At 66.2% G+C, this 46,230-nt stretch carries 40 protein-coding genes and 3 tRNA genes; 23 read left to right on the forward strand and 20 right to left on the reverse strand.

Features of this window, described 5'->3' with window-relative positions; translation table 11 throughout:
* Window positions 1–261: 261 nt before the first annotated feature.
* From AC1DRE_RS22840 to AC1DRE_RS22855, 4 genes are all read right to left on the reverse strand, one after another.
* Window positions 262–1,422: a globin domain-containing protein gene (locus AC1DRE_RS22840; RefSeq protein WP_476986777.1), complete on the reverse strand. Its 1,161-nt coding sequence runs from the start codon at window positions 1,420–1,422 to the stop codon at window positions 262–264.
* 159 nt (window positions 1,423–1,581) lie between these two features.
* A complete protein-coding gene (locus AC1DRE_RS22845; RefSeq protein ID WP_476986778.1) occupies window positions 1,582–2,031 on the reverse strand; it encodes an RrF2 family transcriptional regulator in 450 nt (149 codons plus the stop codon).
* Between the two features lie 20 nt (window positions 2,032–2,051).
* Window positions 2,052–2,522: a hypothetical protein gene (locus AC1DRE_RS22850; RefSeq protein ID WP_476986779.1), complete on the reverse strand. Its 471-nt coding sequence runs from the start codon at window positions 2,520–2,522 to the stop codon at window positions 2,052–2,054.
* 11 nt (window positions 2,523–2,533) lie between these two features.
* Window positions 2,534–3,952 carry a phosphomannomutase/phosphoglucomutase gene (locus AC1DRE_RS22855; protein ID WP_476986780.1) on the reverse strand — a complete coding sequence of 473 codons (1,419 nt, stop codon included), beginning with the start codon at window positions 3,950–3,952 and terminating at the stop codon, window positions 2,534–2,536.
* Window positions 3,953–4,102: 150 nt separating this feature from the next.
* On the opposite strand from AC1DRE_RS22855, the gene AC1DRE_RS22860 reads away from it, so the two are divergent.
* Window positions 4,103–6,292 carry a RecQ family ATP-dependent DNA helicase gene (locus AC1DRE_RS22860; RefSeq protein ID WP_476986781.1) on the forward strand — a complete coding sequence of 730 codons (2,190 nt, stop codon included), beginning with the start codon at window positions 4,103–4,105 and terminating at the stop codon, window positions 6,290–6,292.
* A 93-nt stretch (window positions 6,293–6,385) separates the two neighbouring features.
* Window positions 6,386–7,831: an MFS transporter gene (locus tag AC1DRE_RS22865; protein ID WP_476986782.1), complete on the forward strand. Its 1,446-nt coding sequence runs from the start codon at window positions 6,386–6,388 to the stop codon at window positions 7,829–7,831.
* On the opposite strand, the gene AC1DRE_RS22870 is transcribed toward AC1DRE_RS22865, so the two are convergent.
* The 3 genes from AC1DRE_RS22870 to AC1DRE_RS22880 all read right to left on the reverse strand — a co-directional run bounded on the left by AC1DRE_RS22870 (window position 7,828) and on the right by AC1DRE_RS22880 (window position 12,037).
* The gene (locus AC1DRE_RS22870) at window positions 7,828–9,417 is read right to left on the reverse strand and encodes a phytoene desaturase family protein (protein ID WP_476986783.1); all 1,590 of its coding nucleotides are present in this window, start codon (window positions 9,415–9,417) and stop codon (window positions 7,828–7,830) included. The two genes, AC1DRE_RS22865 and AC1DRE_RS22870, sit on opposite strands and share 4 nt — an antisense overlap.
* A 135-nt stretch (window positions 9,418–9,552) precedes the next feature.
* Window positions 9,553–9,640, reverse strand: a tRNA-Ser gene (locus AC1DRE_RS22875).
* A gap of 102 nt (window positions 9,641–9,742) precedes the next feature.
* On the reverse strand, window positions 9,743–12,037 hold the full coding sequence (locus tag AC1DRE_RS22880; protein WP_476986784.1) for a prolyl oligopeptidase family serine peptidase: 2,295 nt from the start codon (window positions 12,035–12,037) through the stop codon (window positions 9,743–9,745).
* Window positions 12,038–12,098: 61 nt separating this feature from the next.
* Between AC1DRE_RS22880 and AC1DRE_RS22885 the strand changes: the two genes are divergently transcribed.
* The gene (locus AC1DRE_RS22885; protein ID WP_476986785.1) at window positions 12,099–14,087 is read left to right on the forward strand and encodes an FAD/NAD(P)-binding protein; all 1,989 of its coding nucleotides are present in this window, start codon (window positions 12,099–12,101) and stop codon (window positions 14,085–14,087) included.
* A gap of 284 nt (window positions 14,088–14,371) precedes the next feature.
* Here AC1DRE_RS22885 and AC1DRE_RS22890 read toward each other — a convergent pair whose 3' ends face one another.
* The 3 genes from AC1DRE_RS22890 to AC1DRE_RS22900 form a co-directional block, all read right to left on the reverse strand.
* Window positions 14,372–18,961 carry an ExeM/NucH family extracellular endonuclease gene (locus tag AC1DRE_RS22890; RefSeq protein ID WP_476986786.1) on the reverse strand — a complete coding sequence of 1,530 codons (4,590 nt, stop codon included), beginning with the start codon at window positions 18,959–18,961 and terminating at the stop codon, window positions 14,372–14,374.
* Window positions 18,962–19,323: 362 nt separating this feature from the next.
* Window positions 19,324–20,145, reverse strand: coding sequence for a VOC family protein (locus tag AC1DRE_RS22895; protein WP_476986787.1), 822 nt, complete (start codon window positions 20,143–20,145; stop codon window positions 19,324–19,326).
* A gap of 171 nt (window positions 20,146–20,316) precedes the next feature.
* Window positions 20,317–20,404 (reverse strand) — tRNA-Ser (locus AC1DRE_RS22900).
* 123 nt (window positions 20,405–20,527) lie between these two features.
* On the opposite strand from AC1DRE_RS22900, the gene AC1DRE_RS22905 reads away from it, so the two are divergent.
* From AC1DRE_RS22905 to AC1DRE_RS22935, 7 genes are all read left to right on the forward strand, one after another.
* Entirely contained in the window at window positions 20,528–21,511 is a 984-nt protein-coding gene (locus AC1DRE_RS22905) for an NAD(P)H-quinone oxidoreductase (protein ID WP_476986788.1), read from the forward strand.
* A 148-nt stretch (window positions 21,512–21,659) separates the two neighbouring features.
* The gene (locus AC1DRE_RS22910) at window positions 21,660–22,196 is read left to right on the forward strand and encodes a PadR family transcriptional regulator (protein ID WP_476986789.1); all 537 of its coding nucleotides are present in this window, start codon (window positions 21,660–21,662) and stop codon (window positions 22,194–22,196) included.
* A 176-nt stretch (window positions 22,197–22,372) separates the two neighbouring features.
* Window positions 22,373–24,673, forward strand: a complete 2,301-nt coding sequence (locus tag AC1DRE_RS22915; protein ID WP_476986790.1) for a carbon starvation CstA family protein — start codon at window positions 22,373–22,375, stop codon at window positions 24,671–24,673.
* Between the two features lie 13 nt (window positions 24,674–24,686).
* The gene (locus AC1DRE_RS22920) at window positions 24,687–24,878 is read left to right on the forward strand and encodes a YbdD/YjiX family protein (protein ID WP_476986791.1); all 192 of its coding nucleotides are present in this window, start codon (window positions 24,687–24,689) and stop codon (window positions 24,876–24,878) included.
* 178 nt (window positions 24,879–25,056) lie between these two features.
* Window positions 25,057–25,680, forward strand: a complete 624-nt coding sequence (locus AC1DRE_RS22925; RefSeq protein WP_476986792.1) for a bacterial proteasome activator family protein — start codon at window positions 25,057–25,059, stop codon at window positions 25,678–25,680.
* A 7-nt stretch (window positions 25,681–25,687) separates the two neighbouring features.
* Window positions 25,688–26,143 (forward strand): hypothetical protein, encoded by a 456-nt coding sequence (locus tag AC1DRE_RS22930; RefSeq protein ID WP_476986793.1) that lies wholly within the window; start codon window positions 25,688–25,690, stop codon window positions 26,141–26,143.
* A 119-nt stretch (window positions 26,144–26,262) separates the two neighbouring features.
* Entirely contained in the window at window positions 26,263–27,108 is an 846-nt protein-coding gene (locus AC1DRE_RS22935) for an aldo/keto reductase (RefSeq protein WP_476986794.1), read from the forward strand.
* An 88-nt stretch (window positions 27,109–27,196) separates the two neighbouring features.
* On the opposite strand, the gene AC1DRE_RS22940 is transcribed toward AC1DRE_RS22935, so the two are convergent.
* Window positions 27,197–27,433, reverse strand: a complete 237-nt coding sequence (locus tag AC1DRE_RS22940; RefSeq protein WP_476986795.1) for a hypothetical protein — start codon at window positions 27,431–27,433, stop codon at window positions 27,197–27,199.
* Between the two features lie 39 nt (window positions 27,434–27,472).
* Window positions 27,473–28,489, reverse strand: a complete 1,017-nt coding sequence (locus AC1DRE_RS22945; RefSeq protein WP_476986796.1) for a hypothetical protein — start codon at window positions 28,487–28,489, stop codon at window positions 27,473–27,475.
* 93 nt (window positions 28,490–28,582) lie between these two features.
* Between AC1DRE_RS22945 and AC1DRE_RS22950 the strand changes: the two genes are divergently transcribed.
* Window positions 28,583–29,014 (forward strand): hypothetical protein, encoded by a 432-nt coding sequence (locus tag AC1DRE_RS22950; protein ID WP_476986797.1) that lies wholly within the window; start codon window positions 28,583–28,585, stop codon window positions 29,012–29,014.
* A gap of 103 nt (window positions 29,015–29,117) precedes the next feature.
* Here AC1DRE_RS22950 and AC1DRE_RS22955 read toward each other — a convergent pair.
* Window positions 29,118–29,190: transfer RNA gene (locus AC1DRE_RS22955), tRNA-Thr, on the reverse strand.
* Window positions 29,191–29,462: 272 nt separating this feature from the next.
* Here AC1DRE_RS22955 and AC1DRE_RS22960 point away from each other — a divergent pair.
* Window positions 29,463–30,218: an HAD family hydrolase gene (locus AC1DRE_RS22960; protein WP_476986798.1), complete on the forward strand. Its 756-nt coding sequence runs from the start codon at window positions 29,463–29,465 to the stop codon at window positions 30,216–30,218.
* Between the two features lie 27 nt (window positions 30,219–30,245).
* Here the strand turns inward: AC1DRE_RS22960 and AC1DRE_RS22965 are convergent, their stop codons facing one another.
* The 3 genes from AC1DRE_RS22965 to tmk form a co-directional block, all read right to left on the reverse strand.
* Window positions 30,246–31,820, reverse strand: coding sequence for an alpha/beta hydrolase (locus AC1DRE_RS22965; RefSeq protein WP_476986799.1), 1,575 nt, complete (start codon window positions 31,818–31,820; stop codon window positions 30,246–30,248).
* Window positions 31,821–31,897: 77 nt separating this feature from the next.
* Window positions 31,898–33,040 carry a DNA polymerase III subunit delta' gene (locus tag AC1DRE_RS22970; RefSeq protein WP_104173942.1) on the reverse strand — a complete coding sequence of 381 codons (1,143 nt, stop codon included), beginning with the start codon at window positions 33,038–33,040 and terminating at the stop codon, window positions 31,898–31,900.
* Window positions 33,037–33,693, reverse strand: a complete 657-nt coding sequence (gene tmk / locus AC1DRE_RS22975) for a dTMP kinase (protein ID WP_476986800.1) — start codon at window positions 33,691–33,693, stop codon at window positions 33,037–33,039. The genes AC1DRE_RS22970 and tmk overlap by 4 nt, the downstream gene beginning before the upstream one ends.
* Before the next feature lie 89 nt (window positions 33,694–33,782).
* On the opposite strand from tmk, the gene AC1DRE_RS22980 reads away from it, so the two are divergent.
* Window positions 33,783–34,967, forward strand: coding sequence for a trans-sulfuration enzyme family protein (locus tag AC1DRE_RS22980; protein ID WP_476986801.1), 1,185 nt, complete (start codon window positions 33,783–33,785; stop codon window positions 34,965–34,967).
* A gap of 9 nt (window positions 34,968–34,976) precedes the next feature.
* Window positions 34,977–35,333 (forward strand): DUF2516 family protein, encoded by a 357-nt coding sequence (locus AC1DRE_RS22985; RefSeq protein WP_104173939.1) that lies wholly within the window; start codon window positions 34,977–34,979, stop codon window positions 35,331–35,333.
* A gap of 25 nt (window positions 35,334–35,358) precedes the next feature.
* On the opposite strand, the gene AC1DRE_RS22990 is transcribed toward AC1DRE_RS22985, so the two are convergent.
* Window positions 35,359–36,219, reverse strand: a complete 861-nt coding sequence (locus AC1DRE_RS22990; RefSeq protein WP_476986802.1) for a class I SAM-dependent methyltransferase — start codon at window positions 36,217–36,219, stop codon at window positions 35,359–35,361.
* A gap of 156 nt (window positions 36,220–36,375) precedes the next feature.
* Between AC1DRE_RS22990 and AC1DRE_RS22995 the strand changes: the two genes are divergently transcribed.
* The gene (locus AC1DRE_RS22995) at window positions 36,376–37,122 is read left to right on the forward strand and encodes a phosphoglyceromutase (RefSeq protein ID WP_476986803.1); all 747 of its coding nucleotides are present in this window, start codon (window positions 36,376–36,378) and stop codon (window positions 37,120–37,122) included.
* Between the two features lie 80 nt (window positions 37,123–37,202).
* Here the strand turns inward: AC1DRE_RS22995 and phoU are convergent, their stop codons facing one another.
* Entirely contained in the window at window positions 37,203–37,865 is a 663-nt protein-coding gene (gene phoU, locus AC1DRE_RS23000; protein ID WP_476986804.1) for a phosphate signaling complex protein PhoU, read from the reverse strand.
* Window positions 37,866–38,067: 202 nt separating this feature from the next.
* On the opposite strand from phoU, the gene AC1DRE_RS23005 reads away from it, so the two are divergent.
* Both AC1DRE_RS23005 and AC1DRE_RS23010 read left to right on the forward strand, forming a co-directional pair.
* A complete protein-coding gene (locus AC1DRE_RS23005; RefSeq protein ID WP_476986810.1) occupies window positions 38,068–39,288 on the forward strand; it encodes a sensor histidine kinase in 1,221 nt (406 codons plus the stop codon).
* Entirely contained in the window at window positions 39,285–39,965 is a 681-nt protein-coding gene (locus AC1DRE_RS23010) for a winged helix-turn-helix domain-containing protein (RefSeq protein WP_476986805.1), read from the forward strand. Before AC1DRE_RS23005 ends, AC1DRE_RS23010 begins: the two co-directional genes overlap by 4 nt.
* A 99-nt stretch (window positions 39,966–40,064) precedes the next feature.
* Here AC1DRE_RS23010 and AC1DRE_RS23015 read toward each other — a convergent pair whose 3' ends face one another.
* Window positions 40,065–40,601 carry a hypothetical protein gene (locus AC1DRE_RS23015; protein ID WP_476986811.1) on the reverse strand — a complete coding sequence of 179 codons (537 nt, stop codon included), beginning with the start codon at window positions 40,599–40,601 and terminating at the stop codon, window positions 40,065–40,067.
* 340 nt (window positions 40,602–40,941) lie between these two features.
* Here AC1DRE_RS23015 and AC1DRE_RS23020 point away from each other — a divergent pair, with 340 nt between their 5' ends.
* The 6 genes from AC1DRE_RS23020 to rlmB all read left to right on the forward strand — a co-directional run bounded on the left by AC1DRE_RS23020 (window position 40,942) and on the right by rlmB (window position 45,842).
* Entirely contained in the window at window positions 40,942–41,424 is a 483-nt protein-coding gene (locus AC1DRE_RS23020; RefSeq protein ID WP_011690592.1) for a CarD family transcriptional regulator, read from the forward strand.
* 112 nt (window positions 41,425–41,536) lie between these two features.
* Complete coding sequence (gene ispD, locus AC1DRE_RS23025; RefSeq protein ID WP_476986806.1) at window positions 41,537–42,361, forward strand: 2-C-methyl-D-erythritol 4-phosphate cytidylyltransferase; 825 nt, start codon at window positions 41,537–41,539, stop codon at window positions 42,359–42,361.
* A gap of 2 nt (window positions 42,362–42,363) precedes the next feature.
* On the forward strand, window positions 42,364–42,858 hold the full coding sequence (gene ispF, locus AC1DRE_RS23030) for a 2-C-methyl-D-erythritol 2,4-cyclodiphosphate synthase (RefSeq protein ID WP_104173933.1): 495 nt from the start codon (window positions 42,364–42,366) through the stop codon (window positions 42,856–42,858).
* A gap of 68 nt (window positions 42,859–42,926) precedes the next feature.
* Window positions 42,927–43,253, forward strand: coding sequence for a hypothetical protein (locus AC1DRE_RS23035; RefSeq protein ID WP_364127843.1), 327 nt, complete (start codon window positions 42,927–42,929; stop codon window positions 43,251–43,253).
* Between the two features lie 46 nt (window positions 43,254–43,299).
* On the forward strand, window positions 43,300–44,754 hold the full coding sequence (gene cysS / locus AC1DRE_RS23040; RefSeq protein WP_476986807.1) for a cysteine--tRNA ligase: 1,455 nt from the start codon (window positions 43,300–43,302) through the stop codon (window positions 44,752–44,754).
* A 101-nt stretch (window positions 44,755–44,855) separates the two neighbouring features.
* Window positions 44,856–45,842 (forward strand): 23S rRNA (guanosine(2251)-2'-O)-methyltransferase RlmB, encoded by a 987-nt coding sequence (gene rlmB, locus AC1DRE_RS23045; RefSeq protein ID WP_476986808.1) that lies wholly within the window; start codon window positions 44,856–44,858, stop codon window positions 45,840–45,842.
* A gap of 190 nt (window positions 45,843–46,032) precedes the next feature.
* Here the strand turns inward: rlmB and AC1DRE_RS23050 are convergent.
* Window positions 46,033–46,230 (reverse strand): IS3 family transposase (locus AC1DRE_RS23050; protein ID WP_476986809.1); only part of this gene is annotated, 198 nt, incomplete at its 5' end.

Here is a 46,230-nt window from a genome sequence, read left to right on the forward strand (position 1 = left end):
GCGGCGGGACCAGCGCACGGCGGGCGCACGGCGGTAGGCACGGAGACGTTGAACCGTTCCGCGGCCCGGCGCAACGGCCACCCGTCCACCACGATGCAGCGGGCCAGCTGCAGACGCCCCGAATAGGCCAGAAACGCGTTACGGTGGGACACGAGGACCTCCTGGTTTGTGTTTGCTCTCGACAAGCACCACACAACACCCGGAGGTCCTCTTATTGCGTCAAATCAGTCCCCGTGTCATCAACCTGCCGGGACAGTACAACTAGCTCGCCAGCCAGATGTCCGGGCCGAAGACCTCGTAGTGGATCTTCGTGGCAGGGATTCCCGCATTGATGGCCTCGTTGCGGATGTGCTTCATGAACGGCAGCGGTCCGCAGAGGTACAGCGAAGCATTTGCGGGCAGGTCCACTTCACGCAGCGACATGAAGCCGGCGTTGGAACCGGCCTGCGGTTCTTCCAGCCAGAGCTGGAGGTCGGCTCCCTCGAGGCGTTCGACGTCGTCCGTCATCTGGGAGCGCAGCGCCCAGGATTCCAGATCGCTTTCCGCGTGCAGGACCAGGACCTGGCGGTCCGAGCCGGCGTCCGCGAGGGAGCGCAGGATGGACGCGGTCGGCGTGCAGCCGATGCCGGCGGAGGCCAGGACCACCGGACCCTCGCCTTCCTTGAGCGTGATCTCGCCGTAGGGGTTGGAGATCTCGAGGATGTCGCCCACCTGGACGGTGCCGTGCAGGACGGGGGAGACTTCGCCACCGTCGTCCTTCTTGGTGGTGAAGCTGCGGCTCGTGCCGGCGTCGCCGGAGAGTGAATACTGGCGGACCTGGCGCAGCCCGTCCGGGAGGGTGACCTTGACGCTGACGTACTGGCCGGGCAGGGCGGGCGTGATGGGGGTGTCGTCGGCCGGTTCCAGGGTGAAGGTTATCGAGCCGGTGCCGGCGGGGGTCTTGGCGGCGACCTTCCAAGGGCTCCACATCGTGCCGTTGGCCTGCGCGGCGTAGAGGCCCTTTTCGAGCTTGATCAGGGCGTCCGCCATTAGCCAGTAGACCTCGGTCCAGGCTTCGGCGATTTCCGGCGTGATGACCTCGGCCAGGTCTTCGGCGATGGCGGCGAAGAGGTGCTCGTAGACCACCTGGTATTGAGGTTCGGTGATGCCGAGGGAGGCGTGGCGGTGGGCGATACGGGCCAGTACGGTCTCGGGCAGGGTGCCGGGGTTGGTCACCAGGTGGGTGGCGAAAGCTGCGATGCTTCCGGCCAGGGCCTGCTGCTGGTTGCCGTTGCGCTGGTTCGAGCGGCTGAAGAGCCCGTCCAGCAGCTCCGGGTGCGCCGCGAAGAGCCGGGCGTAGAACTTGGGGGTGATTTCGCCGATCCGGGAACCGACCAACGGGAGGGTGGCCTCAATGACGGGGCGGGATTTGTCCGAGAGCATGCGTACTCCTGAGGTAGGGGCCCGGGACGTACATCCGGACCGCGGCCAATACATGTATTTGAAATACAAGTATTTATACCTAAGTTCTACACTTCGTAGAAGAGATATCCAAATCGAGGACGAGGGATCCGGAAATGGCGGTCTGCCGGGACCCGGGAGTCAGAGCCCCGGGCGGAGCCCGATCGCCTGGAACACAGGCGCCATCTGGCGGGTTCCGGGAAGGGTGGACACCACGATGTCGTCGAGCTCCCGGTAAAAGGCTTCGCGTGCGCGCGAGAGGGCACCGCGAAGCCGGCATTCGTTGATGAGCGGGCAGTCGCCGTTCAATGAATGGCAGTCGGCCGGATCCACGCGGGTGTTCAGGAGCCGCAGCAGCTGGCCCACGGTGGCCCTGCGTCCGGCGTCGTTGAGCCTGGAGCCGCCGTTCCGGCCCCGTTCGACGTCGATCACGCCAAGTTCACGGAGTTTGGCCATGGCCTTGCTGACGTGGTTGTACGGGGTGCCCACGGCGTCGGCGATGCTCTGCGTGGTCAGCAGGTTGCCGTCAGGGACTGCGGACAGCACCATCATGGCCCGCAGGCTCACATCCGCGAAGGCATTGATCTTCATGTCATCAACCTAGTGGAAGTCTAGTCCACCCAGATGGCGGGCTCGTTGGAATCAGCTGAAAGCTGCCCGAACTCCCATTCGCGTGACTCGGTGTTGGGTTCGTAGGGCAGGACGGCGGCGAATACGGACCCGTCACGGTGCTCGGCCGCCACGTGGATGGCATCCGTGTCCTCTTCCAGCAGCGTGATGTCGCAGACCACGGCGGCGGCACGGAAATCGTCCCGGTTCTGCCGGAGCAGTTCCGTGAGGTCGCCGATCATCGTATCGGCATCGAATTCACCCTCCGAGCCGTCCTCGGCGTCCGCAGGGGTGACGGCGACGAGGCGCACCTCGCCGTCGTTCTCCACCACGAGTGCGAAGGGCAGGAACCCGCCATTGCGCCCGAGCTGTTCCTGTGCCGCGCCGACGCCCGTGCCCAGCAGGTTTTCCAGGTCGGTGGCCGTGGCCTCGGGCACAGAGTCCCGCCAGGGCGTTCCGGAAAGTTCAGCCATGCGGGGGGGGCCTAGCCGTTGACCAGGGCAAGCACGCGGTCGCGGATGCGTTCCATCGTGGCCCGGTCCGTGGCCTCGGCGTTCAGGCGAAGGAACGGTTCGGTGTTGGACGGGCGCAGGTTGAACCACCAGCTGCCGTCGCGGGCAGTGAACGTGCTGCCGTCCAGCAGGTCGACATCCACGTCTTCGCCGGCAAAATCGGCACGGACCCGCTCCACGGCGCCTGCCTTGTCGTCAATTTCGGAGTTGATTTCCCCGGAGGAAACGTAGGGTTCGTACTCGTGGCCGAGCTCGGACAGCGGGCCGTCCTGCTCGCCGAGGGCGGCCAGGACGTGCATGGCGGCCAGCATGCCGGTGTCTGCATTCCAGAAGTCGCGGAAGTAGAAGTGCGCGGAGTGCTCCCCGCCGAAGACGGCGCCTTCCTCTGCCATGACGGCCTTGATGAACGAGTGCCCGACCCGTGTGCGGACGGCGCGGCCGCCGTCGTGCGCCACCAGTTCCGGAACGGCCTTGGAGGTCAGCAGGTTGTGGATGATGGTGGGCGTTTCCTCACCCTGTGCCTTGGCGCGCGCGATCTCGCGGCGGGCCACCATACCGGTGATGGCCGACGGCGAGACGGGGTTGCCCTTCTCGTCGATGACGAAGCAGCGGTCAGCGTCGCCGTCGAAGGCCAGCCCGATGTCCGCACCGTGCTCGATGACGGCGGCCTGCAGGTCCAGCAGGTTTTCCGGCTCGAGCGGGTTGGCCGGGTGGTTCGGGAAGGAACCGTCCAGCTCGAAGTAGAGGGGAATGATGTCGAACGGCAGCTTGGGCAGGAGGGCGTCGCCGAGCACCGCCGGGGTGGTCAGGCCTGCCATGCCGTTGCCGGCGTCCACCACCACCTTCAGGGGGCGGGATCCCTTGAGGTCCACGAGCTTGCGCAGGTATTCGGAGTAGTCCTTGAGGACATCGTGGACTCCGATGAGGCCGCGCGTGCCCGCGGCCGGGATGGATCCGGCGTGGAGGTAGTCCTCCGCGCGGGCCTGGATTTCCTTCAGGCCCGACTCCGAGGAGATGGGCTGGGCTCCGGCCTTGGACATCTTGATGCCGTTGTATTCGGCGGGATTGTGGCTGGCGGTGAACGTGGCTCCGGCCGCGTTGAGCGCACCGCAGGCGTAATAGAGCTCGTCCGTGGAGATGAGGTCCAGCAGCTGGACGTTTGCTCCGCGGGTGGCAGCGCCGTTGGCGAAGGCCTTGCTGAACTCGGGGGAGGAGGGGCGCATGTCGCCGCCCACCAGAACCGTCTGGCCCTCGAGCTTCAGGACATCCACGAACGCGGCGCCTACGGCTTCGACGATTTCGGCCGTTATGGATTCGCCCACAATGCCACGCACGTCGTAGGCCTTGAACGATGCCGAAAGGTCAAAAGTCTTTGTCTGGTCGCTAGTCACGCGTTCCATCTTACGTTGAAGCGCAGTGCGGCTGTGGAGGAGTAGTTGAGTTACGCGGGCGTGCCGTGCAGGCCCGGGTGTGAAATCTGCTGTCCACATGGCGGGAGCCTGAACTTCCCGGCTGTCAGAGGGGGCTGGGATACTGGACCAATGGCCAATAACCAGAATGCTTCAGTCCTTTCCGCTTCCGTCGATCTTCCCGCAGGTGAAACGGGCACCCGGGACCAGGCCCTGGAAGTGCTGCGAAGCCTGGTGGGACATCCGGAAGCCCGCTTTCATGACGGCCAGTACGAGGCCATTGAGGCGCTGGTCGACCGCGGCCGCCGCGCCCTGGTGGTGCAGCGCACCGGCTGGGGAAAGTCGGCCGTCTACTTCGTGGCCTCGCTGCTGCTCAGGCGCCGCGGAGCCGGCCCCACACTGATCGTGTCGCCGCTGCTGGCGCTGATGCGGGACCAGGTCGCGGCAGCGGCCCGGGCCGGTGTCCGCGCCGTCGCCATCAACTCGGCCAACCAGCTGGAGTGGGATGCTGTCCGCGGGCAGCTGGCTGCGGACGAGGTGGACGTGCTGCTTGTTTCGCCGGAGCGGCTCACCAATCCGTCCTTCCGGGAGAACCAGCTTCCGGAACTGATCCGCCGCACCGGACTCCTGGTGATCGACGAGGCACACTGCATCTCGGACTGGGGCCATGACTTCCGCCCTGATTACCGGCGCATCGCGGACCTCATCACACAGCTTCCGGACACCGTGCCTGTGCTGGCCACAACCGCAACCGCCAACTCCCGCGTGGTCCACGACATCGAGGAACAGCTGGGCGACGGCGTGCTCACCATCCGCGGCGCCCTGGGCCGTGAGTCGCTTCGGCTCGGTGTGCTGAGCCTGCCGGACTCCCGCGACCGGCTGGGCTGGCTGCTGACCCACCTGGCGGACCTGCCGGGCAGCGGCATCATCTACACCCTCACAGTCTCCGCTGCCGAGGACACCGCCCGCCTGCTCGCCGAGGCCGGCCATGAGGTGCTCGCCTACACGGGGCGCACGGACCCCGCGGACCGTGAACGGGCTGAGCAGCTCCTCAAGGACAACGAGGTCAAGGCGCTGGTGGCCACCTCGGCCCTTGGCATGGGCTTCGACAAACCTGATCTGGGATTCGTGGTGCACCTGGGTGCGCCATCCTCCCCGGTGGCCTATTACCAGCAGGTGGGCCGTGCGGGGCGTGGCGCGGCCAACGCCGATGTCCTGCTGCTGCCCGGCTCCGAGGACCGCGACATCTGGCAGTACTTCGCCACGGCATCCATGCCGTCGGAGGAAAAGGCCGCGGCGGTCCTCAGTGCGCTGGCCGAGGCTGGCGCCGCTGTATCCACCGTGGCCCTCGAAGCCCGTGTGGACCTGCGGCGCACGCCGCTCGAACTGCTGCTCAAGGTCCTGTCCGTGGACGGTGCAGTGGAGCGCGTGGGCGGCGGCTGGCGTTCCACGGGCCAGCCCTGGACCTACGACGCCGAACGGTACACGCGCATTGCCGAGGCCCGGGTCGATGAACAGGATTCCATGGTGATCTACCAGGACACGGCCGGGTGCCGGATGGAGTACATCACCTCGGTGCTGGACGACGAAACGGCCCACGCGTGCGGCCGCTGCGACAACTGCGCCGGACGCTGGTTCCCGGCGGACATCGCGTCAGCTGCAACGGAAGCGGCGGGGCAGACGCTCAGCCGCGCCGGCATCGCACTGGAGCCGCGCCTGCAGTGGCCCAGCGGCATGGACAGGCTCGGCGTGACCGTCAAGGGCAAGATCAAGCCGGATGAAAGCCTGGCCGAGGGCCGGGTGCTGGCCCGTCTGACGGACCTCGGCTGGGGCGGTGCACTACGGGAAATTTTCGCATCAGGAGCCGCGGACCGCGAGGTGGACCCCGCCATGCTCCAGGCCTGCGTCCAGGTCCTCCGCGAGTGGGGCACAGGAAACGGACGCAACCCCGGCTGGAGCGGTGCCGGACGTCCCGCAGCCATCGTCAGCATCCCGTCGCGCAGCAAACCCGCCCTCGTGGGCTCCCTGGCGCGGGGCATCTCCGAAATTGGCCGCATACCGTACCTGGGTGAGCTGCAGTTGGAGCACGGCGGACCCACCGGCGGGCGCGGCGGCAACAGCGCTTACCGGCTGGCCGGAGTCTGGGAACGCCTCGCCGTGGGACCTGAGCTGGAAGCCGCGATGGCCGGCATCCAGGGGCAGAGCATCATGCTGGTGGACGACCTCACGGACAGCCGCTGGACGGTCACGGTCGCCGGCCGGGCCTTGCGTCGGGCCGGGGCCGGTGCGGTGCTTCCCCTTGTGCTGGGACAGGCAGGGTAGGGCCTTCCGCCGGGTCCGCGTAAGGGGCTGACTTATTCTGGCTCCGTGCCTGGCACGCCTATAGGATCACCGAATGAGTCCAGGCCAGGAGCCATGAGTGAACCACTGAACAACGCCGCGTCGGCTGTCCGCCAGGAGTGGCAGCCCCGGCTGGCACTGCTCGTTGCTGCGACGTTCTTTATGGAGTTCCTGGACGGCACGGTGCTGACCACGGCCATCCCCAGCATTGCGGGGGATTTCGCCGTGGCGCCGGCGGACGTCAACATCACCATGACGGCCTATCTCATGACGGTGGCCATGGGCATTCCGGTCAGCGGGTGGCTGGCCGAACGGGTAGGCGCCCGTCGTGTCTTCTGCGCCGCCATCGCCGTGTTCACCATTGCCTCGCTTTTGTGCGCACTGAGCCAGGACCTCACCATGCTCACCGCCAGCCGCGTCCTGCAGGGCGCGGGCGGCGCCATGATGGTGCCGGTCGGCACGCTCTTGGTGCTGCGCCGGACCCCCAAGGAGGACCTGCTGCGGGCTACGGCCTACCTGGTGTGGCCGGGCCTGCTGGCGCCGGTCCTTGCGCCGTTGGTGGGCGGAGCGCTGACCACGTTCCTGTCGTGGCACTGGATCTTCCTGATCAACATTCCGTTGGGACTGGCTGCGTTCATTGCTGCCCTTCGGCTGGTCCCCAAGGGAGCGGGAGACCAGTCCCGGCGCCTTGACTGGGTAGGGCTGCTGCTGACGACGCTGGGCGTGGGTGCCCTGGTGGTGGGCCTCGAACTCGCCACTGCCCACCCCTCGGGACCGTTCGGGGCGATCTGCGTGGCCGCGGGCTTCGTGTCGATCGCGGGGGCGGCCCTGTGGTTGAGGCGCACCTCCAACCCGCTCTTCCAGCTGAATGTCTTTGCCACCCGGACGTTCCGGGCAACGTCCACGGGCGGGTTTGTCTACCGCCTGACCATCAGCGCGGTCCCTTTCCTGCTGCCGCTCATGTTCCAGGATGGTTTCGGCTGGGATCCCCTCCATGCGGGCATCATGGTGGCCGCGGTTTTCGTCGGCAACATCGGCGTCAAACCGGCAACAACGCCGCTCATCCGCAGGTTCGGCTTTAAGCCCGTCCTCGTTTTCGCGTCGCTCGCATCGGCTGCAACTTTTGCCGTGTGCGCCCTGCTGGACGCCGGAACCCCGGAACCGCTCATCTTCGCCCTGCTGGTCTGCAGCGGCGCGTTCCGCTCCATCGGTTTCTCGGCGTATGCCTCCATCCAGTACGCCGACATTGTCCCCGGGCAGCTGCCGTCCGCCAACGCGATTTCGGCAACCCTGGTCCAGCTTGCGGCCGGTGCAGGCATCGCCGTCGGTGCCCTGTTCCTCCGGCTCTTCGCCGCCCCGGGCGCCTTCGGGGCAGACCCCGTTGCGCCTTACCGGGGCGCCTTCCTGGCCATCACGGTTCTGATGCTACTCAGCACCGCCGACAGCCTGGCGCTGCACCGGCAGGCCGGAGCCGAAGTAAGCCGCGGGCGCACCGCGGCGCCCAAGGCCGCGAACCCCTAAGACTCCAGCACCGCCATGGCCGCGTTGTGGCCGCCAAGGGCGCTCACTGCCCCGCCGCGCCGTGCTCCGGAGCCGCACAGCAGGATCCGGGGATCGTCGGTGGCCACACCCCAGCGCTGTGCCGGTGTGTCCAGCGGGGCGTCGTCCTCGGCGAACGGCCAGTCGAGCCCACCGTGGAAGATGTTGCCGCGGGGCATGCCCACGGCACGCTGGATATCCAACGTGGTTTTGGTTTCGATGCACGGGGTTCCGTCGGCGCTCGTCAGCAGCAGCGGCTCTACCGGCTCCGCCAGCACTGAGTTGAGGGATTTCACGACGGCGGCCTGCAGCGCCGCCCGCATCTGGTCGTTGTTCGCCGCCGTGATGAGCCTGTCCGGAACGTGCAGTCCGAAAACAGTCAGGGTGTGGGCGCCGGACGCCTGCAGCTCCGGTGAGAGGATGCTGGGATCGGTCAGCGAATGGCAGTAGATCTCGCACGGCAGCGGATCCGGGACTGTTCCCTGCTCCGCTGTCAGGTAGGCGTCGTCCAGCTGGGTCCAGGTTTCGTTGATATGGAACGTGCCGCCGAAGGCCGCCTCCGGGCTGACGCGGCTGTCCAGCAGCCGCGGCAGCCGCTTGAGCAGCAGGTTCACCTTGACCTGTGAACCCTCGCGCTGGTGGTTCGGATTTGGGGGCTCCCCGGTGCTGCTGCCCCGCAGCCTGTCCAGGACCGCGGGCGCGACGTTGGACAGGACCCAGCCCGCGGAGACTGAATGTTCCCGGCCGCCTTGGCGGTAGTCTACCGAGCCGCCGGACCGGACGGCCGTGACCTCGGCAGACGTCAGGATGGCGGCGCCGGCTTCGCGGGAGGCGCGCTCGAGCTCGCCCGAAACCGCCCCCATGCCACCGATGGGAACATCCCAGTCACCGGTTCCGCCGCCCAGGAGGTGGTATAGGAAGCAGATGTTCTGCTGGAGGTCGGCGCCGTCCGCCCGGGCGAAGGTCCCGATCAGGGCATCCGTAAGGACCACACCGCGCACCAGGTCGCTGTGCAGCCTGCTGGTGATGGTTTCGCCAAGTGGCTGCTCGACCAGCGATGCCCACACCGCCCCGGCTCCGGCCGCGGTGGCGAGCCGCTCGGCCTGCGACCTCGTAAGCAACGGCGATGTCATGGTGGGCCACAGTGTTCCGGTGAGCTTCCGGCACTCCGCGTAGAAGTGTTCGAAGCCGGCGGCCTCGGTGGCCGGCGCCCCCGCTGCGGCGAATGATGCGGCCGTTGCCCCGGCATCGTCGTTGTCGATCAGGAGGCCCCGGCCGGGGTTTGCCGGGTCCGGCGTATAGGAGGAGTAGCGCCGGCGGGCGAGCCGGATCCGCAGTCCGAGATCATCAACGATTTCCTGCGGCAGCAGGCTCACCAGGTAGGAATACCGGGAAAGCCGCGCGTCGACGCCGTCGAACGCCTGGGCCGAAACGGCAGCGCCGCCGGCGTGGTCCAATTTCTCCAGGAGCAGGACGTCCCGCCCGGCCCTGGCCAGATAGGCGGCGGCCGTCAGGCCGTTGTGCCCGCCGCCGACAATAACCACATCATGCTTGCTGCTGCTCGCCATCTGGCCATCCTGCCACCCCGCGCACCTTCCCGGCGGGACGCCAAACGCGGGAGTAACCACGGACACGGAGCAGGCCCGGAACGCAGAAGGTACCGGGAACGCAAAAGGCCCCGGTCCAAAGACCAGGGCCAAACGCGGAGACGGGGGGATTTGAACCCCCGGTGGAGTTGTGCCCCACACTTCATTAGCAGTGAAGCCCATTCGGCCGCTCTGGCACGTCTCCAATTGCTATTCCTAGCCCACCAAGGATACGCAGAACGGGGCATTCAGTGCAAAACGGCACCAAAACGAGCCAACCGGGATGCGCAGGGACCTGCCGCGGGAGCTACCCGTCTGAGCGGCCCGCCAGGGAACGCCACAGGAAATGCTGGCTGCGGCTCTGCAAAGCGGCCGCCTGCCGGTTGTCGGAAGCGCCGGCGTGGCCGCCCTCCAGCGCCTCGTGGAACCAGACGTTGGGGATGCCCATGGCCTGCATCCGGGCCGCCATCTTGCGCGCCTGCACGGGCCCCACGCGGTCATCGGACGTTGCAGTCCAGATGAAGGTCTCCGGGTAGTCCACGCCGTCGTGAAGGAGGTGGTACGGCGAGAACGTCCGGATGAACTCCCACTCCTCAGGAACATCCGGATCCCCGTATTCGGCGATCCACGAGTGCCCCGCGGACAGCTTGGTGTAGCGGCGCATGTCCAGCAGCGGCACCCCGCAGGACACCGCACCGAACAGCTCCGGGTACCGTGTCAGCATGTTGCCCACCAGCAGCCCGCCGTTGGAGCCGCCCACGCAGCCGAGCCGCTCCTTGGACGTGACTCCGCGCGAGATCAGGTCCCGGGCCACGGCTGCGAAGTCCTCGAACGCGCGGTGGCGCTTTTCCTGCAGCGCCGCGCGGTGCCACGAGGGCCCGTACTCGCCGCCGCCACGGATGTTCGCCACCACGTAGACGCCGCCGCGGGCGTGCGCCGGGCCGCCGTCGGCTCCGCCGGGTCCGTCCGTCCGCCGTTCCAGCCAGGCCCGGCCGATTGCGCCGCTGTAGGCAGGCGTCCGCGAGACTTCGAACCCGCCGTACCCGGACAGCTGCGTGGGATTCTGGCCGTCGAGCACCAGGTCCCTGGAAGCCACCTGGAAGTAGGGGACCCGGGTGCCGTCGTCGGACACGGCGAAGTGCTGCTGGACCTCGTAGGCGGAATCGTCAAAGTAGGACGGCGAGGTGCGGATCACCGCGTGCTCGCTCACCACACCGCCTTCCCCGCTGCGGCGAAGCGTCCCCCGGGTCAGGGTGCTCGGTGTCGTAAAGCCGGTGGCCACGAGCCAGAAGTCATCCCCGGCGCCGGGAGCTTCCCCCTCCGGCACGGGCACGGTGCCGCCGGTGCCGGTGCCGTCGTCGTCATCGTGCTCCTCGTCGAGGTCGACGCTGTCGTCCTCGTCGTCAACGGCGAAGGCGTTGACGTCATGCAGCGGCGGGCAGGCGTCCAGCAGGCTGGAGGCCCAGGCCGAATCAGTTCCGGGCCGTTCCGGGTCCAGGACGCGGATCTCCGAAGAGACATCCCGAAGGAGGTTGAGGAGGAGGAAGTTCCGGGTCCAGCTCCAGGACTGCAGCGACGTGTGCGCGTCCGGGGTGAAGAGGACCTGGAGTTCGCGGCTGCCGGCAAGGTAGCCCTCGAAGTCCGCCGCGAGCAGCGAGCCGGCCGGGTACGTGGTTCCGTTGACGTCCCAGTCGCCCTGCGGGCGGAACAGCAGCCACCCACGGTGCACGCTCAGGTTGACGTCGGTCGGGGCGTCGATGACAACCCACTCCCCGTCCCGCAGCACGGACGTGTTCCTGTTGAAGAAGCTGATCCAGTCCATGGCGAAGGTTCGCTCGTACCCCGGTGTGGAGTCATGGGCAACCAGCGCCATCATGTGGTCCTCGGGAATTTCAAACACCTGTTCGGCGGAGGCGAGCGACCCGCCGCGGGGAAGCCTGACGGCGGTGCGTGCGTAGGACGAGGACGTCTTGGGCATGCCTTCGGCCGTGCTGGCCACCAGCAGCGTGTCCCGGTCCAGCCAGGAGGCGTTGCCCTTGGCCGTGGGGAGGTCGAACCCGCCGGATGCGGGATCGACGAACGTCCGGGTCTCGACGTCGAACTCACGGTAGCGGTTGGCATCCCCGCCGTCGGGGGAGAGGGCCAGCAGCGCCAGGCGGTGCGGTTCGCCGGCTGAAGGACGTAGGAAATTGGCGCCGTGGAATACCCACTCCTCGCCTTCGGCAATGGCGAGGGCATCGACGTCCAGCAGCACATCCCATTCGGGCGACCCGCTCCGGTAGCTGTCCCAGGACGTCCGTCGCCACAGGCCCTTGGGGTTCTGTCCGTCGCGCCAGAAGTTGTAGTACCAGTCGCCGTGCTTGCCCACCATGGCGATCTTGTCCGTGGAGTCAAGCACCTCCAGGATGCGGCTTTCGAGCCTGGCATAGTCGGCATCCTCGAGCAGGTCCTCGGTGCGGGCGTTCTGTTCACGGACCCAGGCCAGCGGTTCTTCGCCGTAGATCTCCTCGAGCCAGATATTCTCGTCGGTCGGTTCGGGCGCTTTCCCCGCGGAGGAAGGGGCGCCGGACGCGGGCTGCTGATCAGCTGCTGTGGTGGTCATGGCCCCTACGAAACAACATCGCCGCGCAGCTAGCAAGTCACATGCGGATACTCTGGATGGCGTGGGCATATCGCAAAGCATCCGGACGGCACTAATAGGGGCCGGACCCCGCGGTACCAGTGTCCTGGAGCGGCTCCTGGCCAACTGGCGCCTCAGGAACCCCTCCGCTTCCGTGCCGGGCGGCGCCCCGGGCCTCCACATTGACGTGGTGGACACCTACCCTGCCGGGCCGGGCCATGTGTGGCAGCCCGGCCAGTCGCGGTTGTACCTGATGAACACGCAGGCGTTTTATCCCACAGTCATTCCCGAAGACCCTGAACTGGCGGCACCGGTTGCGGGGGCCACCTTCGACCGGTGGCGGGCCGCACAGCAGGACAATCCGCTCGCGTCGCTGACCGAAGACGAACGGGCCGAACTGTCCGGCCTCGGGTCGCAGGACTTTCCGAGCCGTGCCATCTACGGCCGCTACCTGCGCTCCACCCTCGACGAGCTGCTGGCCCACCTCCCGGCAGGCGTGACCGTCCGGTTCCACCGCACCACGGCCACAGCTGTCCGGCCGGCAGGCAACGGAACGTTCGACGTCGAACTCGAGGACGGCGGGCCGCTCACCGTCGGTTCCGTGGTGCTGGCCCTGGGGCATCTCGAGTCCAGGCTCAACGCCGAACAGCGCGAGCTCCAGGCAGGTGCCGGCCAGCTGGGGCTCCTGTACCTGCCGCCGGCAGCACCGGCCGACGTCGACTGGTCCGTAGTGCCCGCGGGCCAGCCCGTGTTGGTCCGCGGCATGGGGCTGAACTTCTTCGATGTGATGGGGCAGCTCACTGAAGGGCGCGGCGGGAAGTTCGTGGCAGCCGAGGCCGACGGGAGCCCGGCCGCGGGTCCCCGGCCGGTGCGGACCGAACTGGAGTACATCCCGTCCGGGGACGAGCCGCTGATTATTGCCGGCTCACGGCGCGGGACGCCATACCGGGCCAAAGCGAACCTCGCCGGGTACTACCCGGCCGGTGTGACGCTGCGGTACTGCACCGAGGGGGCCGTCGGACGGTTCGCGGCTGCGGGAATCATTCCCGGCTTCGATCACGATCTCTGGCCCCTCCTGCAGCGCGACGCCCTCTGGGCCTACTACTCCACCCTGGTCCGCACCCGCCCGGACGCCGTCACCGAGCCCGCGGAGTTCCTGGCCATGCTCCAGGAGACGATGCGGCCTCACGCCCACAGCGTTTCCCATTGGGAGGCCGAAGCCGACGTGCTGATCGCCAAGCATGTGGCGCCGGGCCAGCGCCTGAACCTCCCGGGCCTCGCAGCACCCTTGGCCGGACGGTCCTTCGCGACGCGGGCGGACGTGGATTCCGCCGTCGTGGAGTACCTGCTCGATGACGCCCGGCGCTCGGCCCTGGGCGAGGACGACCCGGTGAAGATGACCATCGGGGCGCTGCACCACGGCAGGGCTGTGCTGAAATCGGCAGTGGCCGACGGCGGCATCACCGATGAGTCCTGGGTTGCAGGCCTCCGGGGCTGGTTCGAGTCGTTCGTCGAAGGACTGGCCAGCGGCCCGCCCGCCATCCGCGCGGAGCAGCTCGCAGCGCTCGCAAGGGCGGGAGTGGTCAGTTTTGTGGGCCCGGACCCGAAATTCGCGCTCGACCGCAATGCCGGCACCTTCTCGGCGGCATCTCCGTGGGTCAGGGACGGCGCAGTCCACGCCCGCACCATGATCGAGGCACTCGCTCCCGCCAACAGGGTTGCCGTGAACGTGTCCCCGGTACTGGAGCAGCTCCTGGCCGACGGCCTGGTGCGGCCGCGCCTGATGATGACGGTGGAGGGAATCCCGGTGGAGACCTCCGGCCTGGATGTCAGTCCGCACCCCTACCGGCCGGTGGGCGCCAACGGATCCGTCACGGAGGGGCTGTACGTGCTGGGCCTGCAGCTCTCCGCAGCGCAGTGGGGCACCGCCATTGCCGCGGAGTCGCGTCCGCAGAGCGGGCCGGTGTACCGCAGCGGCCAGCGGACCCTGCGCGACGCCGACGAAATAGCCCGGCACATCCTGGACCGCTGACTCCCGGCGGCCCAACCCAACGCCCCGACGCTCTCTCACTTTTGGGGTCTTTTGGGCGGACCCTCTCTCACTTTTGGGGTCTTTCGGGCGGACGATCTCTCACTTTCTTCGAGGTAGTGAGAGAGCGTCGCGGGAAGACCTGCAGGAAGTGAGAGAGCGTCGCAGGTAGACCGGCGGACCCTCCCGCACCGGCTCCACATGAAACGTGCCCCGCCCCGGACCCGGACTCCGAGGGGAATCCGTGTCCGGGGCGGGGCACGTTCGTTTCCTGTCAGGCTTGGAAACTAGCCCTTCAGGCACTTCCGGTACTGGAGCCAGGCCACGCCGTACCTGATCCAGCCCGGGAAGTCGTACCACGTGGCGGGCGGCACAGGCGCCGTGCAGACCGGCGGGACCGGGCCGCTGGCGGCAACCTGGACTGCGGCCTTGACCACGGTCCCGGATTCGCCCGCGGTCAGCACCAGGGTTCCGGTGCCGGAGGCTGCGCCGGCCGGAACCTTCACATCCACTGCCGCCGCGCCCGCTGACACCGGGACGGCGCCGAGCTGCGTCACGGTGCCCGCGGAGTCCGTGAAGGCCGCCGAGAGCGAGGTGTTGACCGGGCTGCCCAGGGACGTGAGATCCAGTTTGGAGACAGCCAGCGTGATGGAGTCCCCGGCCTTGACCTCCGCTGCCGTGGAGTTCACCATAGCGACGGTTCGGCGGGCAAAGTCCGGCGAGGCCGGATTGTGGTCCTGCAGGTACTTGATCCAGGCATCGCGGTCCACCAGGCCGGAGTCCTTGGTGCCGGCGCCGTCCTTGAATATCCGGAAGTTGTCGCCGCCGGTTGCCAGGAAGCTGAAGGTGCCAATGCGGTAGGACTTGGCCGGATCGATGAGGGCACCGTTGACCCGGATGGACGTGATGCGGTCACCTGCGGCGCGGGCGGCGTCGTAGGTGTAGTTGACGTTCTTGGACAATCCCAGTTGCTGGTAGGCGCGGCTGGGGACCGTGCCGTCCGGGTTGGTCTGCCACTGCTGTTCCAGGAGCGTCTTGAACTGTGTTCCGGTCAGCGACGTGGTCCAGAGGTTGTTCACGAACGGAAGCACGGCATTCGCTTCCGCGTACGTAATGGTTCCGTCCGGCGCGTAGTACAGCTCGTTACGCAGTCCGCCGGGGTTCACGACGCCGATTTCGGCGGCGCCGAGGTCCGGTGCCTTGAGGGCGTCCACGAGTGAATCGGCCACGAGGTTGCCCAGGGTGGACTCGTTCGCGCGGTCGTCACGGGACGCCGGGCTGGTGGCCGTGGCGGGCGTGAAGGCGGTGGTGATATCGGCGGTGACCTTGCCGACCGGTTGGTTGCCGATCACGGCGGCGTCCGCCAATGCCTTATCGACGATCGCCTTGACGGCTGCCACGCGCGGGTACTTCGCCACGAGGTCCGCGGCCGTTTCGGCCTCGGTGGGCACGGTCCGCTTGACGTTGCCGGCTTGGTAGCCCGTCACCTGCATGGTCGTTGTATCAACCGTCAGCTGGATCTGGCCGATGAATTCGCCGTAACTGCCGGTCTGCACGATGGGGCGGGTCTTGCCTGTCGGCTGGCCGCTGGCATCGAGCACCGGGGCATCCCAGGAGTACTGCTTGTGGGTGTGGCCGTTGAAAATCGCGTCCACCTCGGGAGGGGTTTCATTGACCAGCTTGGCGAAGGGACCGCCGGCGGCGACTTCCTGCTCCAAAGTGGAGCCGTCCGGCGTACCGGACCCGGCGCCGTCGTGGTTTTCCACGATGATAATGTCGGCGAGCTTTTCGCCGGTGATCTTCTCGGCAACGCGGTTGATCGCCTCGACAGGATCCCCGAACTCAAGCTCGGTGATGCCCGCCGGGGTAACCAGCGAGGGCACTTCCTGGGTGACTGTGCCGATCACAGCCACCTTCACGCCGTTCATCTCCAGCACGGTGTATTCCGGCAGGGCCGGTTCCGTGGTCCCCTTCTTGTAGACGTTGGCGCCGAGGTACGGGAACCTGGCATTCGTTCCGCCCGCGACGACGCGGTCGCGCAGGTCCGCCCAGCCGCCGTCGAACTCGTGGTTGCCTACTGAGGACGCCCTCAGTTCGAGGGTGTTCAGCACATCGAGGGTGGGCTGGTCCTTGGCGACGGCCGAAGCGAACAGCGAGGCCCCAATGTTGTCTCCCGCGGACAGGAACGCCGTGGCGCCGGGCGCGGCAGCCTCGCGGAGCTTTTCGATGGTTGCCGCGAACAGGACGGTGTTGGAGTCGATGCGTCCGTGGAAATCGTTGATGCCCAGGAAGTTCAGGTCGACGCTCGCCGGGGTGACAGGTGCGGCCGGCAGGTCCAGGCCCACCACCACGGGATCGTGGTCGCTGGCCCTGAACTGGTCCGGCGCGTAGTAGCTGGTCACATTGTTGTTATACCGGCTGTACTCCAGCGCCACGGACTCTACGGAGTTAATGTTCCAGATGTCGGCGCCGGTGACCACAGCGTTCGCACCCGGCGACGCAAGGACGTGGTCCAGGGAACCCGCCAGGCCACCGAAGAGGTACGAGTGCTTGGCGGTCCCGTCGGCGTTCCTGGCCTTCTCGTCCTGGTTGGCGTAACCGGCAGCCGTGAGGACGTTGATGGGGTCTTCCTTGGCGTAGGCGTTGAAGTCGCCCATCAGGAAGACCTTGTCCGTGCCCTTCGAAGCCTGGAGGTCGTTGGAGAATGCGAGGAGCGACTTGGCCTGCTCAGTGCGGGCAAGGTTCGAGGCGCCCTGGCCCTTGTCGGTGTCCTCCGGAGTGGCAGCCGATCCTTTCGATTTGAAGTGGTTGGCAATGGTGATGAACTTCTTGTCGTCGGACGCGCCAACAGGTTTGAACACCTGTGCCAGCGGCTTGCGGGCACTGGCGAAGGCAACTGTGTCGTTGTGGATGATGGATTCGCCCACCGGCTCCGCCGCGGCCTTCTTGTAGATGAACGCCATGCGGATCATGTCCTCGTCAGCCAGCGGGGGAGCGTTGGCAGGAGTGCGGACGTAGTCCCAGATGCCGGGCGTGGCAATGTTCAGGGCGTCCACCAGTTTGGCCAGGGCATCGTCGCGGTCCTTGCCGAACTGTGCCGAGTTCTCGACCTCCATAAGGGACACGACGTCGGCGCCGGACTTGCCGATGGCCGCCACGATCTTGTCCTGCTGCCGCTTGAGGTTCTCAGCGTTGGCGGCACCGCGGGCGTCACAGCCGCCCCGGACAGTGATCGGGTTGCCGTCACGGTCCTTGTAGAACGTGCAGCCTGCGAGCTGGTCGCCGGTGGTGGGGAAGTAGTTCAGCACGTTGAAGGAGGCAATCTTCAGGTTGCCTCCGACTGCGGCCGGGGTCTCGGCGCGGGTGGCGCCGAAAGTTGCCGGCTGGACAATGCCCGCATTTTCCGGCGTCAGGTGGGTCAGCGGCTGGAGCTTCCAGGCGTTGTTGGCGTAGCTGAGCACCACGTCGGTTTGGAACGTCACCGGCGAACCCACCCGGACGGGGTCCGCAGTGGTCAGGTACGGCAGCACCTGTGCCTTCGTCGTGGCGTCCTTGAGGAAGTTGGTGGTGGCACCGTCGTCGAGCTTGATACCGCTGGCGGCGTTGGCCGCCACAATGGCCGTGTAGTCAGCCGAACCGTACGGGGCGACGGCGGTGGGCTGTTCGAGCGGAGCGGTCCCGCCTGCCAGGCCGATTTCGCCGTACTGGTTCAGGGAGTAGTTGTCGGTGACGGTCACCGGGCCCTGCGGAGTCAGCAGCATGCCTTCGAGCGATTCGCGGAAGGCTTCGTCCGCCGGGAGGGCGAAGCCGGTGGACTTCACTTCCGGAGCAGCCTCGGCCAGCTTGGTCAGGCCGGCGGCGTCAGTCACGTTCACCTGTGTCATGCCGAAGTACTCGCTGACGGCGCCGGTGATTTCGACGTAGTCGCCGACCGTGACGGACCCGACGGCGGCGGGGGAGTAGACGAAAACAGCGTCCGACGCCGTGTGGTTGGCCGGGGTCAGATCGCCGCCGGTTCCCGGCGTCTGGACGTAGAACCCGGCGAAACCGCCGGTGGGGAACGCCGCGGTCACCTTGCCCCGGGTAGTGACAGTGGCGCCGACGAACGGGCTCGCCGCACCGGAACCCTGGATTTCGGCGATGGTCCTGGCCGCGGGGGCAGGGGGCGGATCCACCGGATCAGGATCGACGGGATCCGGATCGACACTGCCGCCGGCAGCTGCGGGCGTGATGGTGGCGCTGAGCGCGAAGTCGGCGGCGTTGTTGTTGCCGTCCGCTCCGTTGGAGCGGTTCAGGCTCTTGACGTCGGTGTTCCCGGCCGGCGCCGCCGCTGCCTGGGTCTCGAAGGTGTTGGATGTACCGTAGCCCAGCAAGTCCGCAACGTTGGCGGGCTCGATCACCGAACCGGTGGCCAGCGGGCTGACGGCAGTGGCCTGCCTGGCCAGGATCAGCGTTCCTGCCGTACCGGAGGGGTTCAACCCGGTGGCCACGGCGTCGGGCGCGGGCAGCTCGGCGGCCGTGGACGTGGCGTTGTTTGTGCCGCCCTGGACCAGGTAGTGCCCCTTCGCAGGGATGCTGCCGCTGAGGGCCGCGACCCCGTTCGGCGCGGACGTGCCCCCGGCCGAGCGGTACTGAAGGGACCAGCCGTCCAGCGATACCGGCGCATCAGAGGTGTTGTACAGCTCCACAAACTTGTGCTTGTAGGCTGCGCCGGTGCTGCCGCCGCTGAGGTAGGCCTCGTTGATGACGACGGGCGATGTACCTGCAGCGGCTGGCGGGACCTCCGCTGCAAACGCCGGGACGGCCGTCAACGGAGCGGCGATGAGCCCCGCTGACAACGCCGTGCCCAGCGCAATTTTCCAAGGTGTGCGTTTCATCCGCTCTAACTCTCATTAGGGTGCCCCGGGTAAGGGGCTCAGTGGAATGTGTCCGGCTTGTGGCGACGGACAAAGGGCCCGGACTTTACTCCTGGTCAAGTAGTTTCCGGCACAGCAAAACAGGGTTGAATGAACGTGCGATTGATTGAGCGTGCATTCTGCGAGACGTCCCCCAGCGAAACGTTCACGCCGGCCCCGGGGGGTGGCATCGGCCCGGTTCCGGCAACGGTGTTTTGTTTGGTGTGCATGCCGGCCCACCCCATGTGCCGGACATGGCAAAAGAATACCGGCCAGTAGCTCGGATAGGAGCCGCTGGCCGGTATTTCTTAAATCAATTTTCGTAAATGGAACCCCCGGACGTTTTAGGCCCCGGCGGTGTCTCCTGACGCGGCCGCATCGCCGGCTCCCTGCCCGGTATCTGCCACGATCTTGAACATTGCACCGGTGGGGTCGGCAAGGGTGGCGAGTCGGCCGAACGGAGTATCGTCCGGTCCGTCGATCACCTGCGCGCCAAGTTCGACGGCCTTTGCGATCGAGGCATCCGCGTTCTCGACGGCGAAATAGACCTGCCAGTTGGACGGAACCTCGGCCGGCAGGTAGCCCGAGGCGTCCATGATGCCGGCCTTCGCTGCATCCCCTGCGCCCAACGTGGTGTATCGGAACTCGGGAGTGTCGCTCATGACATCGGTTTCCCAGCCGAAGACGTCCTGGTAGAACTTCACGGCGGTGGCGTAGTCCTTGGTGTGGAGTTCGTGCCAGGCTGCTGCGCCGGGCTCGGCGACGAGCTGGTAACCCGTCATTTCCCGCGGCTGCCAGATTCCGATGGCTGCTCCGGTGGCATCTCCGAACATGGCCATCACGCCCTGTTCCGGGACGTCCATGGGCGGCATGAGGACCTGGCCGCCGTGCTCGGTGACGGCGGCTGCCGTGGCGGCGGCGTCGTCCGAGCGCAGGTAGGTCGTCCACACGTCCGGCATCCCGGCCATGGTGTCATCCTTCTGCATGATTCCGGCCACGGACTTGCCGTTCTTCCAGGCTGTGATGTAGCCGCCGTATTTCTCCTCGTCGCCCGTCTGGAAGTCCCACTCGAACAGTTCTCCGTAGAACTGCTTGGCCCTGGCGGCGTCCGAAGTCATGAGGTCGATCCAGCTGGGCGCGCCGGGAGTGATGTCAGGGCTGGGCATAGTGGCTCCTGTCGGTATCCGCGGCAACAGGGCCGCGGTCAAGGGATGGTGGGTGAAGACAAACCAGACACTATGCCGGAGCACCGACACTTTCAATGGTCCCGGTCCAAACGTTCCCTTAACGGAAAATGCCCCGGGGCCTGATGGTTCAGGGCCCCGGGGCATCGTTCGCGGAAGGTAAGAGATTCGAACTCTTGGTACGGGGTTACCGCACACTGGTTTTCAAGACCAGCTCCTTCGGCCGCTCGGACAACCTTCCTTACCGAGTAGTGTTTCATAGGCAGTTGGCTGCGACAAAAACCGTCCGGAGTATTTGCGGGCCGGCGCGGCCGCTGCACACTATTTTTTGTGGCAGGAAGCAGCTAGGAATCGGGAGTTCTCCATGAAGGCCGTCTACATGAGCAAGGCCGGCGGGCCCGAGGTGCTCGAAGTGCGCGAGGTTCCGGCGCCGGTTCCGGGCCCGGGTGAGGTGCTGATCGACGTCGTCGCCGCGGGACTCAACCGTGCCGACGTCCAGCAGCGCAGGGGCTTCTACCCGCCACCGCCCGGCGCCTCAGAGATCCTTGGCCTGGAAGTTTCCGGCCGGATAGCCGGCTTCGGCCCGGACGTGTCCAAGCCGTTTTCCGTGGGGGAGAAGGTTGTGGCGCTGCTTGCGGGCGGCGGCTACGCGCAGCAGGTGGCGGTCCCCGCCGAACAGGTGCTGAGGATTCCCGGCGGCGTGGATCTGGTCACCGCCGCTTCCCTCCCCGAAGTGGCGGCCACCGTCTACTCGAACCTGATTATGACGGCGCAGCTCCACCCGGGTGAGACCGTGCTGATCCACGGCGCCACGGGCGGCATCGGCACCATGGCCATCCAGCTTGCCAAGGCGTTCGGCGCCAAGGTTGCCACCACCGCCGGCACCGCAGAGAAGGTGGGGACCGCCAAGGCCTTCCTGGGTGCAGACATCGCCATCAATTACACCGAGGAGGATTTTCCGGAATCCCTCCGGGCGCAAAACGGCGGCCGGGGCGCCGACGTCATCCTTGATGTCGTGGGCGCCAAGTACCTCCAGCAGAATGTTGATGCGCTGGCGGACTACGGCCGGCTCATCGTGATCGGGCTCCAGGGCGGCACCAAAGGGGAGCTGGACCTCGGGAAGCTCCTCAGCAAGCGGGCCGCGATCATCGGCACCGCGCTGCGCCCGCGTTCGGTGGCCGAGAAAGGCGTGATCATGAACGCGGTGCGGGAATCCGTGTGGCCGCTCCTGACCGACGGGAGCATCCGGCCCCTGGTGGCCAAGACTTTCCCTCTGGACCAGGTGAGCGCAGCCCACGAGTACTTCGACTCCGGCGACCACGTGGGGAAGGTCCTCCTGGTCATGTAGCGGTACCCGCGGGTGAAGCGGGACCCGCCGCGAATGAATACCCAGTATTGCCCCCGGCGCTAAATCACGCTACTGTAATTCCATACGCGGTATGCACGCGTCTTGGGGGCGCGTGTATGCCGTCGTCTTTGCGACATCAGGGGGCAGCATGTCCATTCGTCATAGTCTCCTTGCCCTGCTCCAGGACAAACCCCGTTACGGGTACCAGTTGAGGGTCGAGTTCGAGGACCGCACCGGGTCCGCCTGGCCGCTGAACATAGGGCAGGTTTACACCACGCTGGACCGGTTGGAGCGGGACGGACTGGTCAGGAACGATGGCGGCGACGGCGAAGGCCACGTCATCTACAGCATCACGGACGCAGGCCGGAGCGAAGTCGTTGGATGGTTCCAGGCTCCGGTGGGCCGCGGCAACCCTCCCCGGAACGAACTTGCCATCAAGCTGGCCCTCGCCGTGACGATCCCCGGGGTGGATGTCGCTGCCGTCATCCAGGCACAGCGAGTCGCGTCGGTGAGGGCCCTGCAGGACTACACCAAGTCCCGTCGTGACACTTCTGCCAACCAGCGCAGGGCGGACACTGCATGGCTGCTGGTGCTTGATTCGCTGATCTTCCAGACCGAAGCCGAGGTCCGGTGGCTGGACCTCTGCGAGGCACGGATGGCCCAACTGAACAGCGCGGCCCCCTAGCCCCGCCAGCCACGGCGACGACGGAGGGCGCCGAATTCCTGCCGCTTAACGCTTCCCTCCGACCGTTCGGCGAGGGACGCACGGCCCCGTCCCAAAACCAATATCCCGGTCCCGGGCCCCCTGCTATGGTGCCATGGGGCAGATCACTCTTAAGCTGGGGTTCTCGAGGAGGAGACATGGGCAAAATGCCAGATGGCAAGGCACGGACGGCACTGGACGACGACGTGCTGGTACCGGATCCAAAGCTTCCGCCAACGTCGGTGGACGAGGTGGCACTGGAGGCCGAAGAGCGCAAGTGGACACCGACGAAGATCGCGATCTGGGCCACCATCGCACTGCTTGGCGGTGTGGCCTGGTTCATGCTGGCCATTGTCAGGGGGGAAACAGTCAACGCGATCTGGTTCGTGTTTGCCTCCGTCTGTACGTACCTGATCGGCTACCGCTTCTACTCCAAGGTGATCGAACGCTACATCACCAGGCCGAACGACCGCCGAGCCACTCCCGCTGAGTACAAGGCGGACGGCAAGGACTACGTCCGCACCGACCGCAACGTCCTGTTCGGCCACCACTTCGCGGCAATCGCCGGGGCCGGACCGCTGGTGGGCCCGGTCATTGCGGCCCAGATGGGCTACCTGCCCGGCACTATCTGGATCATCATCGGCGTCGTCCTGGCCGGAGCGGTGCAGGACTACCTCGTACTGTTCTTCTCGATGCGGCGCGGCGGCCGCTCGCTGGGCCAGATGGCCCGCGAGGAACTCGGCGTCATCGGCGGCACCGCAGCCCTGGTCGCCACCATGCTGATCATGGTGATCATCGTGGCCATCCTCGCCCTCGTCGTCGTGAACGCCCTGGCCGAAAGCCCCTGGGGCGTCTTCTCCGTAGGCATGACCATCCCCATAGCGCTGTTCATGGGCGTGTATCTCCGCTTCCTGCGGCCCGGCAAGGTCCTGGAGGTCTCCCTGATCGGTTTCGTCCTGCTGATGGCCGCGATCATCGGCGGCGGCGCCGTAGCCAGCACCGAGTGGGGTGCGGCGTTCTTCCACCTGGACAAGCTCACCATCGCCTGGGGCCTCATCGTGTACGGCTTCATCGCCGCAATCCTGCCCGTGTGGCTGCTCCTGGCACCCCGGGACTACCTTTCCACGTTCATGAAGATCGGCGTCATCGTCATGCTGGCCCTGGCCATCATCGTGGTGCGACCTGAAATCACGGTTCCCGCCTTCAGCGAATTTGCCAGCCGCGAGAACGGGCCGGTGTTCCCGGGGGCCCTCTTCCCGTTCCTCTTCGTCACCATTGCCTGCGGCGCGCTATCCGGGTTCCATGCCCTGATCTCCTCCGGCACCACACCGAAGCTGATCGAAAAGGAACGCCAGACCCGCCTGATCGGCTACGGCGGCATGCTGATGGAATCCTTCGTGGCCATCATGGCCCTCGTGGCAGCCATCTCCATCGACCGCGGGCTGTACTTCGCCATGAACTCCCCGGCCGCCCTGACCGGCGGCACGGTGGAAACCGCCGCCACCTGGGTCAACAGCCTGGGGCTTGCCGGCGTCAACATCACGCCCGATCTGCTCTCCGAGACGGCCGCCAACGTCGGTGAGGAAAGCATTGTCTCCCGCACCGGCGGTGCCCCCACCCTGGCAGTGGGGCTCGCCCACATCATGCAGCAGTTCATCGGCGGCACGGCCATGATGGCCTTCTGGTACCACTTCGCCATCATGTTCGAAGCACTGTTCATCCTGACTGCCGTGGATGCCGGGACCCGCGTGGCCCGCTTTATGCTGCAGGACTCCATCGGCAACTTCATCCCCAAGTTCAAGGAACACTCCTGGCGGCCGGGGGCCTGGCTCTGCACGGCCATCATGGTGGGCGCCTGGGGCGCGGTCCTGCTGATGGGCGTCACTGACCCGCTGGGCGGCATCAACACGCTGTTCCCGCTGTTCGGCATAGCCAACCAGCTGCTCGCGGCGATCGCGCTGTCCGTCTGCATGGCCATCGCCGCCAGGCGGGCCTCGTTTAAGTACCTTTGGATCGTGGCGCTTCCGCTTGCCTTTGCAGCGGTCGTCACCATCACCGCCAGCTTCCAGAAGATCTTCTCTACTGTTCCGGCGGTGGGTTACTTCGCCAATAACGCGGCGTTCGCCAAGGCACTGGCTGACGGCAAGAAGGAATTCGGCACGGCCAAGACTGTCGCGGCCATGGAAGCCGTGGTGCGCAACACCATGATCCAAGGCTGGCTGTCGGTGATCTTCGTGGTGCTGAGCATCATCGTCATCATCACGGCGATCGTGGCAACCGCAAAGGCGTTCCGCAACGCACGGGACGGCGTCGCCCACACGGACCACGAGGACCCGGCCGTGCCGTCCCGGGGCTACGCTCCGGCGGGTTTGATTCCCACGGCGGCAGAGCGGGAACTCATGGCCGAGTGGAACAAACTTCCCGCCGAGCTGCGGCTCGAAAAGCCCGGGCACCACTGATGCGGTGCCGGTCATGAACGCCATACTCGAGGGGTTCCGCGGCTTCGCCCGGTACTTCGGCAGTGTGATGGGTGCGGACGCCTACAGGAAGTACCTGGAGCATCACACGGCCTCAGGTCATGAGGATGCGCCCATGACCGAGCGCGAGTTCTGGCGGGACCACACGGACCGCCAGGACAGCAATCCCCAGGGCCGCTGCTGCTGACCGGCCTTTGCGGCTGAGCTGCCGCTCCTGCTGAAACAACTCCGCAGCCCGAGGGCGCCGCCGGATCCGTAAGGGGCCGACGGCGCCCTCGGCCTTTCCCGGGCACCGTCAGTCCCGTCCTGGTCAACTGTGTTCATTGACTGGCACCTATGCTCGTTGCTCGTGAGAGTATGAAGCCATGAGCGATCCGAACGACACTCAGCCTGCGGTTGACGCCCCCGTAGAGGGCACCACTCTCGACGACGCGGCTCTTTCCGCCCCCGCGTCGAACCCTGAAGTTGGGCCCCGGCCCAAGGGGAGCAACCTCCAGGACCTGGTGGACGAGCCCGCCAAAGTGATGCGGATCGGCACCATGATCAAGCAGCTGCTGGATGAAGTGAAGTCGGCACCGCTGGACGACGCCGCGCGCGGGCGGCTGGCGGCAATCCACGAGCGCTCCATCAAGGAACTGGAAGACGGGCTGGCACCGGAACTCGTTGAAGAGCTGGAACGGATCAGCCTGCCGTTTCCTGAACAGGCCACACCGTCCGACGCTGAACTCCGCATTGCCCAGGCCCAGCTGGTCGGCTGGCTGGAAGGACTGTTCCACGGCATTCAGACCGCCATCGCCGCCCAGCACGCAGCCCGCGAACACGCCATGGCACAGCGGCAGCTGCGCCAGCTGCCTCCCGGGACAGTGATCGCCCCCGGCGTCGTGATCGGCGAGGACGGCACGCCGGAGCGCGCCCGGGCCGCAAAACCCGGCACCGAGAAGGCCGGCGCAACGGATGATCCGGACCATGGTCCCGGCCAATACCTTTAGGGTCCCCGTGGCATTTTTCGCAGCTGCCCGCCAGGGGCGGAAGGACGACGCCGAGCTCGGCAAGGGTCTGTGGCGGCGGGCCCATGACCGTTTCCACCGCGGGCTTGACCGGTACCACCAGGTCCTGGAAGGTGTGGAGGATGACCAGCTGTATGCCGAGCTGGTGGAAATCGCCAACGACCTCGCCGACCTCTCCGTCCGGGTGCGGGAGGTTTGTGTCGAAGCGCAGCGGCGTTCACCCAGCGACGGATTGGACATCCCGGGAGCACTCGCAGGGGTCCACCGGTCGCTGTCCAAGGCCGGCAACTCGCTCGCCACCACGGCTGAGGCTGCGGCGATGCTGCGCCTCGCCGTCGGGCCCGTGCCGGTTGGTGCTGCCTCGGTACGCCGCCGTGCCGAATCGGTCTTTGAACAGATCGCCGACGCCGAACGCCGCCTTGCTGAACAGCCGCAGGATTCGTAGCGGGCCGGGGAGCCCCTGCCCGGCCAGCCGGGTGACCGGGCCGCTATTCCCGTTTAAGCGCCTAGCTTAGCCGGCCGGTTTCGCTGGCCGGGCGTGCCCGTCCTTGGCACGATGAACGAATGACTCTTTCTCCTGAACTGACTTTCAACGACGGCAACACCATTCCCCAGCTCGGCTACGGGGTATGGCAGGTTGAGGACGACGTTGCGGAAAAGGTAGTGGTCCAGGCCTTCGAGGCCGGATTCCGCCACATCGACACCGCCAAGATCTATGGCAACGAAGCAGGGGTGGGCCGCGCCATTGAACGCTCCGGGCTCACGCCGGAGGACATCTTCATCACCACCAAGCTGTGGAACGCGGACCAGGGGTACGAGTCCACCCTTGCCGCCTTCGAGGCCTCGATGGACCGGCTGGGCCTCGAAACCCTGGACCTGTACCTGATCCACTGGCAGCAGCCGCAGCAGGACAAGTACGTGGACACCTGGAAGGCGCTGATCGAGTTGCAGAAGCGCGGCCGGGTCAAGTCCATCGGTGTCTCCAACTTCACCGCCGAGGGGCTGCAGCGGATCATCGACGAAACCGGTGTTGTCCCGGTTATCAACCAGGTGGAGCTGCACCCGTTCTTCAACCAGGCGGAACTGCGCGAATTCAACGCGTCCAAGGGCATCCTCACCCAGGCGTGGTCACCTCTGGGCCAGGGCGGCGAGCTCCTCGAGCACCCTGCCATCGCGGAGATCGCAGCCAAGCACAGTGCCACGCCGGCACAGGTGGTCATTGCCTGGCACCTGGCCATCGGCAATGTGGTCATTCCGAAGTCCGTCACGGAGTCCCGGATCCGCGAAAACCACGCGGCCCTCGACGTCAGACTGGACAGCGCCGACATCGAGACGATCAACGGGCTGGACCGGACTGCTGAGGGCGCCGGCCGCATCGGCCCGGACCCGGCAGTCTCCGACTTCGCCTAGGCGGACACCAGGGTCCGGAGGTTTAGCGCCGAGGCCGGTTTTCACGGGACGCCCCGCACTTATGCAGTGCGGGGCGTCCCGCGTTTGCTCAGGCTGCCAGGCGGCCCTGCTGGGCGGGCACGGCGTCGATGACAGCCCAACCCTGCTCATCGGAAACGTTGCGGCTGGCGAAACGCTCCGCCTCGGCCAGGGTGTCGAACACCTCTGACCGGATCAGATCGCAGTCGGCATCAAAGTAGGTGACGTGGAATTCCCGGTGCCCAGTGGCGTCGTCGCCGTGGTTATCCCGAGCGGAGGCCTTTGTGTTGCTGAGGTTCGTATCCATGAATCCAGTGTGCAACCGACCCCTGACAGTAAAGGCCACTCAGTCCGGCGTGTTGCGAAGCCGGAGCACCCTCTCCCGGGCGAGCGACTCCGCGCGCCGGCCTTTCTCCGCGGCACGGGAAGCCAGTTGCATCTGGGCTGCCGCCGTCTCCCGCCGTTTCCTGGCCTGGTCGAATTGGACGTCAACAATCTTGAGCCGTTCGCGAAGGCTGCGTGCTTCTTCCCCGAGCCGGGTCATGTCCGCTTCCGCCTCTTCGAATTCCTCCGTGCGGAGCCGGGCTTCCTCCACTGCTGAGCCAGCCACTTCTTCCGCTTCGGCCAGCCGCGCCGCGGCGCGTTCCACCGCCGACGGTGTTGGGGCCAGCCGCTCCGTCCCGACGGCGTGCAGGCGCGGTTTCTCAGCTGACGTTGCCGGGGGCGCACCGTCCGCGGGGGTACCGGCCCTCGCGGCGCGCCGTGTGGACTTCTGGGGCACCTGTACGGGCTGTTTTGCCTCCCGTGCCTGCCCCGCATCCTGTGCCGGGACCGCCGGGAGGGTGAGTACGGAGGGGACCGCCACAGCGTCGCGTAGGTCCACACGGTCCACGCCGTCCGCCGAAAGTACCCGGAGCAGCCTCCCGCTCCGCACGGCGGCGGCCGCACCCTCGTCCACGGTGGCGGCCCGCAACGTTTGTTCCACTTCGGTGGCCACTGCGCCGCTGAGCTTGCGGCCGTGCTCCTCCGCCACCATGCGTGCTGCGACCATGACCTTGTTCAGCAACTGCCGCCGCTCCTGCGCGAGCGAGCGGAGGGCACCGGCGTCGAGGTCATCCTGGGCGCTGCGCATCAAGGCTCCAAGCTCTGCAAGCTCCTTGAGCGGGCCAGGACGGTGCACTGCAAGCATGTTGACGGCCCAAGCCGCTGCGGAGGGCTTGGGCAGGGCACGGACATCGTCGGCCGGGGCGCGTCCGCTGTCCGCCGCGGCAGCCTTTGCCGCTGTTGTCCTTGCTGTCACGAACTCCTCCAGCGGCAGCCTGTAGAGCGATGCGGCAATGTCCGCCAGTTGTTGCTCGTCCATGCGAGCATCATATGGTCCGCGGCCGCTTTCGCGCCTTCGAGTGAGCTGCAACGACTGCGGCGGCGTGCAGTAGCCAGTGGATAAGATCGCAGGGTGACGAACTCACCGAGTGATGAACGCTACGTCGTCCGCCCGTGGTGGCGAAGGCGGGAGCTGCATTGGGCGGTGTTAGTCGGTGCTTCCATCGTCCTGACGGGCATATCTTTGGAGCGGACGATGCTGTCCGTCTACGAGCCTGTACCGGAGTTTGTGGAGCGACTGCGCGTCGGCAGGCTCTTCATGCTCGCCGGGTCGGCCGCATCCATTGCTGCGGCCGTCTGGTCCCAGATCCGGCAGTATCCGCTCTGGGTCACGATCTGCGTTGCCGCGCCGGTTGCCTTGGCGGGCCTGGCCACGATGGTCACAACTCCACCATCGCTGATGCCGCAGGTCCTTGGTTTGTTCGCGTTACCGGCGGCCCTGGCGGGGCTCATCGGAGGCGTGTCTTTCCATAACAACCGGAAGTGGTCCGGTGACGGGCAGTAGGTTCAGGGAATCGCAGGTTCACACCCCGTCGTGGACACCCGCCTTTAACCAGTAAAAAACCCCGCATCATCGCCGAACCAGCGACAACACGGGGTTCTTCCCGAGCTTCCTATCAGAATCGAACTGATGACCTTTTCATTACGAGTGAAACGCTCTACCGACTGAGCTAAGGAAGCACCGCATGACAGGACCCGGGAAGAACCGGGCGGATCATGCAAGAGACAACTGTAATAGAGTCCCCTGCCCGGGTCAAAATGAGCCGTTCACGCATCCGCAAGATTGCCGGTCCGGCCGGGCGGGAGGTGTCCCGGAAGTGCCGGGGCGGACGTTGTCTGGATGTTCATCCTGCGGTCGAAGCGGGTTCAGCAGGGGGTTCCGGCGGGCTCCCACTGTGGAAGGATCAACCGCGGCCGGGTCGACGGCCGCAAGTCACCGAAAGGGCTTGGCCATGACTCCGGACACAGCTGACGTATCCGCAAGGGAATCCGAAGCCGCACTGCCGGGGGTGGAGCCCGGCACCGCCCATGACGTCCGGCTCGCCGTACTGGCCATGGTGGGAACAACTGTGTTCGACGGCGGCCTTATGGAGCGTGCCATGACCCGAACCCTGGCAGACCAGGGGGTGAGGGAAGGGTCGGAGCAGTTCGAACGCATGCTCCGGTACGCCAGGGACACCGCAGGGATGTCAAAACTCGCTGTCTTCAGCCAGCTGTTTGAGGACCGGCACCGTGCCGCGGCGGCGAACACCTTCTTCGAACGCAGCTGCGATGAGCTGATAGCAGACGGCATCATCCGGGCTGTTCCCGGCGCCGAGGACGCGATTGGCTGGCTGCGTGAGGCCGGCATCATGGTCTGCCTTGCGACGGGCTTCGGACGCCACACACAGAACATGGTGCTGGAGAGCCTTGGCTGGATGGGGCTGGCGGACCTCAGCCTGTGTCCTGCGGACGCAGGGCGGGGCCGGCCGTATCCGGACATGATCCTGACTGCGGTCCTCGCCCTGGACCTGGACGACGTCCGCGAGGTTGCCGTGGTGGGGGACAGCTGTGCAGACATCCAGTCGGGACTGCGGGCCGGTGCCACCACGGTTGCCGGAGTCCTCACCGGGGCACACGGGGAGCCAGCGCTCCGCGCGGCTGGCGCCACCGCCGTCGTGCATTCGATCCGCGACCTGCCGGTTCTGCTGGAACCCCGGTCCGCCTAGCCCGCTAAGCCAGGCCGGGCTGCTGACTTAGCACTGCGTGTTGTCTGCAGGCGGCTCGCCGGTCAGGAGGTAGCCGTCGACGGCGTCGCTGACGCAGGTGTTCGAGCGGCCGTAGGCGGTGTGCCCCTCGCCCTTCCACGTCACCAGGGAGGCGTTGCCCAGCTGCTTCCGGAGGGCGCCGGCCCACTCCACAGGGGTCGCGGGGTCGCCGGTGGTTCCCACCACCACGATGGGGGCGGAGCCGGAATACTCCACCGGTGCGGGCGTGCGGATGCTCTTGTAGGGCCAGTCCTGGCAGTTGATGCCGCCGTAGGCGAAGAAGTAGCCAAGGGTGGGGGATTCCTGCCGTAACTTCTGCTCGTCGGCCCGCATGGCGGCCGGGTCGGTGACCATGGGGTAGTCCAGGCAGTTGATGGCGGTGAAGGCGAAGGCGCTGTTGGACGTGTACTTGCCGCTCGGATCCCGGTCGGCGCCGAAATCGGACAGCCGGAGCATCGGTGAGGGGTCGCCCTTGAGGGCCGCGTCCAGCGCCTGAGTCAGCAGCGGCCAGTTGTCGTTGTTGTACAGGGGCAGGATCAGTCCGCTGACAAACGCCGAGCCGGTGACCAGCCTGCCGTCCTGTGCGCGCTGCGGATTGGTATCAACTGCCTCCACCACCTCGCGGATCTGCTGGACACCGTTGTCCACGGTTCCGCTCAGGGGGCAGCCGTCGTCCCCGAGGCACTTCTCCACGTAGGCGCGGACGGCTTTCTCAAATGCGCGGGCCTGGCCGCTGGTGAGCTCCTCATTGCTCAGGGAGGGGTCCAGCGCGCCATCGAGGACCATGCGGCCCACGTTGTCGGGGAAAAGCGAGGCGTACGTGGACCCCAGGAACGTGCCGTAGGAATAGCCCAGGTAGTTCAGTTTGGTGTCGTTGACCACCGCGCGCAGGATGTCCAGGTCCTTGGCCGCGCTGACGGTATCCACGTGGGCAAGCAGCGGACCGGTTTTTTCGGCGCATTTTGCGGCCGTTGCCTTGTTGTCCGCAACGGCGGCGGCCAGGCCGGCGTCGGAACTGAGGTCGTAGTTCTTCGCCCGGGACTCGTCCCGTTCCTGGTCAGTGAGGCACGTAACGGGGGAGGAGCGCTTCACTCCGCGGGGGTCGAACCCCACGAGGTCATAGCTGGAACGCACTTCGCTGGAAATGTTCGTGGTGCCGGCGTCCTTGACGAAGTCATACCCTGAGCCGCCCGGACCGCCGGGGTTGACCAGCAGGCTGCCGGTCTTGTTTCCTGTTGCCGGCATCTTGAGCGCCGCGATCTCGATGCTGTCGCCGTCGGGCTTGCTGTAGTCCAGGGGCACCTTGATCTTGGCGCACTGGAGCTTGTCCTCACAGGCTGTCCAGGAGACCTCCTGCGAGTAGAAGTCCCGGAGCTCCTCCGGGGCTGCCTCGGCGATCGACGGATCGGCCTTGCCCGTGCTTGCACCGCTTGATCCGCCGTTGGATGTGCCGAACAGCGTGCAGCCTGTCAGCGCGAGCAGCACGGCCAGGGAGCCAGCAGCTGCCTTGACCGCGGTCGCTCCGGACCGTGACCGTAGGGGCAGACGTCGGGCAGGCTTCATGCAGGGCTCCTTGAGGGATTTGGCGTGGGCTCGGGCGGGGAACGGGCGGCGGCGGGACGGGGCTGGACGGAACGGCACTAGATCAGGCTCGCGGCCATGGACTCGATGGCCAGCAGCGGTGCGACGTTGGTGGTGGTGATTCTTTGGCGGGCCTTGTTGATCGCATCCATCCGGGCGAGCGTGGCCTCTGCACCGGAACGGCCGGCAAACTCCGTCAGCTCGCTCCTGAGTTCAACGTTCACGAGTTCCACGGCGTTCCCCATCTGGATGATCAGCACATCCCGGTAAAACGAGAGCAGGTCCGTGAGCGTCCGGTCAAGGGAATCGGTGATGGAGCGTTTGGCGCGCCGCTTCTGGTCGTCCTCGAGCTGTTTGACCTGGCCACGCATGGCGGGCGGCAGCGTACCGCTTTCGGGGGCGCCGAGGGTGGCCAGGAGCGCTGCCTTCTCCTCGGCATCGCGCACTTCGTTGGAGCTGTTGGCTTCTTCCGTGGCGATCTTCACCAGTTTTTCGGCCATCAGGACCGCAGCTGTGACGCCCCGCAAACCCAGCGGGAACCGCACGGTCTCCAGCCGGCGTTCGCGGGCATCAGCATCCCGGGCGAGCCGGCGCGCGATGCCGACGTGGCTCTGCGCTGCGCGGGCCGCACGTTCGGCGAGGGCCGGGTCCACGCCGTCGCGCCGCACCAGCAGTGCCGCCACATCGGCAGCGGGCGGGAGCCGCAGTGCCACCGCGCGGCAGCGGGACCGGATGGTGACCAGGACGTCCGCCGGGGACGGGGCGCACAGCATCCACACGGTGCGGGGAGTGGGCTCCTCGATGGCTTTGAGCAGAACGTTGGTGGTCCGTTCCGCCATGCGGTCGGCATCTTCGACCACGATGATCCGCCACCGTCCGGATGACGGACGGTTTCCGGCGGTGGACACCAGGTCCCGTGCCTCGTCAATTGTGATGGTGACTTTTTCGGTGCGGACGAACGCCACGTCCGAATGCGTTTCCCCCAGGATGGTCAGGCAGGCCGCACATTCGCCGCAACCGCGCCTGGTGATGTCCTCCTGGTCACAGTTGAGCGCTGCGGCAAACGCCTTCGCGGCGTTGGACCGGCCGGATCCCGGCGGGCCGGTGAACAGCCAGGCGTGGGTCAGGGCTTCGCCCTGGGCGGCCTGGCGGAGCTGGGCGACGACGGCAGGCTGGCCCTGCAGGTCATCCCAGACGGTCATGGGGCAACACCGTGCCGGGACAGCATCAGCTCGTCCACGCGGGCCAGGATGACGCGGGCCAGCTCATCCACGGGCAGGTGGGCGGGCAGCACCAGGTAGTGGTCCGGCCGGTCGGCTGCGAGGTCGAGGAAGGCGGTGCGGATCCTGGTGTGGAATTCGTCGGCTTCGGATTCCATCCGGTCTTCCGCGGCGTCGCCTGCGGTGCGGCGGAGCCGGCCCACGGCGGGGTCGACGTCGAGGAGCACTGTGAGGTCCGGCTGGAGGCCCGAGGTGGCCCATTCGTTCAACTCACGTACGGCACCGGTTCCGAGCCCGCGCCCGGCCCCCTGGTAGGCCACCGAGGAATCGATGTAGCGGTCCGTCAGCACAACGTCGCCGCGTTCCAGGGCGGGCAGGATGACCTGGTCCGCGTGGGCTGCGCGCGAGGCGGCAAAGATCAGGGCTTCGGTGCGGGCATCGATGTGGCCGTGGCCGTGGTCCAGCACCAGGGACCGCAGTTTTTCACCGATCGGGGTGCCGCCCGGCTCCCGGGTGCGCAGCACCTTATTACCGCGCGATTCGAGGGCCCCGGCCAGTGCTGCGGCCTGCGTGGACTTGCCTGCGCCGTCGCCGCCTTCGAAGGCGATGAACAGTCCGGGGTTCTGGTTAGTCACAAGACCAGCCTACCGACAATCACTGACAGCTTAGGTGCCCGGCCGTAACGGCTTTCATGCGCTGCAGGCCTCCCCCGTACTCTTTGACCATGAGTCTTTCCGAACAGCAAGCCGCCGCGCTGTCGGCTGACACGGTGGTTGTGGCCGCCGGCCGGCCGCCCCGCAAACGCGATGCGCCAGTCAACCAGCCCATCGTCCTGTCGTCCACCTACTTCGGGACCGGGCCGCTCGCCGACGGCGACCGCGGCTACGGCCGCTACTCCAACCCCACCTGGGATCCGTTCGAAGAAGCATTGGGCCAGCTTGAAGGCGCGGCACTCCCCGGCCTCCTGTATGCCTCCGGGCTGGCGGCCGTGAGCTCGGCGCTGTCCCTCATCCCGGCCGGGGGAGTCCTGGTGATGCCGTCGCACAGCTACGCCGGTTCCCTGGTCATGGCTACCGAACTCGCGGAAAAGGGGCTGTTCGAGCTCCGCACCGTGGATATCGCGGACACGGACGCTGTGAAGGCGCTGCTGGCCCCGGCTGAGGGCAAAGCCGCCAGCATGCTGTGGCTGGAAAGCCCCACCAACCCGATGCTCGGGATCGCGGACATCCGCGCCCTGACCGCTGCCGCCCACGAGGCAGGCGCCATCGTTGTTACGGACAACACCTTTTCGACGCCCCTGGTCCAGCAGCCGCTGAGCCTGGGGTCCGACGTCGTCCTGCACTCGGTCACCAAGTACCTGGCCGGTCATTCCGACGTCGTCCTGGGCGCCCTCGTGACGTCGGACGCCGCGATCCGTGCAACGCTGCTGCACCACCGCATCATCCACGGCGGCATCGCCGGCCCGTTCGAAGCCTGGCTTGCCCTGCGCGGCCTGCGTACGCTTGCCCTGCGCATCGAGCGCTCCCAGGCCTCGGCCGCAGTCCTCGCCGAGCGGCTGAGCGCGCACCCGCGCATCGGAAGCATCCGGTTCCCGGGACTCCCCACCGATCCCGGCCACGAACGTGCCAAGTCACAGATGAAGAGCTTCGGTTCCGTGCTGTGCGTGCAGATTTCCCCCGCCGGCGGGCTTAGCGGCGCCGATGCGGCGGACAAACTGGTCCGCGCCCTGCAGCTGTGGCTGCCCGCCACTTCGCTGGGCGGGGTCGAGTCCCTGATCGAACGACGACGGCGGCACGCGGCAGAACCGGTCAGCGTGCCGGACAACCTGGTCCGCCTGAGCGTAGGGATTGAAAACGTCGACGACCTTTGGGCCGATTTGGAGCAGGCACTGGATGCTCTGGGCGGATAGGCTGGGGTCGTGGACGGAAAACTGATGATTAGCTTCGTCGAGTACTGGGTGTACTTCATCCTTGCGCTCGTCGCCCTTGGCATCGAGGTGTGGGCCTTCTTTGACTGCCTCCGCCACAAGGCGAATGCCTTCGAAGCCGTGTCCAAGCGGACCAAGACCTTTTGGCTGGCGCTGACCGGAGGCGCCCTGGCCATCGGGGCCCTGTCCGTCTTCGGCGGCGGTGGCGGCGGGCTGCTCGGCCCGCTCGGCCTGTTCGGACTCGCCGCAGTCACGGCAGCTTCCGTCTACCTCGCGGACGTCCGCCCGGCAGTGAAGGACGCCGGCCGCGGCGGCAGCCGCAACATGGGGCCCTACGGCCCCTGGTAACGGCAGCCTTCCTCAGGAGGCCGTCCTAGGGTGCGGGCGCCACGGCGTCCCAGCCCACCGTCAACTCACCCAGCCGCCAACGGGAGGGTCCGTCCTGGACGGGCCAGCCGCCGTCGAGCATTGACCGGCACATGGCCGTCCACCGTTGCCTGTTCCCGAACGCGGCCAGCGGCGCCGCCTCCAGCCAGGCCTTGTCCAGTGCCTGCAGGAAACCGTGGATCTTCTCGCCGGGAACGTTCCGGTGGATGAGGGCCTTCGGCAGCCGTTCGGCAATCTCCGAAGGCAGCCCGAAACCGCCGAAACGCATCGAAATGCTCAGGCTAAGCGGTCCGCCGCCGTCGAGCGCCACCCACGTCACGCGACGCCCGATCTCGTCGCAGGTTCCGTCGATGAACAGTCCGTCGGGGCCCAGCCGGCCCTGGACCAGGCTCCAGATGGCAGCTACATCGGCCTCCTCATACTGCCGCAGGACGTTGAATGCCCGGACGATCACCGGCCGGCCCGGCACGGGGATCTCGAAGCCGCCCACATGGAAGCTCAGCCCGGCCCGTTCCAGGGCCTTGGCGGCGCGGACCCGCTCGGGTTCGATTTCTATTCCGGCCACCCGGACATCCGCGCGCACCGCGGACAAACGCTCAAACAGCTCAACAGCAGTGGCAGGGGATGCCCCGTAACCGAGGTCGATGACCAGCGGGTCCGCTGCCCGGCGCAGCCGCCAGGCCTGCGGTCCCGTGAGCCACCGGTCCAGCCGACGCATCCGGTTGGGGTTGGTGGTGCCGCGCGTTATGTTGCCGATCGGTTTGCCGCTATGGCCCGCGCCACTGGTTCCGCCCCTGGTTCGGCTCCCGGCCCGGGCGGGGTCTACCCGTTCAGCTTTCTGCACCACCGGACAAGCTTAACGGTCCGTCCCGGCCGTCCCGTCCCACAGTCCTGCCCCATGGTTGCCCGCACCGCCGGCTCCTACGCCCGCCCAGAGCGTGCCCTCAGTGCACCCGCTGTAACGCTCGGCACTGCCACCGCCTGCTCGGCTAGGATGAAAACCATGACTTACAAGCTGATTCTGCTGCGCCACGGCCACAGCGAATGGAACGCCAAGAACCTGTTCACCGGCTGGGTGGATGTTGACCTTAACGACCAGGGCCGCGAGGAAGCAGCACGTGGTGGTGAGCTCCTAGTGGAGAACGGTATCCTCCCGGATGTCCTTTACACCTCGCTCCTGAAGCGGGCCATCAACACGGCCAACATCGCCCTGGACAAGGCCGACCGCGGGTGGATCCCCGTCAAGCGCGACTGGCGCCTGAACGAACGCCATTACGGCGCGCTGCAGGGCAAGGACAAGGCCCAGACTCTCGCCGAGTACGGCGAAGAGCAGTTCATGGAATGGCGCCGTTCCTATGACACCCCGCCGCCGCCCTTGGACGACAACAGCGAATTCTCGCAGGCGCACGATCCCCGTTACGCGGACCTGGGCGACGCCCTCCCGCGCACCGAATGCCTGAAGGACGTCCTTGTCCGCCTGATGCCCTACTGGGAATCGGACATCAAGGAAGACCTCAAGGCCGGCAAGACCGTACTGGTCACCGCCCACGGCAACTCACTGCGCGCCCTCGTCAAGCACCTTGACGGCATTAGCGACGAAGCAATCGCCGGCCTGAACATCCCCACCGGAATCCCGTTGGTGTACGACCTCGACGAAGACTTCAAGCCCGTCAAGCCGGGCGGCACCTACCTCGACCCCGAGGCCGCTGCGGAAGCCATCCTCGCGGTGGCCAACCAGGGCAAGAAATAAGGCTGCATATTAACAAACGGCGGGCCGGTCACTGAGGTGACCGGCCCGCCGTCGTAAGCCGGACAAACCCGGCAGGGAAGTTAGCTGGTTTCGGTGCTGTTCGGGTGCCAGGCGCCGGTGACCAGGTACGTGACCTTCTGGGCGACCGATACGCCGTGGTCGGCGAACCGCTCGAAGTAGCGGCTGGCCAGGGCAACGTCCACGGTGGTGGCCGGGGATTCGTTCCAGTCACTGCGGGCAATTGCCTTGAAGACGCTCAGGTGGAGGTCGTTGACCGTGGCATTCGCTTTGAGGATGTCACGGGCGACTTCCAGGTCGCGCGTTTCCAGGAGTTCGGTGAGCTTGTTCGCGATCAGGAGGTCCTGTTCGGCGAAGCTCTTGAAGGTTTCCGCGAGCTGCGGCGGAATCACCATGGCAGGGAAGCGGAGCCGCGCCAGCTGGGCGATGTGCCGGGCGAGGTCGCCCATGCGCTCCAGCGAGGCACTCATCCGCAGCGAACCCACGATCATCCGAAGGTCGCTGGCAACCGGCCCCTGAAGGGCAAGAATGTCGATGGCACGCTCGTCCAGGCTGTTCTGCAGGAAGTCGATCCTTGCGTCAGCGGCGATGACGTCCTGGGCGAGGTCGACGTCCGCCCCTTCGAAGGCAGTCGTGGCCTTGTCAATGGCCTCGCTGACCAGCTTTGAAATCTCGACGAGCTGCTCGCCCACCTGTGTGAGCTCCTCCTGAAAAACCTTGCGCACTACGCGTCCTTTCCTTGGAAATCCTTTCCCACCGTGGTGGGCCGGATTTCGTGTCACCGCTCTGCAGTCCAACTGGTAACTCTGTCAGTGGCCGGTGAACTGTTAGGCACCTATAGGTGAACGTTAGTTGAACCCGCCGGGTAATCGCATCACATTCGTCTTTGACGCCCGGGGCAGAGCATAAGCTGGAGCCGTGGATCCAATGCTCATCGGTGTCATCGCAGGCCTGGTCGGTCTGTCGTTCGGCATCTTTGGCGTGCTCGCCTTCAGGGTGAGCGAACAGCAGCGGAAGCTGGTGGATGTTGAATTCGACGAACCGGCGCTGCCTCCCGGCGCCGCGGAGGTACTCGCCGTCGTCGGCCGTGCCTTTGTAGTGGTCGACGCGATCGACGGCGTGGTGAGGGCGAGCCCGGCAGCCTATGCCTTCGGCCTGGTCCGCGGGCACACCGTGGTCCACGAACAGCTCCTGGACATGACAGCCAGGGTTCGGCGGGACGGCGTCATCCTCGAGAAACAGTTTGAACTGCCCCGAGGCCCGCTGGGGCAGGGGACCATCGTCGTCCAGGTCCGTGCAGCCATGCTCGGCGAGGAATACATCCTCCTGCTGGCCGACGACCGGACCGAGATCACCCGAACTGAGGAGATCCGCAACGACTTTGTTGCCAACGTTTCCCACGAGCTGAAGACTCCGGTGGGTGCCATTTCCCTGCTGGCTGAGGCCCTGGAATCGTCGGCGGACGACGAAGTGGCCGTCCGCCGCTTTGCCAAGCGCATGCAGAAGGAGTCGACGCGGCTCGCGGCTCTCGTGCAGGACATCATCGAGCTCTCCCGACTGCAGGGCGCGGACGTGGCCCAACGCGGACACCCCGTAGACATTAATGCGGTGATCACCGAAGCCGTGGACCGTTCGCAGCTGCCCGCCGAAAGCAAGAACATCTCCATCGTCGTCGGCGGCCGTGTGGACGCCATGGTCTACGGTGACCAGGACCTGCTGGTGACGGCCCTGCGAAACCTGATCGACAACGCCATCCGCTACTCTCCGGAGAACACAAGGGTGGGGATCGGGGTTCGTGCCAAGGCAGGCCTGATCTCCATCTCCGTCACGGACCAGGGTGACGGCATGACCCCGGAGGACCAGGAACGGGTTTTTGAACGCTTCTACCGCGTCGATGCCGCAAGGTCCCGGCAGACCGGCGGCACAGGCCTGGGCCTGAGCATCGTCAAGCACGTCATTTCCAACCACGGCGGGGAAGTCACGCTGTGGTCGCAGCCCGGCCAGGGGTCCACGTTCACCATCCGGCTTCCAGAGATGGAGGGGCAGGACGACGGCGACGCCCCCGCGGCGCCGGCAGCGGCCGCCCGTAGCACCTCACCACACAGTCACGACGCCACCGGCGTCCATGAGCAAGGAGCCAGCGCTTGAGCAGGATTCTCATAGTCGAGGATGAAGAGTCGTTCAGCGACCCACTGTCCTACCTTCTGGGCAAGGAAGGATTCGAGGTGGAAGTCGTGGACAACGGTCTGGACGCCATCACGGAGTTCGACCGCAACGGCGCTGACCTGGTGCTGCTGGATTTGCAGTTGCCCGGCCAGTCCGGCACCGAGGTGTGCCGGCAGCTCCGCCAGCGCTCCACGGTCCCGGTCATCATGCTGACCGCCAAGGACGCCGAAATCGACAAAGTCGTGGGGCTGGAACTCGGCGCCGATGACTACGTCACCAAACCGTATTCCTCCCGTGAGCTGGTTGCCCGCGTCCGGGCTGTCCTTCGGCGGCAGGGGGAACCGGAAGAGCTCATCACCAACACGGTCCAGGCCGGGCCCGTGAGGATGGATGTCGAACGCCATGTAGTAAGTGTCGACGGCGAACAGGTGCCGCTGCCGCTGAAGGAATTCGAACTGCTGGAGATGCTGCTGCGCAATTCAGGCAGGGTACTGACCCGCGGCCAGCTCATCGACAGGGTCTGGGGATCAGATTACGTTGGTGATACCAAGACGCTGGACGTCCACGTCAAGAGGCTGCGCAGCAAGATTGAGCCGGACCCGTCGGCGCCGCGGTACCTCGTGACGGTCCGGGGCCTGGGCTACAAGTTCGAACCCTAGGCAAACTCCGAACCCTAATCAACGCATACCGGTAACGCAGAAGGAGGGCTCCCGCCCGGCGGGAGCCCTCCTTCTGCGTTACCGGCTTGCTTATCCGGGCTAGTGGCTTTCGCTGCTCGTTGGAGTCGGCGTTGCCGTCTCCGAGACAGTGGGCTCGGCGCTTTCCGGCAGGTATTCCTTGTATTCAGGCAGCGTGGCGTCCAGGACGGGCACCTTGACCTTGGCGGTCTGGTTGGTGCCGTCTTCGGAAATGCTGACGTCGGACAGCGAGCCCGCGGCGGCGCCTGTGCTGCTGAGGATCGCCGGATCCGTGGAGTTGTTAAGCAGGGTGTAGGAATTCGGCCTTACAGACACCTGCGTCTGCGAGCCCTCTGCCCCGTTGATGGTCAGCTTGACGTCGCTGGAAGACGAGTTGTAAACGGCCCCGAGCACGCGGCCCGGCTTGTCCTCGCCGGTGGAAACGATCATGAAGTTGCGGATCTGGAGCGGTCCAAGGTCTTCCCTGGTGCCGTCCGATGCCGAGTACTGCTCAGAAGTTTGCTGCGGGTTGATGTAACCGCAGCCGGTCACGGACAGCAGGCCGATGGCAACTGCCGCCGTCGCCATTGCCAGCTTGCCGCGCTGGCCCCGGTTCATCGCAGTGAAACGCACGTCACGCACTCCTTGAGAGTCTTGAAACATTATTCAGCCATAGCCTATCCTCAAACCGTCTCAAACAAGGATTCGGCCCGTACACATTGGTGTCCGGAAACATGGCCCCGCCCGGCCGCTGCGCACGCCGCCCGCCGGGCCCGGACCTTTACCCCGGCCCTCTTGGCAGGATCCCCTGCATGCACTAATATCCGCATCCGTCAAGGGGGTTGAGGGGGTGGATTAGGCCCTTTTTCCCTGTATTTGCGCGGTTCCCGGCCCTTATCCGTGCCAGACGTATGCCTGAATCGTGATAAACTGGTCTGCGGGAAAGGGGAAAGTCCACATGGTTTTTGAGGTCGGCGAGACAGTAGTTTACCCTCACCACGGTGCAGCAAAAATTGAAGAAATCAAGATGCGCACTATTAAGGGCGAAGAGAAGATGTATCTCAAGCTCAAGGTGGCTCAGGGTGATCTGACCATTGAAGTTCCAGCAGAGAACGTTGACCTTGTTGGGGTTCGCGACGTAGTGGGCAAAGAAGGTTTGGAGCATGTCTTTGACGTGCTGCGGGCCGAGTTCACTGAAGAGCCTACCAACTGGTCGCGTCGTTACAAGGCAAATCTGGAGAAGCTTGCTTCCGGGGACGTCATCAAGGTGGCAGAGGTCGTTCGTGACCTCTGGCGTCGTGATCACGACCGCGGCCTTTCCGCAGGTGAGAAGCGTATGCTGGCCAAGGCCCGTCAGATTCTGATTTCAGAACTGGCACTGGCTGAAAAGACAGACGAAGAGAAGGCTGCAAGCGTTCTCGACGAAGTCTTGGCTTCCTAAGAATTGAACCCCGGTGGCTCAACAGCCGCCGGGGTTTCTTTTTGCCCGGATTCTGACGGATCCCGGGATTTTGCCGGTTGCCGGAAGCGGGCGGGCACGTAGTCTTGTGCCCATGAGCGCAACAGAATTTCCGGCCGGATCCGGGCCGGCCGTCGGGGACCACCACCGCCCACGCCCAGTCGTCGCCGTTATCCTGGTCGCGGCCGGATCAGGGCAGCGACTTGGTTACGGCATGCCTAAAGCAAGGGTTCCCCTCGGTGGGGAGCCCATCCTGATGCACGCCCTGCGCGGGATTGTTGCCTCCGGCGTTGCGCAGCAGGTCTGCGTGGCCTTGCCGGCGGGCGACGGCGCGCTCCGGCGAATGTGCGACGACTTCAAGGATGAGCTTGTCGACGGCGGCCCCCTGCTGACGATGGTGGAGGGCGGCGCAACGCGCGCTGACTCCGTGCGTTCCGCATTGGCGGCACTGGAGGACGGCACCCAGGCCGTGCTCGTCCACGACGCCGCGCGCGCGCTGACCCCGGAGTCCGTCTTCCACCGTGTGGTCGACTCCCTTGCGGCCGGCGCCCTGGCCGTGATTCCGGTCATGCCGGTGGTGGACACCGTCAAGACTGTTGAAGCAACGCGTGACGAAGACGCCCTCATTGCGCCGGAGGTCGTCGTCGGCACGGCACCGCGGGAGAAGCTCCGCGCCGTGCAGACGCCGCAGGGTTTCGATCTCGGCACGCTGATGAAGGCCCACCGGGAGGTGGCGGGCCTCGATGAAGCCCAGTCCGCCGCTATTACGGATGATGCGATGCTCGTGGAACGCCTGGGCGTCCCGGTCCATGCCGTCCGCGGAGCCAGCCAGTCACTCAAGATCACCACGCCTTTGGACCTGATCATTGCGGAGGGCCTGCTGGAAGGTCCCCTCGGCGTACGTTGGGTGGAGGGCTGATCATGGCAGTTCCGATCATTCCCAGAACAGGTATCGGCATCGACGTCCATGCTTTTGCTGCGCCGGACAATCCGCGGGCGCTGTGGCTGGGCGGGCTGCTGTGGGATGGCGAGCAGGGCCTGGCTGGCCACTCCGACGGCGACCCTGTGGCCCACGCAGCGGCGGATGCCCTCTTTTCCGCCTCCGGAATCGGGGATCTTGGTACGCACTTCGGCACGGACCGCCCGGAATTCGCCGGGGCCTCCGGTGTGACGCTCCTGGCCGAGGCCGCGCGCATAGTCAGGGCGGAAGGCTTCGAGATCGGCAACATCGCCGTGCAGTTCGTGGCCAACAGGCCCAAATTCGGCCCGCGCCGGCAGGAATCCCAGGACGTCCTCAGTGCTGCGGCCGGTGCCCCCGTGAGCGTCAGCGCCACCACCAGCGACGGCCTCGGCTTCACCGGCCGTGGCGAAGGCATTTCGGCCCTCGCCACCGCGCTGGTCTACCGGGCGGGCTGAGGCGGAGCGTGTCTTTCGCCTAGGCTTAAGGGAGTCAGACCTCTGCCGAACACTCCAGGAGACCCCTCGTGAAGAAGCCGCTTGCCGCCGTCGTACTCGTTGCAGCACTGCTGCTGAGCGGTTGCGGCGCGCCGAAAATGAGTGTCGAGGAAAGCTGCAAGTTCCTCAACGGGGACACCTTCGTACCCACCGGAAACCAGCAGCAGCAGGCTGACCAGATCGCCAAGCACTACCAGGAAGTGGCGGACAAGGTAGCCCCCGAGGTTGGCGAGCCCATCCAGAAAATGGCGGACATCATGAAGAAGGTCGCCGGTACTTCGCTGGGCACCAAGAGCGCCGAACAGACGGCACAGCTGAGTGAGCAGAACAACAAGATCGGCGAAGTCTGCAAATAACAGGCCCGTCGCGGGCCCTGCAAAGGCCATCGGCTAATCTGGAGCGGTGACCCTGCGCTTTTACGACACAGCATCCGCCGAAGTCCGCGACTTCGTCCCTCTGACACCGGGCAAGGTGAGCCTGTACTACTGCGGCGCGACGGTGCAGGGCCTGCCGCACGTCGGGCACATCCGGTCCGCCATTGCCTTTGACCAGCTCACCCGCTGGCTCGAATACCGGAAATTCCGCGTGACCGTGGTCCGCAACGTCACTGACATCGACGACAAAATCCTCGCCAAGTCCGCCGCCTCCTTTGAGCCGGACTTCGAGGAAGGCCCGGACGATATCCGCGAAGAGGAATGGTGGGCGCTTGCCTACCGCTACGAGCAGGCATTCCTCAAGGCCTACGACACCCTGGGTGTTTCCCGGCCCACTTACGAGCCGCGCGCCACCGGCCACATTCCGGAGATGCACGCGCTGATCCAGCGCCTGATCGACCGCGGCCATGCGTACCCCGCCCTCGATGATTCCGGCGACGTCTATTTCGATGTGCGCTCCTGGAACCGTTACGGGTCCCTGACCCGCCAGAAGATCGATGACATGCAGGGCGCTGCCGACGCCGACCCGCGCGGGAAGAAGGACCCGAGGGACTTTGCCCTGTGGAAAGGCCATAAGGAAGGGGAGCCCACGACGGCCAGCTGGGTTTCACCCTGGGGCACCGGCCGTCCGGGCTGGCATCTGGAGTGCTCGGCCATGGTGACCAAATATCTCGGTACCGGGTTCGACATCCACGGCGGAGGCCTGGACCTCCGGTTCCCGCACCATGAAAACGAGATGGCGCAGTCCCAGGCAGCCGGCCATGCCTTCGCCAATTTCTGGATGCACAACGGCATGGTGACCTACCAGGGCGAAAAGATGTCCAAGTCCATTGGCAATACCGTGAGCCCCACGGAAATGCTCGAGCTCGCCTCGCCGCGCGTGGTGCGGTACTACCTGGGCCAGGCGCAGTACCGGTCCGTGCTGGACTACCAGCCCACCTCGCTGCAGGAAGCCTCCGCCGCGATGGAACGGATTGACGGCTTCGTTGCCCGGGCCGTGCGTGCTTTGTCTGATGGCGGGGCCCTCCTGTTCGGGAGCTACGGCGAGGTGCCGGACGCCTTCGCCGCGGCCATGGACGACGACCTGAATGTTCCGCAGGCGCTGGCCGTCCTGCACGACACCGTGCGGGCAGGCAATACCGCGCTCACCGCGGGCGACAACGCTGCGGCCAGGGCAGCGCTGCACTCCGTCACCGACATGCTTCGCGTCCTGGGCCTGAACGACGTTGCGGCACCCGCACGGGACGACCATGCGGACACAGCCCTGGGCGTCCTCGTCGAGGCCCAGCTTGGTGCCCGGGCGGAAGCACGGGCCACCAAGGACTGGGCCGCATCGGATGCCATCAGGGACACACTCGCGGCGGCGGGCGTCGTCGTCGAGGACGGCCCGGACGGCGCCAGTTGGACCCTCAAGCGCGGCTGAGCTGAGGCAGCCCGGATGCCAGGCAGGACCTTGCGCCGGCGATTTAACCTGAGTAAGTAGACTGGAGGTCAGACTTACTCAACAAAGCAAGGGTGAAACTCATGGCCAACAACGGTCGCCGGTCGGTCAAAGCAAAGAAGGGCCCCACCATCGGAACGGGTGGTCACGGCCGCAAGGCCCTCGAGGGCAAGGGCCCCACTCCCAAGGCGGAGGACCGCCCGTACCACAAGGCCCACAAGAGCAAGCAGCTCGCCGAGCGGTCTGCTGCCAAGCGTCCCGGCGCAGCCCGCGGTTCGGGCGCCCGCTCAGGTCCGAAGGGCCGTGCCACGGAGGAAGTCGTCACTGGACGCAACTCCGTTGTTGAAGCACTGCGCGCCGGCATCCCGGCCAAGGCCCTCCACGTCGCCATCCGCATTGAAATGGATGACCGCGTCAAGGAGTCCCTCAAGCTTGCCGCCGAACGTGGCATTCCGCTGATGGAAACGGGCAAGCCCGAGCTGGACCGGATGACGGACGACGCCATCCACCAGGGACTCGTGCTCCAGATTCCGCCGTACGAGTACCAGGACGCGTACGAGCTCGCCGAAGAAACACTGGCCAACTGGAAGCGGGGCCACGTGGCCAACGCGCCGCTCTTCGTCGCCCTGGACGGCATCACCGACCCGCGCAACCTCGGCGCGATCATCCGCTCTGTGTCGGCTTTCAGCGGACACGGCGTCATTGTGCCGGAGCGGCGCTCCGTCGGCGTCACGGCCTCGGCCTGGAAGACCAGCGCCGGCGCAGCAGTCCGCGTTCCGGTGGCACGCGCCGCCAACCTGAACAACACCCTCAAGGCGTTCAAGAACATGGGCATCTACGTGCTCGGCCTCGACGGCGACGGCGACGTGTCGCTGCCGGACCTCAGCCTCGCCAAGGAACCCGTCTGCATCGTGGTCGGTTCCGAAGGCAAGGGCCTGAGCCGGCTGGTCCGCGAAAACTGCGACCAGATCGTTTCCATCCCGATCGACTCCGCGATGGAATCGCTCAACGCCTCCATGGCCGTCGGCATCTCCCTGTACGAAGTCTCCAGGCAGCGCGCAGCGAAGTAACCGGGGGGCGAGTAGCGCGGAGGGGCAGTGCGCCGCACAAACGCTCTCTCACTTCCTGCCGCTTAAACAGCAACGCTCTCGCAGTACCTGCAACTAAAACAGCAACGCCAGTTCACCAGGTGAGCGAGCGTTGCTGTTTTTGTTGCGAAAACTGAACTGGTCCCCGGAAGTTGGACTGCCAAATAGGATCCTAAGCTGCGAGGGCCTGGGCACGGTATTGCACCGGGCTTAGGCCCTCGAGCTTTGTGGAGATCCTTTTGGTGTTGTACCAGTGGATGTATTCCCCTATTGCAGCTGCCAGTGCGTCCGTGTTGAGGAATCGGACGCGGTGGAAGAGCTCTTCCTTGAGGTGGCCGAAGAAGTTCTCCATGACGGCGTTGTCGTAGCA

The organism is Arthrobacter sp. P4_H3 (genome assembly GCF_056400885.1).

What these genes read in the sequence shown, in the direction of transcription:
- AC1DRE_RS22895 (WP_476986787.1), bottom strand. Translation starts at nt 20,145, where the DNA reads ATGCCCAGCCCTGACATCACTCCCGGCGCGCCCAGCTGGATCGACCTC.
- AC1DRE_RS23005 (WP_476986810.1), top strand. Translation starts at nt 38,068, where the DNA reads ATGCTCATCGGTGTCATCGCAGGCCTGGTCGGTCTGTCGTTCGGCATC.
- AC1DRE_RS22860 (WP_476986781.1), top strand. Translation starts at nt 4,103, where the DNA reads ATGGCCAATAACCAGAATGCTTCAGTCCTTTCCGCTTCCGTCGATCTT.
- AC1DRE_RS22890 (WP_476986786.1), bottom strand. Translation starts at nt 18,961, where the DNA reads ATGAAACGCACACCTTGGAAAATTGCGCTGGGCACGGCGTTGTCAGCG.
- AC1DRE_RS22845 (WP_476986778.1), bottom strand. Translation starts at nt 2,031, where the DNA reads ATGAAGATCAATGCCTTCGCGGATGTGAGCCTGCGGGCCATGATGGTG.
- AC1DRE_RS22905 (WP_476986788.1), top strand. Translation starts at nt 20,528, where the DNA reads ATGAAGGCCGTCTACATGAGCAAGGCCGGCGGGCCCGAGGTGCTCGAA.
- AC1DRE_RS22880 (WP_476986784.1), bottom strand. Translation starts at nt 12,037, where the DNA reads ATGACCACCACAGCAGCTGATCAGCAGCCCGCGTCCGGCGCCCCTTCC.
- AC1DRE_RS22870 (WP_476986783.1), bottom strand. Translation starts at nt 9,417, where the DNA reads ATGGCGAGCAGCAGCAAGCATGATGTGGTTATTGTCGGCGGCGGGCAC.
- rlmB (WP_476986808.1), top strand. Translation starts at nt 44,856, where the DNA reads ATGGCCAACAACGGTCGCCGGTCGGTCAAAGCAAAGAAGGGCCCCACC.
- AC1DRE_RS22960 (WP_476986798.1), top strand. Translation starts at nt 29,463, where the DNA reads ATGACTCCGGACACAGCTGACGTATCCGCAAGGGAATCCGAAGCCGCA.
- AC1DRE_RS22915 (WP_476986790.1), top strand. Translation starts at nt 22,373, where the DNA reads ATGGGCAAAATGCCAGATGGCAAGGCACGGACGGCACTGGACGACGAC.
- AC1DRE_RS22945 (WP_476986796.1), bottom strand. Translation starts at nt 28,489, where the DNA reads ATGGACGAGCAACAACTGGCGGACATTGCCGCATCGCTCTACAGGCTG.
- AC1DRE_RS22850 (WP_476986779.1), bottom strand. Translation starts at nt 2,522, where the DNA reads ATGGCTGAACTTTCCGGAACGCCCTGGCGGGACTCTGTGCCCGAGGCC.
- AC1DRE_RS22970 (WP_104173942.1), bottom strand. Translation starts at nt 33,040, where the DNA reads ATGACCGTCTGGGATGACCTGCAGGGCCAGCCTGCCGTCGTCGCCCAG.
- AC1DRE_RS23020 (WP_011690592.1), top strand. Translation starts at nt 40,942, where the DNA reads ATGGTTTTTGAGGTCGGCGAGACAGTAGTTTACCCTCACCACGGTGCA.
- ispD (WP_476986806.1), top strand. Translation starts at nt 41,537, where the DNA reads ATGAGCGCAACAGAATTTCCGGCCGGATCCGGGCCGGCCGTCGGGGAC.
- AC1DRE_RS22865 (WP_476986782.1), top strand. Translation starts at nt 6,386, where the DNA reads ATGAGTGAACCACTGAACAACGCCGCGTCGGCTGTCCGCCAGGAGTGG.
- AC1DRE_RS22935 (WP_476986794.1), top strand. Translation starts at nt 26,263, where the DNA reads ATGACTCTTTCTCCTGAACTGACTTTCAACGACGGCAACACCATTCCC.
- AC1DRE_RS22980 (WP_476986801.1), top strand. Translation starts at nt 33,783, where the DNA reads ATGAGTCTTTCCGAACAGCAAGCCGCCGCGCTGTCGGCTGACACGGTG.
- AC1DRE_RS22995 (WP_476986803.1), top strand. Translation starts at nt 36,376, where the DNA reads ATGACTTACAAGCTGATTCTGCTGCGCCACGGCCACAGCGAATGGAAC.
- AC1DRE_RS22925 (WP_476986792.1), top strand. Translation starts at nt 25,057, where the DNA reads ATGAGCGATCCGAACGACACTCAGCCTGCGGTTGACGCCCCCGTAGAG.
- AC1DRE_RS22965 (WP_476986799.1), bottom strand. Translation starts at nt 31,820, where the DNA reads ATGAAGCCTGCCCGACGTCTGCCCCTACGGTCACGGTCCGGAGCGACC.
- AC1DRE_RS22840 (WP_476986777.1), bottom strand. Translation starts at nt 1,422, where the DNA reads ATGCTCTCGGACAAATCCCGCCCCGTCATTGAGGCCACCCTCCCGTTG.
- AC1DRE_RS22920 (WP_476986791.1), top strand. Translation starts at nt 24,687, where the DNA reads ATGAACGCCATACTCGAGGGGTTCCGCGGCTTCGCCCGGTACTTCGGC.
- AC1DRE_RS23015 (WP_476986811.1), bottom strand. Translation starts at nt 40,601, where the DNA reads ATGAACCGGGGCCAGCGCGGCAAGCTGGCAATGGCGACGGCGGCAGTT.
- AC1DRE_RS22940 (WP_476986795.1), bottom strand. Translation starts at nt 27,433, where the DNA reads ATGGATACGAACCTCAGCAACACAAAGGCCTCCGCTCGGGATAACCAC.
- AC1DRE_RS22910 (WP_476986789.1), top strand. Translation starts at nt 21,660, where the DNA reads ATGTCCATTCGTCATAGTCTCCTTGCCCTGCTCCAGGACAAACCCCGT.
- ispF (WP_104173933.1), top strand. Translation starts at nt 42,364, where the DNA reads ATGGCAGTTCCGATCATTCCCAGAACAGGTATCGGCATCGACGTCCAT.